This is a genomic window from Niveibacterium sp. (assembly GCF_041909475.1).
GTDB lineage: Bacteria > Pseudomonadota > Gammaproteobacteria > Burkholderiales > Rhodocyclaceae > Niveibacterium.
The window spans coordinates 279,879-337,069 of record NZ_JAYRDJ010000001.1; the positions used below are offsets into that span (position 1 = coordinate 279,879).

A 57,191-nucleotide genomic window follows, 5' to 3' on the forward strand; every position below is an offset into this window, starting at 1 on the left:
GCTATGTTGCACACGCCTACGACCCGACGCACGACTACGTCTGCGGGCTGTGCAACGTACCCTCGCGTGCGGGCAAGACCCGCCGCGCCGCCGCTCACAGCGACGCCAGTCTGACCGGCTGACCTCCTCCTTGCTCAGCAAGGAGCTGCGCCGTCGGCACGCACGTGCCGACGGCCTTTTTTTGCGCCACGCAAGCAGACCCAGTGGCCTGATGCAGTGCAGCGCGGGTGCTCAAGTTTCTCTTGGCGCCGCCGTTACAGGCACAGTCGGGTGCTGAAACACGCATGTTTCTGTAGGAAGGGCAGAAGGCAATGTTCCTGATCATTGGCTACGTGATCATCCTCGCCGCGTCAGTCGGCACATATGCGATTCACGGCAGCCTTGCGGCGTTGTGGGTCCCCACTGAATACATTGCGATCCTCGGTTTGATGATCGGTGGTCTTGTTGCGGGGAATAGCCTCAAGACGATAAAGTCAGTGGCCGGTGCCGTTCCCGGGGTCTTCAAGGGCTCGCCTTACAACAAGGCGATGTACGTGGATTTGCTGGCGATGCTCTACGAGATCCTTGCGAAGGTACGCAAGGAAGGGCTGATGTCGATCGAGAACGACATCGAGAACCCGGATAGCAGTGCGATCTTCGGCAAGTATCCGAGCGTTACTGCAGACCACCACGCAATGGAGTTCCTCACCGACTATCTGCGCATGATGGTGGGCGGCAACCTTAATGCCTTCGAGATCGAAAACCTGATGGACATGGAGATCGAGACCCACCATCAGGAGGCACATACGCCGGTGCACGCGGTGACCAAGATGGCGGATGGTGTTCCCGCCTTCGGTATCGTCGTTGCGGTGATGGGTGTGGTGAACGTGATGGGCTCGGTGGGGCAGCCGCCAGCGGTGCTGGGCAAGATGATCGGTGGTGCGCTGGTCGGTACCTTCCTCGGCATCCTGCTTTCCTACGGCTTCGTTGGCCCGCTCGCTGGCCAGATGGAACAGAAGATGGAAGAGGGCGGCAAAATCTTCCAGTGCATCAAGGTCGTGCTGCTTGCGAGCATGAATGGCTATGCGCCGCAGGTGGCGATCGAGTTCGGCCGCAAGGTGTTGTTCTCGACCGACCGCCCCGGCTTCAAGGAACTCGAAGACGAGATCAAGAGCCGCAAAAAGTAAGCAAGGGTATTGACCTGCTGGATTCAGTGAACACTCGCCTACCAGACTAAATGGCCGAAGCTACCCAACAACCAATTGTCATCAAGCGCATCAAGAAGGGCGGTGGTGGCGCGCATGGTGGTGCATGGAAGATCGCGTACGCAGACTTCGTGACTGCGATGATGGCCTTCTTCCTGCTGATGTGGTTGCTTGGCTCAACCACCGAAGGTGACCTGAAGGGCATTTCGGATTACTTCCAGGCACCAGTCAAGATGTCTGCACAAGGCGGGCGCGGCACCGGCGATGCGACGTCGGTGATCCCGGGCGGCGGTAACGATCTGACCAAATCGGTTGGGCAGGTTGCCAACGCGGACTATGACCAACCCAAGAAGCGCCTTCGCCAGCCCAAGACGATGCCGGCGGACAACGAATCGCTGGAGCGCGCCCGCTTCGAAGAGATCAAGCAGAAGCTGGAGGCGATGATTGAAGCGTCTCCGGTGTTGCGGCCGTTCGCCAAACAGTTGTTGCTCGATATCACTTCCGAAGGCCTGCGCATTCAGATCGTCGACGAGAAGAACCGGCCGATGTTCGACAGCGGGGGCTCAACGCTCAAACCCTACACGCGCGAGATCCTGCACGCCGTAGCGCAGACGCTCAACGAGGTTGGTAACCGCATCAGCGTATCCGGCCATACCGATGCAACGCAGTACGCGGGCGGTGATCGTGGTATGGGTAACTGGGAACTCTCGGCCGATCGCGCCAACGCGTGCCGGCGTGAGCTGGTGTTTGGCGGGCTTGCGGACAACCGCGTGGCGCGAGTCGTCGGCCTTGCGGCGACGATTCCACTCAAGGCGGAGGATCCGTACGACCCGATCAACCGGCGCATCAGCATTGTCGTGTTGAACAAGCGTGCCGAGGAGCAGCTCGCCACTGCGGGACGCACGCTGGAAATCAGCAACGGTTCGGCGCCCACGGCGGAGGATGTCGGCCGCGAAATGGGCAGCGGCCCGGTGCGAACAGAGCCCTAAAGCAAGACAGAGGCAGCCATGAAACTAAGCAAGGGATCTGCAACGATTTTGGGTGTCGGTCTGAGCGCGTTGGTGATCGGGTTGGCCGGTTGGCTTGCGTTGCCCGCCATGCTGACTGGCGCGCTGACCGCTGCAGGGTGGCTGATAAGCCTCGCGCTGCTCAGGCACGAGCCGGTGGCCGCCAGCCTGACCCCGCTTGAGCCGACGATTGCAAATGTTCCCGCCGGCGTCGGCGATGCCGGGCGTGCCACCGCGGTGCAGCTCGATGCCATTCGCGGTGAGGTCGAGCGTATCCGCAGCCTGCTGCACGACGCGATCGGCAAGTTGGGCGAGAGCTTCAACGGCATGCATACCCATACCCGCGCACAGCAGGAGATTGCGCTGCAAATCACCGCGCAGGGCTCCGACGACGCGGCGCATCAAGATGGCTTCGATCGCTTCATCGCGAACACGTCGAACGTGATGCAACGGATCGTCGATAGCGTGATCGAGAACAGCCGGATCGCGATGGAGTTAGTGGAGCTGACCGAGACGATTTCAAAGCGTGCGACGGACGTGGAGCAGATCCTTGGCGAGATCGGCGCGATTGCCAAACAGACCAATCTGCTGGCCTTGAACGCCGCGATCGAGGCCGCGCGGGCCGGCGAGGCAGGGCGCGGCTTCGCCGTGGTTGCGGACGAGGTGCGTGATCTCTCTGCCCGCACAAGCGCGTTCTCGCAACAGATTGGAGGCTTGATGCAGTCGATGCGGGATGGCGTGCGCAGCACTGAATCCGCGATTTCCAAGATGGCCTCGCAGGACATGACCTTCGCGCTGAATTCCAAGGGCGAAGTGGAAGAAGTGCTGGCCGGCGTCGAGCGGCTCAATGCGCAGCGCCGGCATGGCGTGGAGCAGCTCAGCCAGCACTCGAGCGCGATGGACGAGGAAGTGAACCGCGCGGTGATGGCGATGCAGTTTCAGGACATGGTGTCGCAGCTTGTTGGCCATGTATTGCAGCGCGTGGAAGCGCTGGAGGCGATCGCCGCGGCGATGGGCGATCTGGCCGCCGCCGCGCCCAACGAGCGCGAGCGCGCCGAGCGTGCGCTGGCCACTCGCCTTGAGGCGCTGCCCGCCATCAAGGATGTACACACGGTGAATCAGGCGCGGATCGCGGTGGGCGATATCGAGCTGTTCTGAACAACAGGCAAGGAAAGCTGAACATCATGGCAAAGACGGTTCTCACGGTGGATGACTCGGCTTCGATCCGGCAGATGGTGTCCTTCACGCTCAAGAGCGCAGGCTACGACGTGCTTGAGGCGGTCGACGGCATGGACGGCCTAGAGAAAGCAAAGGGACGACCGGTGTCGCTGGTGCTCACCGACCAGAACATGCCGCGCATGGACGGGCTGAGCCTGATCAAGCAACTGCGCGCCTTGCCGCAGTACCGCAGCGTGCCGATCCTGATGCTGACGACTGAATCGTCAGACACCATGAAACAGCAAGGGCGTGCGGCGGGGGCGACAGGCTGGCTGGTGAAGCCGTTCGATCCGCAGAAGCTCATTGAGGTCGTGAAGAAGGTCATCGGCTGAATCGCGCACGGCGCCGCATACCGGGCCAGGGGGGAAGCGCATGTCGTTCGACATGAGCCAGTTCCACGAGGTTTTCTTCGAGGAATCGCGCGAGCACCTCGAAAGCATGGAATCTTTGCTGCTGGCGGTGGACGTTGCGGCGCCCGAAAGTGGCGACCTGCCCGCGATATTTCGCGCAGCGCATTCGATCAAAGGCTCTGCCGCGACCTTCGGCTTTACCGATGTTGCCGAGCTGACCCACGTGATGGAGACGCTGCTCGACCTCGTGCGCAACGGTTCGATTGCGCTAACCGAAGAGATGGTCGATGCCTGCCTCGCGGCCGGCGATGTGCTGCGTAATCTGCTCGATGCCCATCAAGGTCACGCCGACGCCGATCACGCGGCGGCTGATGCGATGCGTGTGCGGCTCGCCGCGTTGGCTGAGGAAGCGCAGCGCTCACGGGGCATTGCGCCGGCGCCCAGCCATGGCGTGAAACGCGCGCACACCTATCAGCTGGGTTTCGCGATGCTGCCGGGTGACCCGCAGGCGGCGGACTCGGTCGCGAACCTGCTGGCGGAGCTGAAGGAGCTCGGCGAGCTGATCGATGCCAAGCCACCCGCAGACGGCGCGCAGAGCTGGTCGGTAAAGCTTGCCAGTGATGTCGATGCCGAGACCTTGCGCTGCGTGCTGGAATTCGTGGTCGATAGCACCTCGGTCACGATCGAAACGCTTGGCAGTAGCGCGGCCCCTTCGGGCCCGAACGAAGCGTTCGGCTTTTTCGACGAGGCGCCCGGTGCGCCGGCCGTGGAAGAGACGGCTTACGGATTCTTCGAACCGCTGCCCGATCCGGCGCCAAACACTGAGGTGGCTGCGGCGCCTGACGATGATGCGTACGGCTTCTTCGAGCCGCTGCCTGTTGCAACGCCTGCGGTGCCGGCTGACGCGGCCGACGGCGCTTACGGTTTCTTCGAGCCTCTGCCACAACATGACGCGCCGGGCGAGCCCCTGATGCCAGTGGCTGCGGCCGCGAGCGACATCGCGCCGCGTGCAGCGAGTGCGCCGGCCGCGCTTCAACGCGAGACGGCACCGCGCAGTGCGAGCAAGGCGGACGCCAGCTCGATCCGCGTCAACATCGAGCGGGTCGATCAGATGATCAACCTCGTTGGTGAACTGGTGATCACGCAGGCGATGATCAGCCAGGCTGCCAGCGTGCTCGACCCGGTGCTGTATGAGCGATTGCACAATGGTATTGCGCTGCTCGAACGCAATACCCGCGATCTGCAGGAATCGGTGATGTCGATCCGAATGCTGCCGATCTCCACCGTATTCAACCGTTTTCCGCGCGTGGTGCGCGATCTCTCTGGCAAGCTCGGCAAGCGCGTCGAGCTGGTGACCGGCGGCGAGAACACCGAGCTGGACAAGGGGCTGGTGGAGCTGATCGCCGACCCGCTCACGCACCTGATCCGCAACAGCCTCGATCACGGTATCGAATCGCCGGAGCGGCGGCGCGAGGCGGGCAAGAGCGAAACCGGGCGCATCAACCTGCGCGCCTATCACCAGAGCGGCAACATCGTGATCGAGGTTGCCGACGACGGCGCCGGTCTCAATCGCAACCGCATTCTTGCCAAGGCGCGCGAGCGCGGCCTGCCGGTATCGGATGGCATGAGCGACCAGGAAGTCTTCCAGCTGATCTTCGAGCCCGGCTTCTCGACCGCCGACCAGGTCACCGATGTGTCGGGCCGTGGTGTCGGCATGGATGTGGTGAAACGCAACATCGGTTCGCTCGGCGGCCGCATCGAACTGGATTCGATGCTGGGTGTCGGCACCCGCGTGACGGTGCGGCTGCCACTGACGCTGGCCATTCTCGATGGCATGTCGGTCGGTATCGCCGGCGAGACCTACATCATTCCACTCGACTACGTCGTCGAGTCGCTGCAACCCACACCCGCCATGCTCAAGGCGGTGTCCGGTGTGGAGCGCCTGCTCGATGTGCGCGGCGAATACCTGCCGATCGTCGATCTGCATGAAGCGTTCGATACGCCGGGGGAGCGCTGCAGCTACGAGCGCGGAATCATGGTGATCCTGGAGTCGGACGGCACCAAGGTCGCCGCCTTCGTCGATGCGCTGGTCGGCCAGCACCAGGTCGTGATCAAAAGTCTCGAAGCCAACTATCGCAGGGTGCCCGGTATCTCCGGCGCCACCATCATGGGGGACGGCCATGTTGCGCTGATCGTCGATCCCCCGCAGCTAGTGAGCATGGCACGCCGCGCCGGCCAGGGCGCAGCATGAACACCAGTGGAGACAAGCATGGTTGACGCCAACATGCAGATGACGGTTGCCCAGGAAGGGCGTGTGGTGGCAGGCGAGTTCCTGACCTTCACGCTAGGCGGCGAGGAATACGCGATCGATATCCTGAAGGTGCAGGAGATCCGTGGTTACGACACGGTGACCCGCATTGCCGGCGCACCGGAATTCATCAAAGGGGTCATCAACCTGCGCGGCATCATCGTGCCGATCGTGGATCTGCGGATCAAGTTCAAGGCGGGCAATGCGGAATTCACGCCGTTCACCGTGGTGATCATCCTCAATCTTGGGGCGCGGGTCGTCGGCGTGGTGGTGGACGGGGTGTCCGACGTGCTGACGCTTGCGCCCGAGCAGATCCGGCCGGCACCGGAGTTCAGCTCCGCGATCCGCACCGAGTACATCGTCGGCCTCGCCTCGCTCGGCGAACGCATGCTGATCCTGCTCGACATCGAACGCCTGATGAGCGCCAGCGAAATGGCACTCGTCGACGAAGCCATTCTTTGACGCACCGATACCCGCCTCGACCGGAGCGCTGACATGCAAGCCTTGCTCAAACCCTCTCTCGCGTTGATGAACCGGCTCAACGTGCCGCGCAAGTTCGCGCTGATCGGCGTGATCGTGCTGTGCGCGCTCGGCTACCTCGTGTGGCAGGTCAATCAACGGATCGAGGCGGATCTCCACTTTGCGCGGACCGAATCACTGACGGCGCATTGCTTCCTGCCCGCGCGACAGATGATGGAGTCTGTGCAGGTGCATCGCGGGCTGGCACGGCAGGTCATCGCCGGCAACGAGGGCGCGCGGCCCAAGCTCAAGGACGCTGCCGACAAGGTGGATGCGGCAATCAAGGCGGCCGATGCGGTGATTGCGCATGAAGGGCCGGAATACGGGCTCGACGAAGCGTGGGCCCGCGTGAAGGCCCACTGGGTGGAGGTGCAGGGCAAGGCGACCACCATCTCTGCGGCGGATAGCGTCAAGCTGCACACCGAGCTGATCGGCGAGATCAAGGCCTTCATCGGCTTGATTGCGGACAACACGAACGCAACGCTTGATCCCGAGCCGGCGACCTATTACCTCATGACGATCTTCACCGACCGGGCGCCTGAGACCGTCGAGGCGCTGGGGCGCGCCCGTGCTCGCGCGGTGTCGTCGGTGCTTGCGAAACAGGTCTCGCTCGACGATCGCGTGGTGCTGGAGACGATGCTTGCAACGTCCGGCCAAGGGGCTGCTGCGATACAGAGCGCGATCGACAAGGCTTCGAAAGCGGATGCATCAGGCCGGATCGGGCGGGAGGTGGCGCCGGGCGTCAGCGTTTTCCTGAAGAAGTCCGAAGCCTTCCGTCAGGAGATCAGGCGCCTGTTGTCGTCCGACAAGATCGACGAGAGCCCGGATGCGCTCTGGAACCTTTCGACCGAGGCTCTGCAAGCGGGCTATGCGGTGATGGATGCGGCGGCGAAGGCCTTCGACGACGAGATCGATCTGCGTGTCGCGAAACTGGAGCGCGAGCGGAACACGGCCTTCGTACTTGCTGGTGCGGCATTGCTGCTTGCGGTGTATCTGTTCCTCGGTTTCCGTTCCGGCATGTTGCGTGCGATCGACATGATCCAGAACGGCGCGCGGCGGATTGCCCAGGCGGATCTGACCAACAATGTCGATGTGTCTTCCCGCGACGAGTTTGGCGAGATTGCCGCCACGCTCAACACCATGCGGGCGCAGCTGCGGCAGAAGCTCGAGAGTGATCAGGCCCTGGCCGCCGAGAACTTGCGTATCCGCAACGCGCTGGACAAGACATCCACCAACGTGATGCTGGCCGACAACGACGGCAAGATCCTCTACTGCAATGAATCGGTTGTGGCCATGCTCAGCGGTGTCGAGAACGAGCTGCGCAAGGAGTTGCCGCAGTTCCGCGCCCAGGAGATTGTCGGCCGAAGCTTCGACGACTTCCATCGCAATCCCGCGCACCAGCGCAACATCCTCGGTGCCTTGCGTGGCAAGCATGTTGCCGGCATTAAAGTCGGTTCGCTCAGCTTCCGCCTCACCGCCAATCCGATCTTCGATACGGGCGGAAAGCGCCTCGGTACCGTGATCGAGTGGCTGGACCGCACTGCGGAAGTGAAGGCCGAGGAGGAGCTTGCCGCGCTGCTGCAAGCCGCTTTGGCGGGTGACTTCTCGCCGCGGCTGAGCGTGGCCGACAAGGAGGGATTCTTCCGGCAGCTCGCCGATGCGATGAACCAGCTGCTCTCGGTAGTGTCGGCCGGCCTCGACGATGTCGGCGCCGTGCTCAACGCCGTCGCCCAGGGCGACCTGACCGTGCGCATCGAGAACGACTACCAGGGCATGTTCGGCCGTCTCAAGGACGACACGAACCAGACCGTCGATCGCCTCAACTCGGTGCTGAGTCAGATCCGCGAGGCGAGCGATGCGGTCAACACCGCCGCGCAGGAAATCGCTGCCGGCAATTCCGATCTTTCCGGCCGCACCGAGGAGCAGGCCTCCAGCCTGGAAGAGACCGCTTCCAGCATGGAAGAGCTCAACGCCACGGTGCGGCAGAACGCCGAGAATGCCGCGCAGGCAAATCGCCTCGCGTCGCAGTCGAACTCGGTGGCGCAGGAGGGCGGCGCGAAGGTGCGTCAGGTGGTCGCGACGATGGATGCAATCCAGTCGAGCGCCACGAAGATTGCCGACATCATCGGCGTGATCGATTCGATCGCCTTCCAGACCAACATCCTCGCGCTCAACGCGGCGGTGGAAGCGGCGCGCGCGGGTGAACAAGGGCGCGGTTTCGCGGTGGTGGCGTCGGAAGTGCGCAACCTCGCACAGCGCAGCGCGCAGGCCGCGAAGGAGATCAAGGGGCTGATCGCCGATAGCGTAGACAAGGTGGGCGAGGGCGCGCGCGAGGTGCGTGATGCCGGCACCACGATCAACGAGATGGTGAGCAACTTCGCCGAGCTCGCGCGGCTGGTGACGGACATCTCTCAGGCGAGCCGCGAGCAGTCGTCCGGCATAGAACAGGTCGCTGCGGCTGTGGGGCAGATGGATGAAGTGACACAGCAGAACGCAGCCTTGGTGGAGCAGGCCGCTGCCGCGGCCGAAAGCCTTGAAGAACAGGCACGCATGCTGGCCAGCTCGGTGGCGGCCTTCAGGCTGGATGACGCGGCTGGCCCGCGTTTCGATGCACCAGCGCCGCGCGTACCGACCGCGCTGCATGCGGCCGCGCCCGCTTCGGCGACCGTGCGGGCACCGGCTCCCGCCCGGCCAGCGCCAAAGCCACGCAAGAGCGCCGCGACAGTTGATTCGGACTGGCAGGAATTCTGAGCCGCGAGCGCGGCCAACCAGATACGGCATAAGGGGAGACAGCCGTCATGCGCATCAATACGCCGGTGACTGACCGCGAGGTCGAGCTCAGTACCGACACGATGATCGTGTCGAAGACCGACACCAAGGGCCGCATTACCTACATCAATCGCGATTTCATCGACATCAGCGGTTTCACCGAGGCTGAGCTGATGGGGCAGCCGCACAACATCGTGCGCCACCCAGACATGCCGCCCGAGGCCTTCGACGACCTCTGGAAGTGCCTCAAGGCGGGTCGGCCCTGGATCGGGATGGTGAAGAACCGCTGCAAGAATGGCGACTACTACTGGGTCGAGGCTCACGCGACACCGCTGCGCGAGGGTGACCAGATCACCGGCTACATGTCGGTTCGTCGCAAGGCCAGCCGCGAGCAGATCCAGGCCGCCGAGGGTTTTTATGCCCAGCTGCGCGCACAGCGGGCCAGCGCGGTGGTTCGCAACGGCGAGGTGGTCGGCAACGGTGTTCCGGCGCTGCTTGCAAAGTGGGCCGATGTGCCGCAGGTGAGCAAGGTTTGGCTGGGCTGCGGGGTGGCGGCACTGCTTGCGCTCGCCGCGGCGTGGCGCGCGGGCGGTGGCCACTGGGCACCCGAGGTGCTGGGTGCGCTGGTGGCGATGATTGTGGTGCTGGGCGTGCTGGGAACCAGCATCGCGCGCAACCTGGAGCGTCGCCTCGCTGCGGCGGTTGCAACCGTGGAGCGCGTGGCGCAGGGCAATCTTAAAGACCGCCTCAGCGTGTCGCGCAACGACGAGATCGGGCGGTTGGTGCAAGGCGTCGAATCGATGTTGATCCGACACGGTTTCGACATTGCCGAGATCAACCGCGTTGTCGAAGAGAGCCTGCGCATCAAGACGGGCCTCGACAACGTTGCCACCAACGTGATGATCGCCGACCGCGACAACCGCATCATCTACCTCAACAAATCGCTTGAACGCACCTTCAGCGACGCCGCTGACGACATGCGCAAGGCGTTCGGCAGCTTCGACGTCTCGAAGCTCATCGGTTCATCGATCGACCAGTTCCACAAGAATCCGGCGCACCAGCAGCAGTTGCTTGCGCGGCTGCAGGGCACGCACAAGGCGGTGGTTTCGATCGGTAGCCGTACCTTCACGCTGACGGTGAACCCGGTGGTCGACCCGCGCGGCGTGCGCCTCGGTACCGCGGTGGAATGGCTGGATCGCACGGCCGAGTTGGCGATAGAGGCTGAAGTTGCAACGCTGGTGGAGGGCACTGCGAACGGCGATTTCAGCCATCGACTTGCGCTGGAGGGGAAAACGGGTTTCGCGCTGCAACTCTCGGAAAACCTCAACCGCATGGTCGAGACCACATCCGGCGGGCTCGGTGCGATTGCGTCGATCCTGCAGTCGATTGCGCAGGGCGACCTCACGCGCAGCGTGGAGGGCGATTACCGCGGCGTGTTCGGCCAGTTGCGCGACGATGCCAATACCACCGTGGCGCGGCTGCGCGACCTGATGGGCACGATCCAGCAGGCCACCGAAGCGGTGAATACTGCAGCCAAGGAAATCGCTGCAGGCAACGCTGATCTATCGTCGCGCACCGAAGAGCAGGCATCGAGCCTGGAGGAAACTGCGGCGAGCATGGAGGAGTTGAACTCCACGGTCCGCAACAACGCGCAGACCGCCGCCGACGCGAGCGCGCTCGCGCGCCAGTCCGACGCCGTGACCCAGCGCGGTGGCGAGATGGTGCGCCAGGTCGTCGGCACGATGGACGCGATCCAGAAGAGCGCATCGAAGATTGCAGAGATCATCAGCGTGATCGACTCGATCGCCTTCCAGACCAACATCCTCGCACTCAATGCGGCTGTCGAGGCGGCGCGCGCCGGCGAGCAGGGGCGCGGCTTTGCGGTGGTGGCTTCCGAGGTGCGCAACCTTGCACACCGCAGCGCGCAGGCAGCCAAGGAGATCAAGGGCTTGATCGAAGAGAGCGAGCTCAAGGTGCGCGGCGGCGTGCAGCAAGTGCGCGAAGCGGGTGAAACGATCGAAGAAATGGTCACCAACTTCCGCCAGCTGACCGGGCTGGTTAATGAGATCGCCAATTCGAGCCGTGAACAGGCTGAGGGGATCGATCAGGTCGCCACCGCGGTGACCCAGATGGACGAAGTCACCCAGCAGAACGCAGCGCTGGTCGAACAGGCCGCCGCTGCAGCGGAAAGCCTGGAGGATCAGGCACATACCCTTGCGGCGGCGGTAGCAACCTTCCGCCTCGTGGCAACGCCGCAGCATGCGGTGGCGCGCAGCCGCCGAGGCGTTTAAGCAGAACATGGCGGGAAGGCAGCAGACATGAGCGACAAGCCCGATTCGAAAATCCCTCCGCGTGCGCCGCTGGTTACGCCGCGAACCACCACGCCGGTGCGTCCGCCGCTCGATGCCGCCGCGCGCAGACCAGCGCTGTCATCGCCCCCGCGGCCGGCAGCTACGCCGATACGCAGCACCACGGCACCAGCACCACCGGCTGGCGCCATGGCGCGGCAGAAGATAGTGGAATCGCTTGGCAAGATCGACGTGTCCGGGCGTGAGTTCGCGTTCACGCCAGCGGACTTCGAACGCGTTCGCGCGCTGATCTACAAGCAGGCCGGCATTGCGCTCTCCCCGATCAAGCAGGACATGGTTTATAGCCGGCTCGCGCGTCGCCTGCGTGCGCGTGGCGAGCACCGCTTCTCCGACTATCTCGACAACCTCGAGCGCAGCAATGACCCGAAGGAATGGGAGGAATTCGTCAACGCGCTGACGACCAATCTCACCTCTTTCTTTCGCGAAGCGCATCACTTCGACACCCTGGCGAACCTGCTGCGTGGCTTCGATCCGAAGCGCACGGTCAAGATCTGGTGTTGTGCCGCATCGACCGGCGAAGAGCCCTACTCACTGGCAATCACAGCCTGCGAGGCGTACAACACGATGACGCCGCCGGTGCAGATCATCGCCACCGACCTCGACACGAACGTGCTCAAACACGGCGAGCAGGGCATGTATGGCATGGACCGCGTCGAGCGCCTGCAGCGCGAGCGCTTGCAGAAGTTCTTCCTCAAGGGCACCGGCGAGCAGGCCGGCAAGGTGCGCGTGCGGCCCGAGTTGCAGCGCTTGTTGAGTTTCCGCCGTTTGAATCTGCTGGAACCCTCGTGGCCGGTGCAAGGGCCGTTCGATGCGATCTTCTGCCGCAACGTGATGATCTATTTCGACAAGCCGACGCAGTACACGATCCTCAAGCGTTTCGTGCCGCTGCTGCGGCCGGAAGGCCTGATGTTCGCCGGTCACTCGGAGAACTTCATGCACGCCGCAGATCTGTTCCGCTCGCTCGGGAGAACGGTGTATGCCCGCACCGACCAGCGGGGCTGACTACGACCCGCTTGATCCCCATCTGGCGGACAACGCCTACTACGACCGTAACTTTGCTTGCGACGCCGTCAAGGTACTGCCGGGCGAGTACTACGCCACCACGCGTGACATGGCTATCGTGACGGTGCTGGGCTCCTGCGTGGCAGCCTGCATCCGCGATCGCGACAAACGCATCGGTGGGCTCAACCATTTCATGCTGCCGGATGGCGGTGAGCGCGGTGTGCTGTCGGAATCCGCCCGCTATGGCGCATTTGCGATGGAAGTGCTGATCAACCGTTTGCTTGGCATGGGGGCGCGTCGCACCAGCCTTGAGGCGAAGGTGTTCGGCGGTGGGCGCGTGATGGCGGCGCTCAGCGGCTCGAACGTAGGCGACCGCAATGCGGCGTTTGTGCTCAACTATCTGAAGGTCGAGCGGATTCCGGTGATCGCGCAGGATATGCTCGATGTGTATCCGCGTAAGGTGTATTTCTTTCCGGTCAGCGGGCGTGTGATGGTGAAGAAGCTGGTCGACCTGCGGAACGAAACCGTGATCGACCGCGAACGCGATTACCGCGAACGGCTGACCCATGCACCGCGGCACAGCGGTGATGTGGAATTGTTCGATTAAGGCAAAGCAGACATGACAATCCGCGTACTCATCGTGGACGATTCGGCAGTGATGCGTTCGGTGCTCTCCGAATTGATCAACCAGGCACCGGATATCGAGGTGGTCGGCACGGCGGCCGACCCGATCGTCGCGCGCGAGATGATCAAACAGCTCAACCCGGATGTGGTCACGCTTGATATCGAGATGCCGCGCATGGACGGGCTGGAATTCCTCGACAAACTGATGCGGCTGCGCCCGACGCCGGTCGTGATGATCTCGACGCTGACCGAGCGCGGTTCAGACGTGACTTTCCGCGCGCTTGAGCTTGGCGCGGTCGACTTCATCACCAAGCCGAAGCTCAATTCCTCGCAGGGCATCCGCCCCTATGCCGACGAGATCTGCGACAAGATCCGCGCCGCCCACCAGGCGCGGCTTCGCTCGCCCGGCAAATTTGCGCAGCCCGGCGCGGCCACGTCGCCCGCAACGTCTGCTGCAGGTGGTGGCGCGAGTGCGGCGCTCACCACGCTGGATGCCAACACGATGCGTGATCGACTGGTGCTGATCGGCGCCTCCACCGGTGGCACCGAGGCGATCAAGGACGTGCTGACCCGTTTCCCCGAGCAGATGCCGGGGATTCTGATCGTGCAGCACATGCCGGAGATGTTCACCGGATCGTTCGCCAAGCGGCTCGACGGCCTCTGCAAGGTGCGGGTGAAGGAAGCCGAGGACGGCGAGAAGATCCTGCCGGGCCACGCCTACCTCGCACCGGGGCATTCCCATCTGCTCGTCAAGCGCACCGGCGGGCTCTACTGCTGCGAGCTGTCGAAGGCCGAGCCGGTGAATCGGCATCGCCCCTCGGTGGACGTGCTGTTCCACTCCGCGGCGCGGCATGTCGGCGCCAACGGCGTCGGCGTGATCCTCACCGGCATGGGCAAGGATGGCGCGCAGGGCATGCTCGCGATGAAGAAAGCCGGTTGCTGGAACATTGGCCAGGATCAGGAAAGCTGCGTGGTGTATGGCATGCCGCGTGAAGCCGCGCAGATCGGTGCCGTAGATGAGGTATCGCCACTAAACGAAGTGGCGCAGCGGGTGGTGGCGCGCTTGCGGCAATCGGTGCGCCGCGCTGGATGAATACAAGAACTGACTGAGGGAGCACCCAGATGGAAGCCAATGTATCGATTCGCGACGGCGTCGCGCTGATGAAGCTCAGCGGCCGCTTCGACTTCAACGCCCACCGCGAATTCCGCGATGCGCTCGAGCGCATGGTGGGGCTGGCCGGCACCACCTCGTTCGCGGTGGACCTTGCCGATGTGAGCTATCTCGACAGCTCCGCGCTGGGCATGTTGCTGCTGTTGCGCGACAAGGCCAAGCAGTCGAACAAGGCCGTCGCGCTGACCGGTGTGAAAGGCAGCGTGCGGCAGGTGCTGGATATCGCGAACTTCGCGAAGATGTTCACGATCAGTTGAACGCCTTTGGGGGCGGTCAGCCCCCTGCGGCGTCTTCCCAGTGCTCGATCAGCAGCTGCAGCGACGCGACACCGCGGTATTCGTTGGCAGACAAGCGGAATGCTGCCTGCAGCCGATCCGGTGCCGGATCGGCGTGGCGGAAGCGGATCGCTTCATAGCGTTCGTTGCCGCGCCGCAGCGTGAGCTTTACATGCTGATCTTTCAGCAGGCGCTGTGATTCCACCTCGAAGGCGTCGGAGAACAGCGGGGCAGGGAAGCCCTGGCCCCAGATCTCGCGCTCGATCAGCCGCGCGGCTTCGAGCGACATCTCATGCGGTGATAGCGCGCCGTCGGTTTCCAGGCGCGGATTGAGCGCTTCGTCATCGGCCAGCGCCTGCACCACCGCATCGAAACCCGCGGCAAAGCGGGCGAAATCTTCTTCGCGGATCAGCACGCCTGCGGCCATTGCGTGGCCGCCGAAGGTCAGGATCAGATCCGGCTGGCGTTTGCAGAGCAGATCCAGCGCATCGCGCAGATGTACCCCCGCGACGGAGCGCCCAGAGCCCTTGATCTGGCCGTTGTCGCTGCGTGCGAACGCGATCACCGGGCGGTGCAGCCGTTCCTTCACGCGGCCGGCAACGATGCCGACCACGCCCTGGTGCCAGTCCGGGTCGAACAGCGCAACGCCGTGGGCTGCGGTGTCGCCCAGCGCTTCCAGCATCAGCTCTGCGGTGGCCTGCATGTCTTCCTCGATGCCGCGTCGCTCCTGATTCATGCGATCGAGTTCGCGCGCGAGATTCGTCGCGCGGAGCGGGTCGTCAGTGATCAGGCATTCGATGCCGAGCGACATGTCGGCCAGCCGGCCGGCCGCGTTGAGCCGCGGGCCGAGGCCGAAGCCCAGGTCGAAGGTGCTTGCCCGCATCGCGTCGCGCGAGGCAGCGGCAAACAGCGCGCGAATACCCGGCTGCATCTTGCCGGCACGCATTCGCGACAAACCCTGGTGCACCAGGATGCGGTTGTTCTGGTCCAGCTTCACGACGTCGGCGACGGTGCCGAGGGCGACCAGATCGAGCAGATCGGCGAGCTTGGGCTCCTCGCGCGTGGCAAACCAGTCGCGCCGCCGCAGTTCGGCGCGCAGCGCGAGCATCGTGTAAAACATGACGCCGACGCCGGCGATGTGCTTGCTCGCAAACTCGCAGCCGGGCTGATTGGGGTTCACGATCACGTCGGCGTCCGGCAGCGTGTCGCCGGGCAGATGGTGGTCGGTGATCAGCGTCGTGATGCCCGCGGCGCGCGCGGCGGCAACGCCGTCCACGCTGGCAATGCCGTTATCCACCGTGATCAGCAGCTTTGGCTTGCGCTCGGCGGCGAGCGCCACGATCGCTGGGGTAAGGCCGTAGCCGAACTTGAAGCGGTTCGGCACCAGGTAGTCCACCGTTCCGCCGAAGGCGCGCAGCGCGCGCATGCCGACCGCGCAGGCGGTGGCGCCGTCGCAGTCGTAATCTGCCACGATCAGCATCGGCGCCCCCGCGGCCAGCGTGTCGGCCAGCAGCGCTGCGGCTTCCTTCACGCCACGCAGGCTGTCGGGCGGTAGCAGGGCGCTCAGGGCGTAGTCGAGTTCATCTTTGCGCGCGATGCCGCGAGCCGCGTAGAGGCGGGCGAGCAGCGGCGGCAGGCCGGCGTCGGCGAGCCGGCGGGCCGGGCCTTCGGGGCAGGGGCGGCGTGAGATTTGCATCAATTTCCTGGGGTGGCCTGTAACGGGGCCGCGAGCAGTTGTTCCGGTGGCATCGGCTTGCGCCAGAAGGCCCAGCGCTGCGGGGTGATCTCCAGCGCCAGGCCGCCGCGCTCGCCGGGCGCCTCAATCGCCACACGAGCGATTTCGCCGCGTTGCATGCGCGCGGCGAGCGGCGCGAAGACTTCGGCCTCCAGCACCTTGAGCGCGTCGAGCCAGCGCCAGGTGTCGCGGAAGCGCGCCGGTGCATCGAGCGCATCGATCAGCAGCAGCGCTTCGTGGCAGGTTGGCGACACTGCGAACGCGCCAAGCGGCTGCGGCGTGCTGCCGGCGAGGCGCGCGAGGCCAGCGCCGACTGGGTTGTCGGTGTAGATGCTGTCGGCCGGATGCGCCGGACGTGCGTCGAGGCGACTCTCGCCCCAGAACCACAGGCTGTTCGCTGCACGCTGCCCGGCTGCTTCGCGGGCCCGATTGACCGGGTGATCGTGCAGCGCGATCTGCACCGTGTTGATGATGCGGCCCCAGCGCAGGCCGCCGCGCCCTTCCGGCAGGAACAGCGCAACCGGGCGGCCGGCAACGTCGATCAGGTCGCTGAAGATTGCGTCGCTGCGTTCGTTCAGGCGCAGGTAGCCACGCTCGGCGGTGGCGGGCACGTATTCGCCGACTTCCCGAAGGATGTCATGCAGGGGTTCGGCCAGCGCGGCGGCTTCGGTATCGGTCAGCGCAAGCCCGTCGGGTGCTGTCAGCACCATCTGGTCGCGAGCGAAATGCAGGCCGACCAGATCGGCGCAAAGCCAGATTTCGTCAGACTGTGGCAAGGGTAGGGCGAGTTCGCCCGCGCGCCTTAATGCCGCGGAGGCGCCGTTACCGACGCCGAAGCGGCTGGCGAAGGCTTCGGTGCTGCCGGCCTTGGAGGTCGGCGCCACTTTTGCGCGGCCGAGTAGCGAGGCAAGCCCGGGCAGGCTTGCGCTGCGCAGGGCCGACGCGGCGTCTGCGGCATCGTTGTGAAGCCCGGGGAGAACGATGGAGACTTGCATAATCTCAGGCAGATCAATGACTTCCCGCGCGGCGGGCGGCGGAGTGTAACATGCGCCGACGCGAGGCCTCCGCCCCAAAGGGCTGAGGCCTCGTGCGTAAAGATAGCCCCTTCGAACTCCCTGCCGACATGTGTGCGAGTGATCTTCGCGCCGCGCCGGCCACACGGTGCCGATGAACTACGAGCTCCTGATCGGACTCCGCTATGTGCGCGCCCGCCGCCGCGCAGCGGGCCGCAACCGTTTCATTTCCTTCATCTCGATGGTGTCGATGCTGGGCATCGCGCTCGGCGTGGCTGCGTTGATCGTGGTGCTGTCGGTGATGAACGGATTCCAGCGCGAACTGCGTACCCGCATCCTGGGCGTTGCGGCGCATGCGCAGATCGTGGCTTACGAAGGCGACCTTGCCGACTGGCAGGGGGCGGCCAAGATCGCGGCGGCCTATCCGGGCGTCAAGGCCGTGGCGCCCTTCGTGCAGCAGCAGGGCATGTTGTCGATGGGCGAATCGGTGCGCGGCACCCTGGTACGCGGTGTGCTGCCCGAGGCCGAGGACCGCGTCGCAAATTTCGCGAAGAACATGAAGGCGGGCAAGCTGACCGATCTGAAGCCGGGCGAGTTCGGCATCATCCTCGGTTCTGAACTCGCCAAGGCAATGGGCGTGATGCCGGGCGAGAAGGTCACGCTGATCGCGCCGACCGGCCTCGTCACGCCGGCGGCGATCCTGCCGCGCCTGAAGCAATTCACGGTGGTCGGCGTATTCGAGATCGGCATGTACGAATACGACGTCGGCCTCGCGCTGATCCACATGAAGGACGCGCAGGCGCTCTACCGCATGGGCGATTCGGTCTCTGGCGTGCGACTCGCGCTGGACGACCTCTACGCCGCGCCGAAGGTGGCGCGCGGCCTGCTGAGCCAGCTCGACCCGAGCATCGGCGTGTCGGACTGGACGCGCAGCCATGCCAACTTCTTCCGTGCGGTGCAGATCGAGAAGAACGTGATGTTCATCATCCTGTCGCTGATCGTCGCGGTGGCGGCGTTCAACATCGTTTCAACGCTGGTGATGGCGGTGCAGGACAAACAGGCGGATATCGCGATCCTGCGCACGCTGGGCGCCTCCCCCAAATCGATCATGACGATCTTCGTGATCCAGGGCGCGATCATGGGCCTGATCGGCCTCGGCATCGGTGTCACCGGCGGCGTGCTGGTGGCGCTCAATGTCGACGTGATCGTTCCGGCGATCGAGCGCATCCTCGGCACGCAGTTCCTCGCCAAGGATGTCTACTTCATTTCGGAACTGCCCTCGCAACTGCTGTGGAGCGATGTGATCACGATCACCGTGCTGTCCTTCGCGGTGACCCTGCTCGCGACGCTGTACCCGAGCTGGCGTGCCGCGCGCATCAACCCGGCGGAGGCCCTGCGCTATGAGTGAGAACGAAGTCCTGTCCTGCGTCGGCCTTGGCCGGCGCTACGGCGACGGCCCCGGTGCAGTGGTCGTGCTCGACGGCGTGGCGATGTCGGTCGGGCGTGGCGAGAGCGTTGCAATCGTCGGCGCCTCGGGCTCCGGCAAGAGCACCTTGCTGCATTTGCTCGGTGGCCTTGATAAGCCCACGGCCGGCACCGTGCGGCTGCTTGGCCGCGATTTTTCGACGCTATCCGAAAGTGAGCGCGGCCATCTGCGCAACGAATCACTCGGATTCGTGTACCAGTTTCACCATCTGCTGCCGGAGTTCTCGGCGCAGGAAAACGTTGCGATGCCGCTGTTGATTCGCCGCATGCCGCGCGAACAGGCGATGGCGAAGGCAGCCGAGATGTTGACGTCGGTTGGCCTCGGGCATCGCCTTGAACATGCGCCGGGCGAGCTCTCCGGCGGCGAACGTCAGCGTGCGGCAATCGCCCGCGCGCTGGTCACCGAACCCGCCTGCCTGCTGGCCGATGAGCCGACCGGCAACCTCGATCGCCACACCGCGGAAACGGTGTTCGATGTGATGCTCGCGCTGCGCCAGCGCATCGGTACCTCGGTCGTGATCGTGACGCACGATCCGGCGCTTGCGGCGCGTGCCGACCGGCGCCTGACGCTGACCGACGGCGTGCTGGCCGAAGCCTGAGCTTCAAGCTGCGTCGCTGCCGCGACTTAGGTGCGAGTCAGGCGCGCGGCGGCTCCAGTTCAAGCATTTCTTCCAGTTCGCGGCGGCCTGCGGGCGAGCACATCGCGATCAGCGTGTCGCCCGGCATCAGCACCGCATCGTCCTGCGGGTTGAAGATCCAGTCCTGTGTGCCCTTGATCGCCAGCAGCACATAGTGCGCGCTGCGGATGCGCAGTGACGACAGCGGGCGCGGCTCGAAGCCGCCCGGCACGCGCACTTCCTCCACCCGCAGCCGGTGCTCGGAGCGCAGCATCTCGTCGAGGAAGGACACCACGTGCGGACGGATCATCGCTGCCACGATGCGCACGCCGCCGGTGAAGTCGGGCGACACCACTTCGTCGGCGCCCGCCTTGCGCAGCTTGCCGATGTTGCGCGGCTCATGGCTGCGCGCAACGATGCGGATATGCGGGTTGATCTGCCGCGCCGTCATCGTGATCATCAGGTTGAGGCTGTCGTCGCCGGTCACGGCGAAGATGACGCGCGCACGCTCCAGCCCGGCTGCGACCAGCAGTTCGTCGTCCGACGCGTCGCCGTGCAGGTAGAGCAGGCCTTCGTCGCGTTCCTTGCGCTCTTCGAGCATCGGCAGATCGTGGTCGATCGCGGCGAATGCGCGGCCGGTCATTTCCAGTTCCGCCGCCACGTTCTGGCCGACCCGCCCGAAACCGCAGACGATGTAGTGGCCGTGCATCTTCCGGATTTGGTTTTGCATGCGTTTCCTCCGCAGCGTGGCGTTGAGGTCGACTTCCAGCAGGAAAACGGTGAGCGTGGAAAACAGGAACCACACCGTTGCGAGGCCCGCAGTGCCGATCAGCATCGTGAAGATCCGGCCGCCGGGGCTGTGGTCGAGCTCGATCACCTCCGCGTAGCCGATCGTCGCTACGGTGATGAAGGTCATGTAGATCGCGTCCAGCCAGCCGTGCCGCTCGCCACCGATGATGTGGTAACCGATGCTGCCGATCACCATCACGGCGCTCAGGGCGCCGAGCCCCCACACCGCCTTGGCCGAGAGCCGCAGCGAGGTGCGCGACATCGCGCGGTGCACTGCCAGCGCGTAGTGGTGCTGGCCGCGTCGGCGGCGGTGTGAAAAGGCTCGAAGCGGGTTGCGCAGTCGCATGGTTGCGTGCTCCACCGGATGCTGTGATTCGAGCACGCAGCATTGAGCGACGACCCCCACGCAGATCAATAGCGCATCGGCCTCTATCGCGCTGAGTGCGCGATGGAGACAGTGTTTGTTGCCGCGGTGGCAATCGGCGGCAATCGGGTCCATGCTGATGGATTAAGGCGAGACCGGTCCGCCCGCAAAGTGGGGGCCGCGGACCGGCATGCTTGCCTCGTCCGGTATGCGGGGAGACGACATGAGTTCATTTGCCGGAGCGGCGATGCGCGGGGCTGGCGTTTTTTCTGCGCCTCACGCCATCGATCCAGATCTTCAGGCGCGGCGGCTGCGCCGTTGGCGCGTGTTCGGCGCGGCTTTCATCGCTTGCAGCCTGGTGGGCCTGATCTACGATTTTTCCCGCCCGGCGGAATACCGCGCGCAGGCGCGGCTCCAGATCACCCCCGCGGCGGGCTTGCCGCCAGCATCGTCGTCGTTGCAGCAAGCGGGCAACGCCGCGCCACCTCCGGCGCAAGGGCTGTCGGACGAAGTCCAGCGCTTGACCGGACGGCCACTGATCGAACGCGTGCGCGATCAATTGCGCAACGCGGGTATCGACCTGGAAGGCTTCGAGTCGGTCGAAGCGATCCAGCGAACCCTGTCGGCCGAGGCGCTTGCCGACAGCCGCATCGTCGAGTTGTCGGCGGTGGGGCGCCACCCCGACTCCCTCTCTCTGATCGTGAACGGACTGATCGCGGTGTACCGCGACGAAATCGCCGATCAGTTCCAGAAGAGTGCGGCGCTGACGCTGACCCAGTCTCGCGACGAACTCGACCGCCTCAGTGCCCGCATTGCGGAGAAGCGTGCCGAAGTGGAAGCCTTCCAGGCGCAGCACAACGTCGTTTCCGCGAATCACCAGGAAAACGCCTTGCTCAGCGGCGTGAAGGACATGAGCACCTCGCTGAACGTGGCCAATGACCGCGTCGTGGCGGCCGAAGCGCGGCTGCGCTCGCTGCGTGAATCGGCTGCGGCGGGCAAATCGATCGAGCGGGCGCGCGACAACCCGACGCTGGCTTCGATCGAGCAGCGTGCTTCGCAGACACGCGAGGCGCTGCGTGACATGGAGCGCAACTACACCGCCGACTACATGGCGATCGATCCGAATGCGCGGGCCTTGCGCGCACGCCTGGCGGAACTCGAGGCCCAGCTCAAGACGCAGCGCAGCGCGAGCCGCGATGCGTCGATCGCCGAAGCGCAGGAGGAACTCGCGACCGCGCAGGAGGCCGCCAACCGGCTGCGCCAGCAGATGGCCGGCGCCCGCGTGGCGGTGCAGTCCTTCGCGCTTCGCGTCAGCGAATACAAGGCGATGCAGGATGAACTCGACCAACTCGAAGCGCTGCATCGCAGCTCGCTCGAACGCATGGTCAAGCTCGAAGCGGGCGAACGCGCCCGCATGCCCTCGCTTGCCGTGATCGAATGGGCCAGCGCGCCGCACGACATCTGGCGCCCGCGCTATGCCCGCGATGCGGCAATCACGCTGGCGCTGGCGTTGTTGGCGGCGCTGTTCGTCGTGTGGCTGGTCGACTACCTGCAGGCACGCGGGCCGCAGCCTGCCGTGGTGGTGAGCCCGGTGTGGCTGGAGAGCGGCAACGCCAGCGCCTTGCAGATCGCGCCCAACGCCCAGATGCCGCAGTTGTCGGCAACGCGGCCGGATCTGCTGCCAGCGCCGGTGGCTCTGCCGCGCGAACTTTCGGATTCCGAAGCCGGCGCACTGCTCGCTGCTGCGTCCGGCGCGTCACGGGTCGCGCTTCGGTGCCTCTTCGCCGGTGTTGCCCCGGACGAACTGCTTGCGTTGCGCGCCGGTGATGTCGATTCCGAGCGTGCCGAGCTGTGCATCGCGGGTGCGTCGGCCCGGCGTGTCGGCCTCACCGCCGAGGCCCTGGCCGATCTGCGTGCGGAAGACCCGGACGCGCCCTTGCTGCGCGCCGGCGGGGGCGGGCCATTTGACCCTGCGGCGCTCGACAGCTTGCTTCTGTGCCTTGCGCACGACGCCGGCGTGCAGGCGCCGCCGGAAGTCACCGCCGATGCGCTGCGCCACAGCTACCTGGCCCACTTGGCGCGGCAGGGGGTGCGCTTCGCAGACCTCGCGCAGCGCGTTGGCAGCTTGCCGGCCGAGCGGCTTGCTGCCTACAGCGCAATGGCGCCCGCCGGCGCCCGGCGTACGACCGAGCAGGTCGATTGGTCTTTCCCGGCGCAGCACTGACATGCCTCCGCGCGCCCCTGTGAAAGGCCGCACGCACGCCTGAGGCCGGTGCGGCGAGAATTCGCCGCATGATGCAAACGGCATGGCGCTGAGCAGGTGGCGCTGATCCTTCCCCTTGCAGCGGGCCTGCTCGCCGGCACGCTGCTGTTGCAACGCCAGGCAACGCTGCCTGCAATGCCGCTCGCGTTCGGGCTGACCGGGGTTGGCGTGCTTGCGGTGCTTCTGAGTCTGAATGTGCGGCTTGATCGCCGCGTCGCATGGGCTGTCGCCTGTGCAGCGGCCTTGTCCTTCGGTTACGGCAGCAGCGCGTTGCGCGCCAACGCCCGTTTGCAGGATCGTTTGGCGGCGTCACTTGAAGGGCAAGACCTTGGCGTAAGCGGCCACATTGTCGAAATGCCGCGCAAGGTGGATCACGGTGTCGGGTTCGTTTTCGAGACCGACAATCCACCGCCCGGTGTGCCCTCGCGCCTGCAATTGAGCTGGTACCGCACTGCGCACGACGCGGTGCCCGATCTGCGGGCCGGCCAGGCGTGGGCGCTCACGGTTCGCCTCAAGCGCCCGCACGGCAGTCTGAACCCGCACGGCAGCGATAGAGAGGCGCAGATGCTCGCGCAGCGCCTTGGCGCCAGCGGCTATGTGCGCGACACCAAAGACGCCGAACGCCTTCCGGATAGCGCAAACACGCCCATGATCCGGATTGAGCAATGGCGGCAGGCGATCCGCGATCGCTTCGAGCGAGCCTTGCCGGATTCACCCTGGCGTGCAGTGCTGGTCGCGCTGGCGATCGGCGACCAGGATGCGGTGAGCGCCGATCAGTGGTCACTGTTCTCGCGCAGCGGCATCACGCATCTGATCAGTATCTCTGGCCTGCATGTCACGATCTGGGCGCTGGTCGCCGGTGCGGCGATCGGCGCGCTGTGGCGGCGCTTGCCATGGCTGGTGTTGCGGGTGCCTGCCCAGTCTGCCGCGGCGCTGTTCGGCTTGTTGGCGGCGACGGCCTATGTTGCGCTCGCGGGCGCAGCCGTACCGGCGCAGCGTTCGCTGGTGATGCTCGCGGTTGTTGCGTTCGCGAACTTCGGCGGTCGCTCGGTGCGCCCGACGCTCGCGCTGGCTGCCGCGCTCGTCGCCGTATTGTTGTGGGATCCATGGTGCGTGCTGAGCAAGGGCACCTGGCTTTCTTTCATCGCGGTCGGGCTGCTGCTGTGGGCGGCAAGCCCGCGCGACGATACCGACCCGGCGTGGCGCCGATGGCTCGCGGCGCAATGGGCGATCGGGCTTGGCATGCTGCCGGCCTTGCTTGCGCTGACGGGGCAGATGTCCTGGGTGGCACCGCTGGCCAACCTGGTAGCCGTACCGCTGGTGACCTTCGTGCTGCTGCCGCTGGAATTCCTGTTCGTCCTGTTCGACTGGGCGCCGCTGCTTCAGCTTGCCGCGTGGCTGTTCGGCACCCTTGCCCAAGCGCTTGAATGGCTGGCGGCGCCGCAGTGGGCGGTGTGGCAACAGGCTGCAGCGCCATTGCCGCTGATCCTCGCCGCGTCAATTGCGGCCCTGTGGTTGCTCGCGCCGCGCGCCGCGCCGGGCCGTGGCGCAGCGGCGGTCATCCTGCTGGCGCTGCTGTGCTGGCATGCGCCGCACCCCCCACTTGGCAGCTTCGACATGACGATGCTGGACGTGGGGCAGGGGCTCGCCGTGCATGTGCGCACTGCGACACACGACCTGGTGTTCGACACCGGGCCGCGCTTTGGCACCAGCAGCGATGCGGGTCAGCGCATCGTGCTGCCCTACTTGCGCGGCGAGGGGGTCAATCGCCTCTCTGGTCTGGTGGTGAGTCACGACGATAGTGATCACGCTGGCGGCGCCGTTGCGGTGCTGGCTGCGGTCGAGGCTGATTGGCTGATGGGCTCGCTGCCCGCTGGGCATGTCTTGCGCACGGCCGTATTCAGGCCTTGTGCGCGGGGTGAACAGTGGATCTGGGACGGGGTGGCGTTCGAAGTGCTGCACCCGGCACCCGGGCGCGCCTTGGGCGGCAACCGCAACAGCTGTGTGATGCGTGTGCGGAGTGGAGCTCACTCGGTACTGCTGGCGGCGGATATCGAGCTGGCTTCCGAAGGCGAGTTGAACGAGGCCGGTCTGCTCGGCCCGGCGGACGTGGTGATCGCGCCGCATCACGGTAGCCGCAGTTCCTCGGGCGAGGCTTTTATCCATGCGCTGTCGCCGCGTTGGGTCCTGTACGCGGTCGGCTACCGCAGTCGGTTCGGTCATCCGCACCCCGAGGTGGCCGCGCGCTACCGTGAGGCCGGCGCGACTGATCTGCGCTCGGATCGCGATGGCGCAGTGCTGATGCGGGTGGCGCCAGACGGCGTTGGCACAACGCGCTGGCGCGAGCAGGCGCGGCGCTACTGGCACGCGGAAGCGCCGACGCCGCAGTGATAGACTGGATCTGACATCGCGCACAGACAGAGGTGACCGCATGCTTACAGGCATCAAGGCTTTGTTTGGTGGAGGCTCATCCACGGCAATGCGCGAAGCGACGGTGCGCTGCGCGAATCCTCAGGGTCTGCACCGGATGGCCTACACCGAGTGGGGCGACCCCGAGAATCCGGATGTTCTCCTGTGCGTGCATGGCCTGACCCGCAACGGGCGCGACTTCGATGCGCTCGCCGACGCGCTGTCCGCGGAATACCGCGTGATCTGCCCCGACGTGGTCGGGCGCGGCCGCAGCGATTGGTTGCCGGCAAACTCGGCTTATGGCCTGCCGCAATACGTGTCGGACATGATGGTGTTGCTCGCGCGCAGCGGCGCGGAGTCGGTGCACTGGGTCGGCACCTCGATGGGCGGCCTGATCGGCATGGCGATCGCTTCCCTGCCGGACTCTCCCATCACGCGGCTGGTGCTCAACGACGTGGGGCCGGTGATCACTGCCGCTTCATTGCAGCGTATCGGTGACTATGTCGGCAAGGCGCCGGTATTCCCCGATTTCGCGGCTGCTGAACACTATATCCGCGCGGTCAGCGCGCCCTTCGGCCCGCTCACCGATGCGCAATGGCAGCATCTGACGCAGACCTCGCTACGGGCGTGCGACGGCGGCTACGAGATGCGCTACGACCCGGCGATCGGCGATGTCTTCCGGGCTGCGCCGGTGCTTGAAGATGTGGATCTGTGGCCGATCTACGACGCGATCCGCTGCCCGACTTTGGTGTTGCGGGGCGCACGGTCGGATCTGCTGACACCGGAGACGCATCACGAAATGGGCCAGCGCGGGCCCAAGGCCAAGCTGCTGGAGGTGTCCGGTGTCGGCCACGCGCCGATGTTGATGGACGCCGCGCAGATCGCGCTGGTTCAGGATTTCCTGCTCACCACCTGAGTGGAGCGGCGCGGCGCCCGATCGCGCGGGCGCTACGGCGCGATCAGCTCACTTGCCGCTGTCCTTTTCGAGCTTCAGCGACGCGGAGTTGATGCAGTAGCGCAGCCCGGTGGGTTGCGGGCCGTCCTCGAACACATGACCCAGGTGCGCGCCGCAATTGCGGCAGAGCACTTCGGTGCGCACCATGCCGTAGCTGCGATCGTTGGCTGTCTCGATATTCTCGGCCGCTGCGGCGGTCGAAAAGCTTGGCCAGCCGCAGCCGGCATCGAACTTGTCTTCCGAACGGAACAACTCGCCGCCGCAGCAAACGCAGCGGTAATCGCCGGCGTCCCACACGTTCCAGTAAGCACCGGTGAAGGCGCGTTCGGTGCCTTTCTCACGCGTCACGTGATATTGCTGCGGGTCCAGCACCTCGCGCCATTCGGCGTCCGGGCGTTCGACTTTACGACTCATGTGCGCTGTCCTCCTGCGGGCAATCGTGCATGGATCGATCGACCGCAAAGCTGGGCGTCAGTTCAGTGCAGGTGGCGAGGTACCGCTTCGGCGCTCTCTTCCGGCAACTCGGCATGCACCGCTTCGCCGTCCGGCGACGGGTACATCGGTGCGCCGCAGTCGTCGCAGTATTCGAGCGGGAAGGTGGTGTCGAGCTGCATCACATCGGTCAGGCCGCAGGTGCGCAAGGCCGCTTCGATCTGCTGCGGGATCTCGCTGTTCTCATCTTCGGCGCCGAGCAGTGGCCACACCACGCCATGGATCACGTCGTCGGAGCTCTTGCGCGTGAAACCGATTCGGTATTCCTCCAACTGGCGGTCCTGAAACGGCGCGATCACCGCACGCAGTGTGTCCGGCGGCGTTTCGAGCGTGGTCGTGAGGAAGGCGACCGAGGCGCGCAGCGAGTAGGGGCGCGAATCGCGGTCTGCTTGACGGCTGGCGGCGAAGTAGGCATCCGGCAGCACGACTTCGAGTGCACAACCGGGCATCAGTGTCGTGACGACTGCGCCGCCCTGGGTGCGCCACTGCGCCAGCGCCTGCTCGCGATTGCCGTCGCGTTCCTGCCAGCGGAACAGCGCGGCACCGCGCGGAACGACCGCGGCGGCGAGGATGTAACGCACGTCGGAGAGGAACTTCGACGTCTCCGGAAGTGATTCGGTCGCGATATGCAGATTCTGCCCGGCGCCAGCCGCTTCGCCCAAGGCTGCGGCGAAGCGACGTGTTTCGCAGTAACCCTGCGGCAGCTGATCGGGCGAGAAGAGGAAATCCGCCATGCCGAGCTTCACGCCATCAGCGAGCACATGCGCTTGCAGATGCACGCGCAGGTTCGCCAGTTGCGCGGGTGGAATCGTCGCGGCGGCGATCGCGAAGCGCGACCAGGCCATCACCGGCGCAGCGATCAGCAGCACATCATGGTCGCCCGCAATGCCGGATTCGGCGCGCGACTCGATCAGATCGGCCAGCTCGTCGTAGGCATTGGCCTGTGTGGCGTAGAGATGATCCAGCGCACTGTTGAGGGTGTCCTCATCACCTTCGTCGAGCAGTTTTTCAACTTGTTCGGCGAGGCGGGTTTCCCAGAAGCTGTCTTCTGCGCGACTGCCGGATTCGGCAAGCCCGACGGCGAGCCAGGTGAGATTCTCGGCGTCGCGGGAGAGGCCGCTACGGCGGCCGAAGCGGGAGCGTTTCATGACAGGTGTTCCTGCGCGGAATGGCCGCGGATTATACCGTGTCAGGCAGGCTTACCTGTGCCGCGGCATGCTGTGGCCCGCTTTCGCTGTACGGCACCACGCCAAGCAGCGGCGCGGGCAACCGCGCCGCGAGTGCCGCGAGGTTCTCGTCGAAGCGATTCATGCGTGGCGCAAGCGTGTTCGCGACCCAGCCGGCGAGGCGAAGCCCGCGTGCTGCGATGGCCTCGGCCGTCAGCAGCGCGTGGTTGATACAACCCAGGCGCATGCCTACCACCAGGATCACCGGCAGGCGCATTGCCACGGCGAGGTCGGCCGTGTCGAGGCGGTCGTCCAGCGGCACGCGGAAACCGCCGACACCCTCGACCAGCACGCAGTCGGCGCGCTGCGCCAAGCGTTCGAAGCCGGCAACAAGTGGTGGCACGTCCAGTGCGATGTTTTCGGCGGCGGCGGCGATGTGGGGTGCTACCGCTTCACGAAGGCAAAGTGGGTTGATCTCTTCCAGCGTGAAGCCGGGCGACGACGCGCTCTGCAGGCGGCGCGCATCCTCGTTCGACCATGCCCCATCAATCTCCTCGGCGCCCGCCGCGATCGGCTTGTAGCCGACGGCACTTAGCCCGGCAGCGCGGGCCGCATGCAGCAACGTGCAGCTGACGAAGGTCTTGCCGATCTCGGTGTCGGTGCCGGTGATGAAGTAGTAGTGCATTAGCGTATGGCCTCGAACATCAGAACATCGTAGCGCGCCGGCAGGCCGGCCGCTTCGCGGTGTACTTCGTAAGCGTCACAAAGGCGTCGCCAGGCGTGCCGCCCGAGCATGCCGCGGCGGCGGCTATCGCCCAGCGTGTGGGCGCCAACGCCGCGTATGTCGCGCAGCAGGCTGGCGAAATCCGGCGCAAAGCCGGCTTGTACGCGGCGCGCGAAGCGCACCGAATGGAAACCTGCGCGGATGAGCGCAGCCTGCACGGCATCCGGGGGCTGGAAGCCGCGCACATGCTCGGCGCTATCGATTTCTGCGAAGACGGCGCGCAGTTCGCGCAGCGTATCCGGCCCCAGCGTCGCCACTTGCAGCACGCCACCGGGCGCAAGTACGCGTGCGGCTTCCGCGGCCGCCGTGTTGGCATTGCACCACTGCCAGGCGAGGCTGGACCAGTAGCGTCCGACGCTGGCGTTGCGCAGCGGCAGGCGTTCCAGATCGCCCACGATACCCAACTCGCCACGCTGCAATGCGCGCCGCGCCATGGTGTCGGCCAGATCGAGCCCGATCACCTTTGCGCCGTCGGTCTGCAGGGCTGCGCTGGCGTAGCCGGTGCCGCAGCCGGCGTCCAGCGTCGGCAGGCTCGTCGGCGCTGGCTTGGTCACCCAGCCGAACAGGTCGGCGACGATCGCGCGCTGCACCTCCGCGTGGTGGTCGTAGTGCTCGGCGGCGGCGGCGAAGGCGTCGCGGATGCGGCGTCGCTGGTCGCCCGCCGGCACGATCAGTGAATCAGGCATCCGGCAAGCTTCCCAGGAATTGCATCAGCGCGTCGGCAACCTGATGCGCTTGCGTGACATGCGGTGCATGTCCGCACTGCGGCAATACAATCAGCCGCGCATTGGGCAAGTGATCGACAAGCCATGTGGCCGCCCGCAGCGGCATCAAGGCATCGTTCTCGCCATGCAGCAGCAGGGTTGGAACCCTGATCTGCCCGACGCATGTGCGCAGGTCTGCGTTGATCAGCGCAGACAGCGCAGGCGAAAGCTTGGTTGCATCGGTTTCAAGGGCCGGTTCGAGCAGGGCTTGTGCGGCACTGCGCTGGCTGTCGCCCAGCGTCTGCAGCGCGAGGAAGCGCTTCAGGGTGCGCGCCGGATGTTCCGCCACGCCCGAGCGGAATGTCGAGACCGTGCCGGCATCCAGCCCGTGCGGCCAGTCCGCCGAGGCGACGAAACGCGGGCTCGCGCCGATCAGCACCAAGGCACGCGGTCGTGCGCCTGCTGCGACGGCAGCCAGCGCGAGCATCGCGCCGAGTGACCAGCCGAGCAGCACTTCGCCGGACGATACCTGCTTGGCGAGTTCGCTCGACCACGTTTCGAAATCGCCGGACCCGGGCGCCGTGAGCGCCAGGGCGGATAGCTCGCAACAGTCCGCCAAGGCGCTGCGCAGCGGATCGAAGGCGGTTGGGCCGAAGCCCCAGCCGTGCCAGGCCTGAACACGCTTTGTCATGGGACGAGACGGCGGTTGATGGAAACGGCCAGCGCATCCACCTGCTCGACCGTATGCGCGGCCGACAGCGACACCCGCAGCCGCGCGGTACCCGCAGGCACCGTGGGCGGGCGTATCGCCGGCACCCAGAGCCCATCCTCAAACAGTTGCGCGGCCAGGGCGACGGCGGCGTCATTCGCGCCGACGAGCACCGGCTGAATTGGCGTGGTGGATGCCATCAGGCGCTCAGGGTGATCGAGCCCACTGCGCAGTCGTGCAACGAGTTCGGCGACGTGGGCGCGTCGCCCATCGCCGGCTTCGATCAGATCGATAGCTGCGCAGATGGTTTCAGCCAGCAGAGGCGGTGCGCCGGTTGTGAAAATGTAGGTGCGCGCCTTCTGCATCAACCATTCGACGACCTGCGTGGCCCCCGCGACGAACGCACCGTAGACGCCCGCGGCTTTGCCCAGCGTGCCGACGTACAGCACCCGCGGCGAGCGGATGCCGTAGTGCTGCAGGGCGCCGCGGCCTTGCGGGCCGAGTACGCCAAAACCATGTGCGTCATCGACGACGAGCCAGGCATCGAAGCGCTCGGCGAGCGCGAACAGCGCGGGCAAGGGCGCAATGTCGCCGTCCATGCTGAAGACGCTATCGGTCAGGATCAGCTTCCGCGGCGCGCTGCTCTCGGCGAGCATGCGTTCGAGTGTGGCAATGTCACCGTGCGGATAGCGTCGCAAATCGGCGCGGCTGAGCAGAGAGCCATCCACCAGCGAGGCGTGGTTCAGCCGATCCGCGAATACCGCATCGCCGCGGCCGACCAGCGCCGCGACAATGCCGCTGTTGACCATGTAGCCGGTGGAGAACAGCAGCGCGGCATCGCAACCGACAAACTCGGCCAGCCTGCGCTCCGCGTGTTCGTGCGCCGCAAAGTGCCCGCTCACCAGATGCGATGCGCCGGCACCCATGCCCCAGCCTTTTGCGCCGGCGATCGCTGCTTCGACGAGCGCTGGATGATCGGCCAGACCGAGGTAGTCGTTTGCGCAGAAGTTGATCACACGGCGGCCGTCGATGACGACTTCGGCGCCGTGGCGTTCGTCGATCGTGCGGCGGCGCCGGCGCAGCCCGGCCGCGTCCAGTGCTGCGAATTCGCTATCGAGGCTGTCCCAGATCGCCATGCTTCAGGCCGCCAGCGTGGCGTCGATGGCCTCGCCGGTGCGCTGCACCAGGAACGTGGCATCGGCGTCGTCGAAGATATAGGGCGGCATCCAATAGACCGTATGGCCGATCGGACGCAGCAGTACTTCGCGCGCAAGGCCGGCAGCGAAGATCTTGCGCGAGAGCTGAGGATCGTCGCTGTCGATGTCGAAGGCCCAGATCATGCCGGTGCGGCGGAAGTTTCGGACACGACTGTGCTGCTGCAGCGGGGCCGCGGCACGCGTGAGTGACGCAGCACGTTCGACGTTGCCGGCGAGCACCTGGTCGGCCTCGAAGATGTCCAGCGTGGCTAGCGCCGCGGTGCAGGCGAGCGGATTGCCGGTGTAGGAATGCGAATGCAGGAAGCCGCGCGTCGTTGCGTCGTCGTAGAAGGCGCGATAGATCGTGTCGGTCGTCAGCACGATCGAGAGCGGCAGGTAGCCGCCGGAGATGCCCTTCGACAAGCACAGGAAGTCCGGTTGGATACCGGCCTGCTCGCAGGCGAAGAAAGTACCGGTGCGGCCGCAGCCGACGGCGATTTCATCCGCGATCAGGTGCACCTGATGACGGTCGCAAGCGGCACGCGCACGGCGCAGGTATTCCGCGTCGTACATCGCCATGCCAGTTGCGCACTGAACCAGGGGTTCGACAATCAGCGCGGCGGTGTGGTCCGCGTGTTCGGCGAGCCAGGCATCCAGTGCGTCGGCCGCGTCGCTGGCGGCGGGCACGCGGGAGGCTTCGTCAGCGACGGCCGGGCTGGGTACGGTGGCCGATTGCCGCACCAGCGGCGCGTACGCATCGCGGAAAAGGTCGATGTCCGTCACCGACAGCGCACCGGCGGTCTCACCGTGGTAGCTGCCGGCGAGGCTCAGGAAGCGGTTCTTGTCCGGACGGCCGCTGTTGCGCCAGAAGTGCGCGCTCATCTTCAACGCGATCTCGGTCGCCGAGGCGCCGTCGGAGGCATAGAACGCGTGGCCCAGCGCGTTGCCCGTGAGCGCACGCAGGCGCTCGGAGAGTTCGACCACCGGGCGATGCGTGAAGCCGGCCAGCATCGCGTGCTCCAGCGTGCCGAGTTGGCGCTGCAGCGCGGCGTTGATGCGCGGGTTGCAATGGCCGAACAGGTTCACCCACCAGGAACTGACCGCGTCGAAATAGCGGCGCCCCGCAGTGTCGTACAGCCACAGGCCTTCGCCGCGTTCCAGCGGAATCAGCGGGAAGCGTTCGTGGTGTTTCATCTGCGTGCACGGATGCCACACGGCGTCCAGTGAGCGTTGCAGGAGATCGTTGCTATGCATCAGCGGGAGGGCAGCGAACTGCCACGGAACAGCGAGGAAGGATCTGCATGTTTCCGCACGCCTCGCAGTGTGTCAAATTGCCCTGCGTGAGATCGGGGGCAACTCGTTGGGGCGCTATCATGCTGTTCCGGCAAGTTTCTCCAATGCTTCGATGCTGATTCTTCTGTCACCCGCCAAATCCCTCGATTTCGACACACCACCCCATACTTCGATCGCGTCACGGCCCGGCTTCCTGGACCATTCGGCGCCGCTGATCGACTTACTGCGCGAGCGTTCGCCCGCGCAAATTGCGACGCTGATGACTTTGTCAGACAAACTTGCGGCGCTGAACGCCGCGCGCTACGTCGAATGGACCCTGGAGCACGAGCGACCGGTGGCCAAGCAGGCCGTGCTGGCGTTTGATGGCGACGTCTACGACGGCTTGCACGCGAAGTCCATACCGGCCGAAAAACTTGAGGGTTACCTGCAGGCGCACCTCGGCATCCTGTCCGGGTTGTACGGGCTGCTGCGCCCGCTCGACCTGATCCGGCCCTATCGTCTGGAAATGGGGACTCGACTAGAGAGCCCGCGCGGCAAAGATCTTTACGCTTACTGGGGCACAGTGATTGCGGATGCGATCGAGCGCCGTCTCGATACGCTGATGGAAGAGGGCGAGTCGCGCGAGGTCGTCAACCTGGCATCGAACGAGTACTCGAAGGCGGCCCGCCTCGGCAGCCTGCGTGCCCGCGTCGTGACGCCTGTGTTTCAGGAATTCCGCAATGGCCAGTACAAGATCGTCAGCTTCAGTGCAAAGCGTGCGCGCGGCGCGATGACGCGCTTCGCGATCGACCACAACATCACCGAGGCCGAATCGCTGAAGGCCTTTGATCATGACGGTTACGCCTTCGACGCGAAAGCCTCGGATGCAGACACCTGGTATTTCCGCCGCCGTGCGGCATGAGGATCATTCGATGAGCGTGTGTATCAGCAGCAACTTCGACAGTGGATCCATCGATATCGTCGATGCGTCGAACCTGAACAATGTGCGCTTGCGTATCCGTGACGATCACGGTTCAAGCGAGTTTCTCCAGTGGTTCCACTTCCGCATCTCCGGCGCAGCGGGGCAGCCGCTCACGCTGCGCTTCGAGAACGCGGGCAAATGCTCCTACCCGGAAGGCTGGCGCGGCTATCGTGCCGTGGCCTCGTACAACCGGAGTGATTGGTTCCGCATTCCGGACTGCTCCTACGATGGTGAAGTCCTGACCGTTTCGCTGACGCCGGAGCGGGACGTGATCTGGCTTGCGTACTTCGAGCCTTACTCGCAGGAGCGGCATCTCTCGGTGCTCGGCCGCGCGGCCGTGTCGCCCGGCATACGCGTCGCTCGCCTGGGTGCCAGCCTGCAAGGGCGCGATATCGACGTCATCGAGATCGGCGACGGCCCGCGGCCGCTGTGGGTCGTGGCGCGCCAGCATCCGGGCGAGAGCATGGCCGAATGGTTTGCCGAAGGCATGCTCGAGCGCCTGCTCGATGCCTCTGATCCGGTCGCGCGCGAGATTCGGCAGCGTGCAACGGTTCGGCTGGTGCCCAACATCAACCCCGACGGTGCCTGGCTTGGCAACCTGCGTTCCAATGCAGCGGGCGTCAACCTAAACCGCGAATGGCATGCGCCGACTGCAAGCCGCAGCCCGGAAGTGCAAGCGGTGCAGGCGGGCATGGCGGAAAGTGGTGTCGACCTGTTCCTCGATATCCACGGCGATGAGACCTTGCCCTACGTGTTCATCGACGGTTCGCACATGGTGCCGGGTTACGGTGCGGTCAACGCGGCCCTGCAGGCGCAGTTCCTGGCCGATCTGGCCGCTGCGTCACCAGACTTCCAGCAGCGCCACGGCTATACCGACGACCGCTTCCAGGATGAATTGCTGACGCTCGCCTCGAAGTGGGTCGCGCATCGCTTCGGCTGCGTCTCGCTGACACTTGAAATGCCGTTCAAGGACAACGATGACGCGCCAGATCCGGCGGTCGGCTGGAACGGTGAGCGTAGCAAGCGACTCGGCGGCGCAATGCTGCAACCGGTGCTGGCGCATCTGCGCCGACTGGATCAGAAATAACTGCTTGAAATGGGCGGCCTGCACGGACGGTGGCCGCCCGCCTGACGCGCAATCATCAAAATCCTTGGATTTTGCAAGAGCGGGGCGGAAAATGAAAAACGCCCGCATCGCTGCGGGCGTTTCTTGAAACTTGGCTCCTCGACCTGGGCTCGAACCAGGGACCTACGGATTAACAGTCCGGCGCTCTACCGACTGAGCTATCGAGGAACAGAAGCCGCCATGTTAGACATGCTTCGCAACCTTGTCAACATGATTTTTCGTCTTTTCGCTTAGAAGCGTGATTTGCCTTGCTGTAATATTCCAATGTGATTAACCGTTGCGGGCCGTACGGCCCGGCAGGAGTCAAGCTTGGACCGGTTCTCGGTGTTTTGTCGCACGGAAGCGGGCGACCGCATGATGGCGGAGCCAAAAGGTTCCGGGGATCGTTTGACGCGCAGCGTGCTCGAGGCTGTTGATGGGTTCTCGACCGTTGGCGAACTGGTTACGCGCCTCAAAGATGGTAAATCGGTTCAGCGTGCGCTGACCGAGCTTGAGCGCGCAGGGTTGATCGAGACGCTCGATGCGCGGATGGCACGCGTCGCGGAGCAGGAAGCGCGCTGGCTGCGGGGGGATGAAGCGCCGGCGCGAGTGGAACCGCGCGAGATTGCGCCATCGGGACCGCTGGCAGCCGAGCCGTCGCCCAGCGCAGCCGATAAGCGGAAACAGTCGGCAGAGAACCGTCGTCTGGAGCGTGCTCTGGGGTCCGGCTCTCAGGCCTCGATTTTCGACAAAATTCGCGTTTTCTTTGCCACCTTGGGGCATCGGGCTGTGAGTGGTGGCGGCAAGGGTGGCGACAAGATCCGCCGCGGTCTGATCGTTATCGTCGCACTTCTTGTTGTTGGCGGAATCGGCGCTGCCGTCGCCGCGCTGGCCTGGCAGGCTTCGACCTTGCGGCAACGTGTCGAGCAAGATGCGGCTGCCTGGTTGGGCGAGCCGGTCAAAGTTGGACGAGTGGGCGTGGCGTTTCATCCTTGGCCGGTCTTTGAGCTTGGCGACATCCAGATCGGAGAGGGCGGGACCTCCCGCATTGATCGCGCCTTTGGCGGGCCGGACTGGTTCCGGTGGGTGACTTCGCAGCCGCAACGTTTGCATGTCGCACTGAAGGGCGGCAGCTTGCAGCCGTCGCTGCTGGCGCGCCTCTCCGGGCTTGATACCCCTGGGCGCGTTTGGCGCTTGAAGGAGATTCAGGTTGATGAGATGTCGGTGCCAGTCGGCAAAACGGTACTGACTGATCTGGCGGGCTCATTTGTGTTCTCGGGCGACGGGAAGTGGGAGTCTGCGCGTCTGAAACCGAAAGAGCCGGCGGTAACTTATGAATTGTTGGTGCAGGATGGCGGCATCCTTGCAAGCGTGATTGCACCCGAATGGAAGTACGGTGAGACGAAGCTGGATAACGTGCTGATTTCGGGGCGAATGGGTTTGAGCGGTATGGATGACGCCCAGTTTTCGGCCAACTGGTTGGGGGGGGCCATCAAGGGCGTCGTGAGCCTGGACTTGCTGAGCCGCGTGGCCGTGAAGGGCCAGTTCAAACTCGATGCGCTGAACTTTGATCAACTTGTCGCGCTGATGGGTACGCCGGCACTGGTGAGCGGTCGGGTCTCCGGGCCAATGGCGATGAGTGCTGAAGTCGATAATCTGGAGGACTTGGCAAACGCTTCGAAGTGGGTGGGCAGTTTCTCGGTTGCTGACGGTTCGATCAATCGGATCGACCTTGTCGAAGCGATGCGCCGCTCGGGTAATGCGCCGATTTCGGGCGGTGTCACGCGCTTCAATATCATGGAGGGTGCTGTTGTTCGCGAGCCTGCCAAAGGCGTTCGGGTGGAGATTCGACGCCTGGATGCCGGCGCGCTGAGCGCCTCGGGGAGGATTCAGGTTGATGCCGAAGGCGTCGTGCGCGGCGCGCTTCGCAGCGAGGTCAAGACACCTGTCGAGCGCATCGTTCGTCTGTTCTCGGTAGAGGGTACGCTAAAGACCATGCAGCTCAGGCCGCAAGGCGAGTAGTGGAACAGGTGTTGCGGTAATAAAAAACGCCGGTCATTGACCGGCGTTTTTTTGCAGACCTGGCTTTAGCCGCGCCGCATGGCATCGAAGAAATCGTTGTTGGTCTTCGTTGCCTTGATCTTGTCGAGCAGGAATTCCATCGCCTCGATTTCATCCATGCCGTACAGCAGCTTCCGCAGGATCCAGACTTTCTGCAGGATGGCAGGTTCAATCAGCAGCTCTTCGCGGCGAGTGCCCGAGCGATTAACGTTGATCGCTGGATAGACACGCTTTTCGGCCATGCGGCGATCCAGATGGATCTCCATGTTGCCGGTGCCCTTGAATTCCTCGTAGATCACATCGTCCATGCGCGAGCCGGTATCGATCAGCGCGCTGGCGATGATGGTCAGCGAGCCGCCTTCTTCGATATTGCGTGCCGCACCGAAGAAGCGCTTGGGCTTCTGTAGCGCGTTGGCGTCGACGCCGCCGGTGAGTACCTTGCCCGATGCCGGCACGACGGTGTTGTAGGCGCGGGCCAGTCGGGTTAGCGAGTCGAGCAGGATCACGACGTCGCGTTTGTGCTCGACCAGGCGCTTCGCTTTCTCGATCACCATTTCCGCGACCTGCACATGGCGCGTCGCCGGTTCGTCGAAGGTTGAAGCAACTACTTCACCCTTCACCGAGCGCTGCATTTCCGTCACTTCTTCAGGGCGCTCGTCGATCAGCAGCACGATTACGACGACATCCGGGTGGTTCGTCGTAATGGCGTGCGCAATGTGTTGCAGCATCACCGTCTTGCCGGACTTCGGCGGTGCGACGAGCAGGCCGCGTTGTCCCTTGCCGATCGGCGCGATCATGTCAATCACGCGACTTGTGACGTTCTCTTCCGCACGGATCTCGCGCTCGAGTTTGAGGCACTGATTCGGATGCAGCGGCGTCAGGTTCTCGAACAGGATCTTGTGCTTCGAGGCTTCCGGCGACTCGAAGTTGACCTTGTCGACCTTGACCAAGGCGAAGTAACGCTCGCCGTCCTTCGGTGTCCGGATTTCGCCTTCAATCGTGTCGCCAGTGTGAAGATTGAATCGGCGGATCTGCGAGGGCGACACGTAGATATCGTCGGTGCCGGCCAGATACGAGGTGTCGGGAGAGCGCAGGAACCCGAAACCATCCGGCAGTACTTCCAGCACACCGTCGCCGAATATCGGCTCACCTTTTTTTGCCCGGTTGCGTAGCAGGGCAAATACCAGTTCTTGTTTGCGCAGGCGGTTGGCGCCGTCGATCTCGTTGGCATGCGCCATTTCGAGCAACTGGCTGACGTGGAGTGACTTGAGCTCCGAGAGGTGCATGGAAATACCTGACCGGCGAGACTGAGCGCCGTTTGAAGTCGTGAATACGACGGGATGGGAAGGGAGTGTTGATTGAAAACGGCGCGCCGGGCGGCGCGCCGAAGCAGTTATGACGGCAATCTAGCTGTATTACAGGTTGCTGTCAATGAACGCCGTCAATTGCGATTTCGAGAGTGCGCCGACCTTGGTCGCCTCGACACTGCCGCCCTTGAACAGCATCAGGGTCGGTATGCCGCGGATGCCGTACTTGGCAGGCGTCTCGGCGTTTTCGTCAATGTTGAGCTTGGTTACGACGAGTTTGCCGGCGTAGTCCTTGGCGATCTCATCGAGAATCGGAGCGATGCTCTTGCAGGGGCCGCACCACTCTGCCCAGTAATCGACCAGAACAGGGGTCTGCGCTTGCAGGACGTCCTGCTCGAAAGATGCGTCGGTGACGTGAAGGATGTGTTCGCTCATGATTCCTCGCTGTTTGAAACAGCCCCAATCACACTAATCCGCTGTGGGGGATGGCCTTATGGCTGGATCGTGGGGCGGAAGCCGGGTTACCGCCCGGGCAAGCGTCGAATGCTACTAAAAAAAGAGCGTTGTGGCGCGTACTTTGCCGGATCGTGAAACGCGTTGTGTCGGGTCACCGGGAAGCTCCGGTATCATTGCGCCTTGCGGTGAAACACGCCCCAACCGCCGATGGAGAGACAAGAAATGACTTATGTGGTGACTGAAGCCTGTATCAAGTGCAAATACACGGACTGCGTGGATGTTTGCCCGGTCGACTGTTTTCGCGAAGGCCCCAACTTCCTGGTGATTGACCCGGATGAGTGCATCGATTGCACCTTGTGCGTAGCCGAGTGTCCGGTCGAAGCCATTTACGCGGAGGACGACGTGCCGGCCGATCAGCAGTCCTTCGTCGCGCTCAATGCAGAGTTGTCCAAGCTTTGGAAACCGATCGTCGAGCGTAAGGATCCTCTGCCCGATGCCGACGAGTGGGCGAAGGTGAAGGGCAAGCTTGGCGATCTGCAGCGCTGAGCCGGCTATCGAGCAAAGCAAGAGCGGGCGACCTTCGGGTCGCCCGTTGTTTTTCTGGTAGGTGAAAAGGGGTATTCACAGCGCGGCCAACCATACGGTAGAGTATGGAGATGGCCCTGCCGCCGTTCGACTACCACGCCGCCTACTTAGTGACGCGGGCTCACCACGAGGAGTGAATGATGCTGGTAAGTGAAATTCTGGCGATCAAAGGCAAGGTGCTCTACACCGTCGCACCGACGAAAGCGTTGGCTGAGGCGGTGTCGGTGATGAGTGAGCAGGACGTGGGGTCGCTTGTCGTCTTCGACCACGGACGTATGGTTGGCATGCTGACCTTTCGCGAAGTGCTCAAGGCGCTGACGACTGCGGGAGCGGGCTGGGGGGCGTTGACCGTTGCAGACGTGATGCTGCGTGATCCGCGCTCAGCCGAGATCGGGATGGAGATGGACGAGTTGCGTCGCGTGATGATCGATAACCATCAGCGTTACCTTCCCGTAATGGATGGCACAACCTTGATGGGTGTCGTGTCGTTCCACGATGTGGCCAAAGCGGTGCTTGAGGAGCAGGGCTTCGAGAACAAGATGCTCAAGAACTACATCCGTAACTGGCCTGCCGAGGCGGACGACGAGTAGCTTGCTGGCGACACTGGGCGGCGTACTGGGGGTATGACCAGGCGGGTCAGCGTCCGACGCATGTTCAGGCAAACATAAGAGACAACACCGGGGGTATGGAGATGGAGAAGGTCTGGCTGAAGAGCTATCCCGCAGGCGTGCCGGCGGATGTCGATCTGGCCCAATATGGCGCGATCGGTGACCTGTTTGCTGAGGGCGTGAGGAAGTTCGGTTCGCGGGCAGCCTATGTGAACATGGACAAGGCGATCAGTTATGACGAACTTGATCGTTTGAGCGCCGCGTTTGCTGCATTCCTACAGCAGGATCTCAAATTGCCGAAGGGCGCCCGCGTCGCGCTGATGATGCCCAACTTGCTGCAGTACCCGGTATGTCTATGGGGGGCATTGCGGGCCGGCTACGTAGTGGTCAATTGCAATCCGCTCTATACGCCGCGCGAGTTGGAACATCAGCTCAAGGACTCGGGCGCTGACGTGATCGTCATCCTTGAGAATTTTGCCTCGACCTTGCAGGAGGTGCTTGGCCACACGCCGGTCAAGCATGTGGTCGTCACGCGCATCGGCGACATGCTGGGCGGGCTTAAAGGGGCGCTTGTCAGCTTTGTGGTCAAGCGCGTAAAGAAAATGGTGCCCGCTTGGAATATCCCGGGGCATATTGCTTTCAAGCAGGCGATGGCGCGCGGACAGGGCCGCAAGCTGGAGCACGTGAAGGTAACGCAGGACGATATCGCGTTCCTTCAGTACACGGGCGGAACGACCGGCGTTTCGAAGGGCGCGGTACTGACGCACCGGAACATCATCGCCAACCTTCAGCAGGCGCATGCGTGGATCAAGCCCTTCTTGAAGGAAGGCGAAGAGGTCATCGTGACCGCTTTGCCGCTTTATCACATCTTCTCGCTGACCGCGAACTGCCTGACCTTCTTCAAGGTTGGCGCGACCAACGTGTTGATCACGAACCCGCGCGATATCCCGGGTTTCGTGAAGGAGCTGCAAAAGCATCCGTTCACCGCCATCACCGGCGTCAACACCTTGTTCAATGCACTACTCAACCATCCGGAGTTCGTGAAGCTCGACTTCTCTCAGCTTCGCTGTGCGCTCGGCGGCGGAATGGCCGTGCAGCGCGCGGTTGCCGACAAATGGCGTGCATTGACCGGTAGGCCCTTGGTCGAAGCCTACGGTTTGACCGAGACTTCGCCGGCCGTGACGATCAACCCGTTGGACTTGCCCGCTTTCAATGGCGCAATCGGCTTGCCGGTGCCGTCGACCGAGATTTCGATTCGCGACGAAGACGGCCGCGAACTCGGGATCGGCGAATCCGGCGAACTGTGTGTGCGTGGCCCGCAGGTGATGGCCGGTTATTACAACCGGCCGGATGAGACCGCCAAGGTCATGACTGCCGATGGTTTCCTCAAGACGGGCGACGTGGCGGTAGTGGACGAAAAGGGCTTTGTCCGTATTGTCGATCGCAAGAAAGACATGATTCTCGTGTCGGGTTTCAACGTCTATCCGAACGAGGTCGAAGATGTCGTCGCTTCCCATCCCGGCGTGATGGAGGTTGCCGCGATCGGGGTGGTGGACGAGAAGTCCGGCGAAGCGGTCAAGGTGTTCGTCGTGAAGAAGGATCCCAACCTGACCGCCGAGGCGGTGATCGCGCACTGCCGTGAAAAGCTGACAGGCTACAAGGTGCCCAAGTTGGTGGAGTTTCGTACCGAACTGCCCAAGACCAACGTCGGCAAGATTCTGCGTCGAGCGCTGCGCGATGAAGCGAAGAAAGCCGCGTGAGGCAGATTTAATACAGTGAAAACAAGCCGCGGTGTCGGATGTTGTCTGTCAATCCCGATGTCATTGAAATTGCATGGGAAATCGCGCCATTTCGACACCCTGTGGCGTTCCGCTGTGCGCGTTGAATCACGTAGTGGTTTGATTTTTTGTAGGAATTTGTCTGACTTTGATGGTGATCGCAGCCCGATTTTTCGCAAAGAGGCCCTTGAGCTTTCAGGGATTGTGTGCTGCAATTGAATCGTCGTTCCGTTTCCGTTGGCTTAACAGATCCATGCTCGCTTCTACGTATTTCTTCGACTTCCTGTCGGCTGCCGCTGTAGCGGTAGTAGTACGCGTAGTAAGCGTAGGTGCTAGCGCGCCGTAGCAGGGGTCCTAAGGTCAACAGGATTTCAACCCCGCCGGCGTGCAGCTGGCGGGGTTTTTTCTTTGCGGAATCGCAAACCCAGCCAGCCAGCAGCCGGGTCATCTCACAGGAGAGACCTCATGGAAATGACTGGCGCACAACTGCTGGTCCGTCTGCTCGAAGCTCAGGGCGTCGATACGATCGCTGGTATCCCCGGCGGCGCGGCCTTGCCGCTCTACGATGCGCTGGCGTCTGCCGGCACCATCCGTCATGTGTTGGCACGGCATGAGCAGGGGGCTGGCTTCATTGCGCAGGGCATGGCCCGCGCAAGCGGCAAACCTGGCGTTTGCCTCGCGTCAAGTGGGCCCGGAGCGACCAACCTGGTGACTGCGATTGCCGACGCAAAACTCGATTCGATTCCGCTGGTCTGCATCACCGGCCAAGTGCCGCTTTCGATGATTGGCACCGACGCCTTTCAGGAGGTCGATACCTACGGCCTATCGATCCCGGTCACGAAGCACAACTACCTCGTCCGCCGCGCGGAGGATTTGCCCGAGGTGATCAGCGATGCCTTCCGCATCGCGCAATCGGGCCGCCCGGGGCCGGTTTGGGTCGATATTCCCAAGGATGTGCAGACGCAACGCGTCGCGGCGCCGGCGGTGAGTGCCTGCGTGCCGGATCAAACCCCCGAGGTTCGCGAAGAGGCGGTGCAGCGGGCGGCTGAGATGATCAACCGCGCGGAGCGCCCGGTGCTTTACCTCGGTGGTGGCGTGATCGCCTCCGGCGCATCGCACCTCGCGACCACGCTCGCCGAACAGGCCGGTTTGCCGACCACGATGACGCTGATGGCGCTCGGAGCGATGCCGGTCGACCACCCGCTGTCGATCGGCATGCTTGGCATGCATGGCGCGCGCTACACGAACTACGTGTTGCAGGAGGCGGATCTGCTGATCTGCGTTGGCGCGCGCTTTGATGACCGCGCTATCGGCAGGGCGGCCCAGTTCTGCCCCGAAGCGAAGATCATCCACATCGATATCGATGCCTCGGAGATCGACAAGATCAAAACAGCACACATTGGTATCCAGGGCGATGTCACGGCGGTGCTGGAACGCCTGCTGCCGCATGTTCAGGTGCAACTGCGCAAGAAGTGGTTGTCACGGGTGAACAGCCTGCGCTCATCGCATCCGCTACAGATGCCGGGGCTGGATGATCCGCGCAGCCATTACGGGCTCGTTAGCGCGGTGGCGGCCTGCCTGGATGACGAGGCAATCATCACGACCGACGTCGGCCAGCACCAGATGTGGGTGGCGCAGGCTTATCCGTTCCGCCGGCCGCGCCAATGGCTGACATCGGGCGGGCTTGGTACGATGGGCTTCGGCTTGCCGGCGGCGATCGGGGCTGCGCTTGCGGAGCCGAGCCGAAAGGTTGTGTGCTTCTCGGGTGATGGCAGTCTGCAGATGAACATCCAGGAAATGGCTACTGCCGCCGACGAAGGCGTCGACGTGAAGATCATCCTGATGAACAACCAGTCGCTGGGTTTGGTGCATCAGCAGCAGGATATGTTCTACGGCAAGCGGATCTTTGCGGCGGATTACAAGCGGCCGACCGACTTCATCCAGATTGCCCAGGGCTTCGGGCTTGAGGCGGTGGATCTGGATCGCAGCGCGCACCCACGTGCAACCCTGGCTGAAGCCTTGGCATCGAAGGGGCCAGCCCTGATCCACTGCTCGATCGACGTCAATCAGAAGGTCTTTCCAATGGTCCCTCCGGGGGCCGCCAACATCGAAATGATCGGCGGGTGAGCCATGAATGAAACGAAAGATACGCATGACTCAGTGGGCAAGAAGAAAGCCGTGCTGGAACTCGCGGTGCGCAATCACCCCGGCGTCATGACCCATGTTTGCGGGCTGTTCGCGCGCCGTGCCTTCAACGTTGAAGGCATCCTCTGCATGCCCGTCGGCGATGGCGCTGAAAGCCGCATCTGGCTGCTGGTGCACGACGATGCGCGCCTGGCACAGATGACGCTCCAGGTCGAAAAGCTGGAAGACGTGCTCGATGTCCGGCGGCATGGCGCCGATCACGCTGTGTTCGAACGCCTTGAGACTTTCTTTCATTGACGCGCAGGAGCGCCGACCGACTCGTCAGCCTTGAATGCGGCTGGCGAGTTGCCCGCAGGGGAGGTGCTAAACTCCGGCCTCCCCAGCGCGTCTATTCATACCCAACAATATGTCCGGCAGCACTCTTGGCACTCTCTTTACGGTCACCTCATTTGGCGAATCGCACGGGCCGGCAATCGGTTGCGTGGTGGATGGCTGCCCGCCCGGGCTTGAACTGAGCGAGGCGGATATCCAGATTGAACTGGACCGGCGCAAGCCTGGCACGTCGCGCCACGTCACGCAGCGCAAGGAACCGGATTCGGTCGAGATCCTCTCCGGCGTGTTCGAAGGCAAGACCACCGGCCATCCGATCGCGCTGCTGATCCGCAACACCGATCAGCGCAGCCAGGACTATTCGAAGATTTCGCAGACCTTCCGCCCTGGTCACGCCGACTACACCTACTGGCATAAGTACGGCATCCGTGACTACCGCGGTGGTGGCCGTTCGTCCGCTCGCGAGACGGCAGTGCGTGTCGCCGCGGGTGCGATTGCAAAGAAGTGGCTGCGTGAGCGTTATGGCATCGTGGTTCGCGGCTTCATGAGCCAGCTGGGCGAAATCCGCATCCCGTTCAAGGGTTGGGAGCATGTGCAAGAGAACGCCTTTTTCGCCGCGAATGACGAGATCGTGCCGCGCCTCGAAGCCTATATGGATGAGATCCGCGCTGAGCGCGATTCCATTGGCGCGCGTATTGACGTGATCGCCAGTCGCGTGCCCGTCGGCTGGGGTGAGCCGGTGTACGACCGCCTGGATGCGGACATCGCCTACGCGATGATGAGCATCAACGCCGTGAAGGGCGTTGAAATTGGAGACGGGTTCGACGTTGTCGCGCAGCGCGGCACCGTACATGGCGATGAGCTCACGCCTGAAGGTTTCTTGTCCAACCACGCCGGCGGCGTGCTGGGCGGCGTATCGAGCGGGCAGGACATCCGCGTTTCGATCGCGATCAAGCCGACCTCTTCGCTGCCGCAGAACCGCCGCTCGATTGATCTGGCCGGCGCGCCGACCGAGATGATGACAACCGGCCGTCACGACCCTTGTGTGGGTATCCGCGCGACCCCAGTCGCCGAAGCGATGTTGGCGCTGGTACTCGTCGATCACGCGCTGCGTCATCGTGCGCAGAACGCCGATGTGAAGGTCACGACGCCGCGCATCGCGGGTCTGGCGCCGAATGGCTACCAGGAAGTGCCCGGCCCCAAGGGCTGATCGGCTTGTCTCGGTTCAGGAGTCTCTGACATGGCGATTTCCCTGGCTCGTGCCGTGCCGGTCTGGCTGCTGTGCGGCGTCGCGGTCGCGTGTGCCACCGTACAGACCACCGCGCCTGGCGCAGTTGGTGTGGACCGCAAGCAAACCGTGTCGCCGCTGGTCAATCGCGACGCGCTCAACAAGCAGGCTGCATCGCAATACCGTCAGGTTGTGAACACCGCTGAGCAAAAGAAGGCGCTCAACGTAGATCACGTCCAAACCGAGCGCGTACGCCGGATCGCGGCGCGACTCACGCCGACTGTTGCCGCATTTCGCCCGGACGCCGTCGGCTGGCATTGGGAAGTGAATGTGCTGACTTCAAAAGAGGTCAACGCATGGTGCATGCCGGGCGGCAAGATCGCGGTGTACTCGGGGCTGATCGATCAACTCAAGATCACCGACGATGAACTTGCCGCCGTAATGGGGCATGAAATTGCGCATGCGCTGCGTGAGCATGCCTGGGAGCGCGCTTCACAGGCGATGAATGCGCAAATTGGCCTCACGGTGATCGGCATCGCGCTTGGCGCCAGTGGCTCGACCATGGATATGGCTGGCATGGCTTATCAGGCGATGTTCGCGCTACCGAATTCGCGCGAGCAGGAAACTGAGGCCGACCGCATTGGCGTCGAGCTTGCAGCGCGGGCTGGCTACGACCCGCGCGCTGCGATCTCGCTGTGGGACAAGATGGGCCGGCTTTCTGGCAACTCGCAGCCGCAATGGCTGTCTACCCACCCGTCACAGGCGTCGCGGCAGAAGGACCTCGCGGTGTACTCCGAGAAGGTGATGCCGCTTTACCAGCAGGCGATCGAGCGTCGCTGATTGCGTCGATCGCTTGGGGGTACGTCGCGGTTTCGGAGCAGTTCGGCTGTTCCGTTCACGTATTGACGCTCGCAAGGATGTTTTGTTGCGCCGCGGCAATGCGGGCTGGTCAGCATCAACCTGCTGTGAAATAATTAAAGATTGCGTTTTTGTTGCGGTTTTGGGGTTATGGCACTGCACACGCTTTACGAGAAACTCTGGAACAGCCACGTCGTCCACGTTGAAGAGGACGGTACTGCGCTGATCTACATCGATCGTCACCTCGTTCATGAGGTGACAAGTCCGCAGGCCTTTGAAGGCTTGAAGCTCGCTGGCCGCAAGCCGTGGCGTGTCGGGTCGATTGTTGCCACCGCAGACCACAACACGCCGACCGAAGACTGGGCATCCGGCATCAAGGATCCGATCTCTCGTTTGCAGGTCGAGACGCTGGACGCGAACATCCGTTCTGTTGGCGCCAAGGCGTACTTCCCGTTCAAGGACGCACGGCAAGGCATCGTGCATGTGATCGGACCCGAGAACGGCGCAACGCTGCCGGGCATGACGGTCGTCTGCGGCGATTCACACACTTCTACGCATGGCGCGTTCGCCTGTCTGGCGCACGGCATCGGCACGTCGGAAGTCGAACATGTGATGGCGACGCAGTGCCTGCTGCAGAAGAAATCCAAGACCCTGCTGATTAAGGTCGATGGCCTGCTTGGCAGGGGAGTCTCGGCCAAGGACATCGTGCTGCATGTTATCGGGCGTATTGGCACTGCCGGTGGTACTGGCTACGCGATGGAATTCGGTGGCTCGACGATCCGTGCGCTGTCGATGGAAGGTCGGATGACGCTTTGCAACATGGCGATCGAAGCCGGCGCGCGTGCGGGCCTGGTCGGTGTTGATGACGTCACGATCGAATACCTGCGCGGACGCGATTTTGCTCCGAAGGGTGATCACTGGGATCAGGCTGTCGCGTATTGGCGCACGCTGGTTTCAGATCATGGCGCCCAATTTGATCGCGTGATCGAAATCGATGCGCGACAAATTCTGCCGCAGGTGACCTGGGGCACATCGCCCGAGATGGTGACCACGATCGATGGTCTGGTACCTGACCCTGAGAAAGAAGCCGACCCGGTTCGTCGCGAGGGCTACGGCCGCGCGCTGCAATATATGGGGCTGACCCCGCGCATGCCGATCACGTCGATTGCGATCGACAAGGTCTTCATCGGCTCCTGCACGAATTCGCGTATCGAAGATTTGCGCGAAGCGGCGGCGGTTGCTCGCGGTCGGCATGTCGCCGATAACGTGAAACTCGCGCTCGTTGTGCCCGGTTCGGGGCTGGTGAAGCGTCAGGCCGAGGCCGAGGGGCTCGACAAAATTTTCAAGGCTGCCGGATTCGAGTGGCGCGAACCGGGGTGTTCGATGTGCCTCGCAATGAATGCGGACCGACTTGAGCCAGGTGAGCGTTGCGCATCAACGTCCAACCGCAATTTTGAAGGGCGTCAGGGCCCCGGTGGTCGCACCCACCTTGTCAGCCCTGCCATGGCGGCGGCCGCGGCAATCGCCGGGCGCTTCGTCGATGTTCGCGAAATTCTCTGATTCGGCAAGGAGAATGGATATGAAAGTGCTGCGTATTTTCGTTCTCGCGTTGCTGGCGATGTCCCTGTCGGCCTGCAACACTGTCCATGGTTTTGGCAAGGATATAGAGAAGGCGGGCGAGGCCATTCAGAAGGGGTCGAACAAGTAATGGAAAAGTTCTCCGTCCTCGATGGTCTTGTGGCGCCGATGGATCGCGCCAACGTTGATACCGACGCGATCATCCCCAAACAGTTTCTCAAGTCGATCAAGCGTTCGGGGTTTGGCCCGAACCTGTTCGACGAGTGGCGTTACATGAACCACGGTGAACCGGGCATGGATAACGCCACGCGTCCGTTGAATCCGAATTTCGTGCTGAATCAGCAGCGTTTCCAGGGTGCCCGCATCCTGTTGACGCGTGACAACTTTGGCTGTGGTTCCTCGCGCGAGCACGCGCCCTGGGCGATCGAGGACTATGGTTTTCGCGCGCTGATAGGCACGAGCTTCGCCGATATCTTCTTCAATAACTGCTTCAAGAACGGCCTGCTGCCGATCAAGCTGCCGGCGGCGGAAGTCGATGACCTGTTCGACCAGGTCAACGCGACCCCGGGTTACAAGCTACGGATCGATCTTGATGCGCAAACGGTCACCCGCCCCGACGGCAAGGTGATTCCGTTCGACGTGGATCCGTTCCGCAAGTATTGCTTGCTGAATGGCTTTGACGACATCGGCCTGACCCTGCGTCACGCCGACAAGATCCGTGAGTTCGAGGCGCGCCGTCAGGCGGAACAGCCTTGGCTCTTTACCTGAGAGATTCGATGAAAGTCTGTGTTCTGGCCGGTGACGGCATCGGCCCGGAAATCGTTGCTCAAGCGGTGCGCGTGCTTGAGGCGCTGCGCAGCGACGGTCTCAAGATCGAGATGGAGCCCGCCTTGCTGGGCGGTTGCGCAGTGGACGCCGCGGGCGTGCCCTATCCGGAAGCGACCCAGAAGCTTGCGCGCGAGGCCGATGCGGTGCTGCTTGGCGCTGTCGGTGGGCCGCAGTGGGATGCGTTGCCGCGCCCGCAGCGTCCAGAGCGGGGCCTGCTCGGTATCCGCAAGGATCTGCAACTGTTCGCAAACTTGCGCCCTGCGATCCTTTATCCGGAACTCGCCAATGCGTCGACGCTGAAGCCGGAAGTGGTTTCTGGTCTTGATATTCTTATCGTGCGCGAACTGACCGGCGACATCTACTTCGGCGAGCCCCGCGGTGTCGAGGTGCGGGATGGTTTGCGCGTGGGCTGGAACACGATGATCTATTCGGAGGCGGAGATCCGTCGCATCGGCAAGGTCGCCTTCGAAGCCGCGCGCAAGCGCAACAAGCGCGTGTGCTCGGTCGACAAGATGAACGTGCTTGAAACGACGCAGCTGTGGCGCGATGTGATGATCGAACTTTCGGCCGACTACCCGGACGTCGAGCTCTCGCACATGCTCGTCGATAACGCCGCGATGCAGTTGGTGAAGGCGCCCAAGCAGTTCGACGTGATGGTTACCGGCAACATGTTCGGCGACATCCTGTCGGACGAGGCCTCGATGTTGACCGGTTCGATCGGCATGCTGCCGTCCGCCTCGCTGGATGCGAACAACAAGGGGCTCTATGAGCCCAGCCATGGCTCGGCACCCGATATCGCGGGCAAGGGCGTGGCCAATCCGCTGGCGACGATTCTGTCGGCAGCGATGATGCTGCGTTACAGCTTCAACAATGAGGCTGCGGCGCAACGCATCGAAACCGCCGTGAAGAAGGTGCTCGCACAGGGCTACCGTACCGGCGATATCTGGGAAGAAGGTACGCGCCGCGTCGGCACCCGCGAGATGGGTGACGCTGTGCTGGCCGCGCTCTGAGTAAACACTGATGAACGGTTCGCGCGCCCTCGTGCTCCGCAAGCTCATGCCGGCAACGGCAGGGCTGCGCGCGACCGTCATCATCACCATTACGACCACCGGGATTAAAACCATCCCGGCCTGATCCATTGTCTCCTCCGCGCACATGCTCCCTGCCCGCGGTCGAGGCAAGGGAGGCGGGCAGGGGGCATAAAGAGGAAATTCAAATGCGAGTCGGATTTGTCGGTTGGCGCGGCATGGTCGGTTCCGTGCTGATGCAGCGCATGCGTGAGGAAAAGGACTTCGAGCTGATCGAGCCGGTGTTCTTCACGACGTCGAACGTTGGCGGCAAGGGGCCGGATGTGGGCCGCGATCTGCCGCCGCTCAAGGATGCATCGAGCGTCGATGAGCTCAAGGGCATGGATGTCATCATCACCTGCCAGGGCGGTGACTACACGACCGACGTCTATCCGAAGCTGCGCGCCGCTGGCTGGAATGGTTACTGGATCGATGCGGCATCGACGATGCGCATGGATGACGACGCAGTCATCATCCTTGATCCGGTCAACCGCAACGTCATCGACGCCGCGCTGGCCAAGGGTGTGAAGAATTACATCGGCGGCAATTGCACCAATTCCATCCTGCTGATGGGCGTTGGCGGCCTGTTCCGCGAAGGCTTGGTCGACTGGGTTTCGTCGATGACCTACCAGGCTGCAAGCGGTGGTGGTGCTAACCATATGCGCGAGTTGCTCAAGGGTATGGGCGTCGTGCACGGTGCGGTGGCGGATGAGCTTGCGACGCCGTCATCGGCGATCCTTGAGATCGATCGCAAGGTGGCCAAGGCAATTCGTGAAGACGTGCCGACGGAATTCTTTGGTGCCCCGTTGGCCGGCGGTCTGATCCCTTGGATCGACAAACAGCTCGATAACGGCCAGTCCAAGGAGGAATGGAAAGGCCAGGCTGAGGTTAACAAGATTCTCGGGACTTCGAGCACGATTCCCGTGGACGGCTTGTGCGTCCGAATCGGCGCGATGCGGTGTCACAGTCTGGCACTGACGCTCAAACTGAAGAAGGATTTGCCGCTTACCGAGATCGAGTCGATCATCAAGTCGGGTAATCAGTGGGTGAAATGGGTGCCGAATGACCGCGAAGTCTCGGTCAAAGAGCTCACGCCCGCATCTATCACCGGTGGCCTGGAGGTTGGTGTTGGCCGTGTTCGCAAGCTGAACATGGGGCCGGAATACGTTTCCGCCTTCGTGATTGGTGATCAGCTTCTGTGGGGCGCGGCCGAACCGCTGCGCCGCATGCTCCGTATCCTGCTGGGGCGCTAAGTCCTTGTCATGACGGGCGTTGCGCTCGCAACGCCCGTATCTTAAGGCTCGCCGCCCGGCGAGTTTGCCAACGGCATCAAATACTCAGAGTTAGGTTTAGCTTGCGAGGCTAAATCTATGATGTTATTTTGATAAAACCATAATAAATGCGCCTATTTTGGCATGCCCATGAAGACGACTCTCCGTGCCTCCATTATCGCGGCCGCAATCGCGGCGTTGCCACTTGGCGCTTCAGCCGCTGGTCTCGGCCGGCTGAACGTTTTCAGCGGCTTGGGTCAGCCGCTACGCGCGGAAGTCGAGGTCACGGGCAGCGCCGAGGAGCTTGACTCCCTGAGCGCAAGGCTCGCGTCGCCCGAAGCATTTCGTCGCGCGAACATCGAGTACGCGCCTCAGTTGAGTGCGCTGCGGCTCTCGATCGAAAAGAAGGGCGCGGGTGCTGTCGTCAAGGTGGCGAGTGATCGGCCCTTCAGCGAACCCTTCGTTGATCTGTTGCTGGAGCTTAATTGGACCGGCGGCAGGTTGGTGCGTGAGTACACCTTCCTGCTTGACCCGGTTGATGAGGGTGTGAAGCCGGCTGCTCCGCAGGTTGCTGCGCCTGTCGCCAAGCCTCTGGAGCCGAATGCAACGCCGCTGAAGCGCAAGGAAAGAACCGAGCGCGCAAGCAAGCCGGCTGAGAGGGCTGCTGCAAAGCCGAAGACGGATGTTCCGGGTTCTGAGTACACGGTTCAGAGCGGTGATTCGCTCACTTCAATTGCAGCGCGAACGAAGGCCAACGACGTCAGCCTTGAGCAAATGCTGGCTGCACTCTATTCGTCGAATGAGTCAGCTTTCCCCGGCGGCGACATCAATCGCCTGAAAACGGGCCAGATCCTGAAGGTGCCTGAGTCGTCGGCCGCCCGAGAGCTGTCAGCATCTGAAGCGCGCCGGATTCTCTCGGCGCCATCGGCGAACTTTGGCGCATACAGGCAAAAGGCCGCTGCGGCGGTTGCCGATAGCAGCGCCAAGGAAAGCGCAGCGCAACAGTCCGCTTCGGGAAAAATTACACCCAAGGTCGAGGATGCTGCAAAGGCGCAAGAGGCAAAAGATCAACTGAAGATCTCCAAGAGCCAGGTCGCAAAGGATGCAGGGAAGGCCGATCCGAAAGCGGCCGGCCGCATCCAGGCGCTGGAAGAGGATCTGGTTGCGCGTGAACGCGCACTGAAAGAAGCGACGGAGCGCGTCGCGGCGCTTGAAAAGAACGTTAAGGATCTGCAGAAACTGGTGGATTTGAAGAACCAGAATCTGGCTGATCTGCAAAAACAGGCGGCGGCAGCGAAGACCGAGGCGACAAAGCCGGCCGTGGAGAAAGCGCCTGAGTCTGAGCCGGCAAAGGTTGAACCCGCCAAACCGGTCGCCGAGCAGTCTGTGGCGGTGGCGCCGACGCAGTCGGCCCCGGTTGAAGCGCCCGCCACTGCAGCGAGCGCCCCCGAAGTGGTTGCGCCTAAGCCTGCTCCGAAGCCGGTTCCGAAGAAAGTTGCCCCGCCGCCTCCGCCTGTGGTGGAAGAGCCCGGATTCTTCGCTTCGCTTCTGGAAAACCCGGCGGCTTTGGGCGGTTTGGCGGCTGTGCTCGGCCTTGGTGGGTTCCTCGCCTACCGTTCGCGCAAGCCCAAGCGTAACGCCGGGCCCGACACAACCGCACTGAACGCAACCCAGACGGGTACCGAATCCGTGATCGGACCGGCTGGTGGTCAGACGGTTGATACCGGAAGCAGCGTTCTTCCGACCGACTTCAGTCAGTCGGGTCTGACGTCGATCGACGCGGACGAGGGTGTCGATCCGGTCGCCGAGGCGGACGTCTATATGGCGTATGGCCGTGACGCGCAAGCCGAAGAAATTCTGCTCGATGCGCTGAAGTCTGACCCGAGCCGTACTGCAATCCATGTCAAATTGCTCGAGATCTACTCGCAGCGCAAGAGCCTCAAGCAGTTTGAAAATATCGCAACCGATCTTTACACGCAGACCGGCGGCGTTGGCACCGACTGGGTTCGCGCGGCGGATCTTGGTACGAAGCTCGATCCGGAGAACCCGCTCTATCGGTCGCTGACGAAAACCGCTGCGGTTGCCGCGGTGGCTGAGCCGGCGATGCTCGATGAGCTCTCTTTTGTTGAGGCGGGCAACGCAACCGCTGAGACACCGCAGGAGTTCGAGTTTGAGCCCGCGGAAGAGCCTGCCAACAAGGAAGAGCCTGCCGCGCTCGAGTTTACGCCCCCGGAAGAGGCGCCTGCTGCCCCGGCGTTTGCGGCGGCGTCGCCTTCTCAGATGCAGACGACTTGGACGATGCCCGGAGAGATCGGCCAGATCACACGTACTCTTGAAGGAGAAACGCCTGCAGCCGCCGATGTTCCGGCTGGCTCGTCAGACGATCTTGGCCTCGACTTCAATCTTGATATCGACATGGTGCCGGGCGCTGAGCCAAGTGCCGAGCCGGAGTCGTTGCCCGATCTGAGTGCAGCGGAGTTCTCTGCGGCCGAGGTAAAGCTGTCGACGACCAACCTCGGGTCCTCCGCAGAGCAACCGATGACCTTGGATCTCGATGGATTTGACTCCGCCGAACCGACCCACGACGAGGTCGCGGTCACATCGGCAGTTGCCTCACAGCACGAGGCGGTGGTTGATCTGGAGAAGACGAACTTTGAAGGTGGCTTGCTCGACTTCGACTTCGACGTCGATCGTTCTCCGCAGACCCTCGCAGCAGAGGCGCCCCCGCTTGATCTGTCCGGCATCGATCTTGATCTGCCGGCACAGGCGACGGCCGAGCCTGTTCGACAGTCGGATGTCGATACCCATCCTGAACTTCCGATGACCGAAGACGATTTCGAGGTTGGCGATGAGGTGAACACTAAGCTTGAACTTGCGCGGGCATACGAGGAAATGCGTGACTTCGAGGGGGCGAAGGAGCTTCTCGAAGAGGTGATGCAAGAAGGCACCAGTGCGCAGAAGGATGCGGCGGAAGCCATGTTGGCTCGTCTGTCCTGATCGACGCCGGTTTTGATTTGCGAACGCCGGGAGCAGGTGCTGGGTTAGTTACTTTTGTTGTCGGCGTCGTTACGGTGCAGCGTCTGTCGGGCTCCCCGTTGCTGGCGCTGGTGCTTGTTGCGAACGCCTTCGCAGCGTGGAGATCCGGAAAACGGTTGTGGTCGCTCATGCGACGCAGCCGTTTTCTGTTTTTGGCTGTGGTAATTCTCTACAGTTTCTTTACGCCGGGCACCCGCTTGTGGATGGATCTCCCGCTGCCAGCGCCGACATTTGAGGGTCTGGCCCTAGCACTGGAACATGCGGCCCGTCTCGCTGGCGTTCTTGCATTGGTTTGTGCGCTGGTGGTGAGCTACGCTCACGAGATGCTCGTGGGCGGCATGTTGGTCTGTCTTACGCCGCTTCAAAAACTTCACGTACCGATAGAGCGAGCTGCATTGCGTATGGCGATCGTGTTAGAGATGGTTTCGGCACCACAGGGTTTGCCCAGTTGGCGCCAGGCACTCTCGTCGGTCCATGATGGGAACGGCGCTCCAACACCCGTGGTGGTGCATTTGCCGGCCTGGTCTGGAGTGGATGTGTTCATCGTGCTCGCCTTGATTGCGGCGGCCGAAGTTCTGGTGAGGGTCTGCCGTTGAGAGTCGCGCTGGGTTTGGAGTACGAGGGCGGCGCGTTTTGTGGGTGGCAAACCCAGGCTAGCGGTGCATCCATCCAGGATGCGGTCGAGCGGGCCGTGTCGGTGGTCGCAGACGCACCTGTTCGGGTGCAGTGCGCGGGCCGAACAGATACCGGCGTTCACGCTGCGGTGCAGGTCGTTCATTTTGACACTGACGCAAACAGGCCCTTGACCGCATGGGTAAGGGGTGTCAACGCACATTTGCCCGACGCGATTTCGGTGCGTTGGTCACGCCAAGTGAGCGACGAGTTTCACGCGCGGTTTTCTGCCCTCGCGCGCCATTATCGATACCTGCTGCTCAGTCGCGACGTTCGGCCCGCGCTTGGCGCCGGGCGGTGCGGGTGGACGCATTGGAGTCTCGATGTCGATGCGATGCGTGATGCGGCGACGCGTCTTGTCGGTCGGCATGATTTCACCAGTTTCAGGGCGGCGGAGTGCCAAGCGGCAAGTCCGGTTCGAACACTGACACGCGCAGCGGTACTCGAAGTTGGAGCTCTGATTGCGTTCGAATTTTCTGCGAACGCTTTCCTGCATCACATGGTCCGAAACATGGTTGGTGCCTTGGTTCAAGTCGGACGTGGCGCCAACTCGCCACACTGGATTGACGAACTGCTCGCAGCGAAGGATCGCTCGATCGCTGCGCCGACGTTCTCGCCCGATGGGCTGTATCTAGCGGGTGTTGATTACCCGCCGGAGTTTGGGCTGCCCAATCACGGGCGTGTTCGGAACGAGACGTTTGGAGGTGCTTTCGAATGACGCGCACGCGCGTAAAGATCTGTGGGCTAACGCGGGAACAAGACGTGGATGCCGTCGTTGATGCAGGAGCAGATGCCATTGGCTTCGTGTTTTATCCCCCAAGCGCCCGCTTTGTCACGACCGATCGTGCCACAGCGCTGAGCAGGCGGGTTGCGCCGTTCACGTCGATTGTCGGCTTGTTTGTGAACCCGGACCCTGCAGACGTCAGGGCTGTGCTTGACGCAGTGCCGATGCATCTGCTGCAGTTTCATGGCGATGAAGACGAGGCGTTTTGTCGCCAATTCGGCCGGCCGTACCTGAAGGCGGTGCGAATGAGGCCGGGGGTCGATCTGATACACTACGCGGCTTTGTTTGAGTCCGCTCAAGCTCTTCTCGTTGATGCCTTTGTTGAGGGCTTCGGGGGAGGCGGGCAGACGTTCGACTGGTCTCTGATTCCCACTGGCTTGACTCGACCCTTGGTGCTCTCGGGTGGGCTCTCGCCGGAAAACGTCGAAGACGCGATTCGCCAGGTTCGACCTGCTGCTGTCGATGTCAGCAGCGGTGTCGAAGTCTCGAAGGGCATCAAGGATGCCCGGCGGATTGCCGAATTCATTGCAGGAGTGCGCAATGCAGATGGCTGAAGTTCCGTACAACTTTCCCGATGCGCGTGGCCACTTTGGCCCATACGGCGGGATCTTCGTCTCGGAAACCCTGATTCCGGCGCTTGCTGAACTGCGCGAGGCGTATCGGATCGCCCAGAGCGATCCGGAGTTTCTCGCGGAGTTCGACCACGAGCTCAAGCATTACGTAGGACGTCCCAGCCCGATCTACCACGCACGTCGGCTGTCTGATCACTTCGGTGGCGCGCAGATCCTCTTCAAACGTGAGGATCTGAACCACACTGGTGCGCACAAGGTGAACAACTGCATTGGCCAGGCTCTGCTTGCGCGTCGCATGGGCAAGCCGCGGGTCATCGCCGAGACCGGGGCGGGCCAGCATGGTGTTGCGACTGCCACGGTGGCAGCGCGCTATGGCATGCAGTGTTTCGTTTATATGGGCTCGGAGGACGTCAAGCGCCAGGCCGCCAACGTCTATCGCATGAAGCTTCTCGGCGCCACCGTGATCCCGGTGGAGTCCGGATCGAAGACGCTCAAGGACGCGATGAATGAGGCAATGCGTGACTGGGTCACGAACGTTGGCGATACCTTCTACATCATTGGTACGGTCGCTGGGCCGCACCCTTATCCGATGATGGTTCGCGATTTCCAGTCCATCATTGGCCGCGAAGCAATTGATCAGATGCAGGCGGATTTCGGGCGGCAGCCCGATGCCGTGATCGCCTGCGTTGGTGGTGGCTCCAACGCGATGGGGATCTTCCACCCGTATATCCCGCATCCGTCGGTAAAGCTGATTGGCGTCGAGGCTGCCGGCGACGGTATCGACACCGGGCGCCATGCGGCTTCCCTGTCGGCTGGGACCCCCGGTGTGCTGCATGGCAATCGCACGTATCTGCTGCAGGATCCGAATGGCCAGATCATCGAAACCCATTCGATCTCTGCGGGTCTTGATTACCCGGGCGTTGGCCCGGAGCACGCTTGGCTGAAGGATTCGAGCCGGGCCGAATACGTTGGTGTGACTGACGCAGAAGCCCTGAAGGCTTTCCATACTCTGTGCCGAATGGAAGGCATCATCCCCGCATTAGAGTCTTCACACGCGATTGCCCATGCGATGCGCTTGGCGCCGACTCTGTCGAAGGACAAACTGCTGCTCGTGAATCTCTCCGGTCGAGGCGACAAGGATATGCATACGGTCGCCGAGAAGTCTGGCATCAAGTTTTGATGCGCTTGCCC

At 63.4% G+C, this 57,191-nt stretch carries 50 protein-coding genes and 1 tRNA gene (1 of these 51 only partly in view); 38 read left to right on the plus strand and 13 right to left on the minus strand.

Going from position 1 to position 57,191, the window contains the following annotated elements; genetic code table 11:
• The 13 genes from flhC to ACE3P0_RS01350 form a co-directional block, all read left to right on the plus strand.
• A protein-coding gene (gene flhC, locus ACE3P0_RS01290) for a flagellar transcriptional regulator FlhC (protein ID WP_374399030.1) crosses the window boundary here: on the plus strand, positions 1 to 122 show its 3' portion. It extends 427 nt beyond the left edge of the window; the window shows 122 of its 549 coding nt (coding positions 428-549); its start codon lies beyond the left edge, outside the window; its stop codon occupies positions 120 to 122.
• A 189-nt stretch (positions 123 to 311) separates the two neighbouring features.
• Positions 312 to 1,166 carry a flagellar motor stator protein MotA gene (motA, locus tag ACE3P0_RS01295; protein ID WP_374399032.1) on the plus strand — a complete coding sequence of 285 codons (855 nt, stop codon included), beginning with the start codon at positions 312 to 314 and terminating at the stop codon, positions 1,164 to 1,166.
• 50 nt (positions 1,167 to 1,216) lie between these two features.
• Positions 1,217 to 2,173 carry a flagellar motor protein MotB gene (gene motB, locus ACE3P0_RS01300; RefSeq protein WP_374399034.1) on the plus strand — a complete coding sequence of 319 codons (957 nt, stop codon included), beginning with the start codon at positions 1,217 to 1,219 and terminating at the stop codon, positions 2,171 to 2,173.
• An 18-nt stretch (positions 2,174 to 2,191) separates the two neighbouring features.
• Positions 2,192 to 3,349, plus strand: a complete 1,158-nt coding sequence (locus ACE3P0_RS01305; RefSeq protein ID WP_374399035.1) for a methyl-accepting chemotaxis protein — start codon at positions 2,192 to 2,194, stop codon at positions 3,347 to 3,349.
• Between the two features lie 26 nt (positions 3,350 to 3,375).
• The gene (locus ACE3P0_RS01310; RefSeq protein ID WP_172198805.1) at positions 3,376 to 3,741 is read left to right on the plus strand and encodes a response regulator; all 366 of its coding nucleotides are present in this window, start codon (positions 3,376 to 3,378) and stop codon (positions 3,739 to 3,741) included.
• A gap of 40 nt (positions 3,742 to 3,781) precedes the next feature.
• On the plus strand, positions 3,782 to 6,010 hold the full coding sequence (locus ACE3P0_RS01315; RefSeq protein WP_374399037.1) for a chemotaxis protein CheW: 2,229 nt from the start codon (positions 3,782 to 3,784) through the stop codon (positions 6,008 to 6,010).
• An 18-nt stretch (positions 6,011 to 6,028) separates the two neighbouring features.
• Positions 6,029 to 6,529: a chemotaxis protein CheW gene (locus ACE3P0_RS01320; protein ID WP_374399038.1), complete on the plus strand. Its 501-nt coding sequence runs from the start codon at positions 6,029 to 6,031 to the stop codon at positions 6,527 to 6,529.
• 33 nt (positions 6,530 to 6,562) lie between these two features.
• Positions 6,563 to 9,337 carry a methyl-accepting chemotaxis protein gene (locus ACE3P0_RS01325; RefSeq protein WP_374399040.1) on the plus strand — a complete coding sequence of 925 codons (2,775 nt, stop codon included), beginning with the start codon at positions 6,563 to 6,565 and terminating at the stop codon, positions 9,335 to 9,337.
• A gap of 47 nt (positions 9,338 to 9,384) precedes the next feature.
• On the plus strand, positions 9,385 to 11,646 hold the full coding sequence (locus tag ACE3P0_RS01330) for a methyl-accepting chemotaxis protein (RefSeq protein WP_374399042.1): 2,262 nt from the start codon (positions 9,385 to 9,387) through the stop codon (positions 11,644 to 11,646).
• 27 nt (positions 11,647 to 11,673) lie between these two features.
• On the plus strand, positions 11,674 to 12,726 hold the full coding sequence (locus tag ACE3P0_RS01335; RefSeq protein WP_374399044.1) for a CheR family methyltransferase: 1,053 nt from the start codon (positions 11,674 to 11,676) through the stop codon (positions 12,724 to 12,726).
• The gene (gene cheD, locus ACE3P0_RS01340; protein WP_374399046.1) at positions 12,701 to 13,333 is read left to right on the plus strand and encodes a chemoreceptor glutamine deamidase CheD; all 633 of its coding nucleotides are present in this window, start codon (positions 12,701 to 12,703) and stop codon (positions 13,331 to 13,333) included. The genes ACE3P0_RS01335 and cheD overlap by 26 nt, the downstream gene beginning before the upstream one ends.
• Positions 13,334 to 13,345: 12 nt before the next feature.
• Positions 13,346 to 14,443 (plus strand): chemotaxis response regulator protein-glutamate methylesterase, encoded by a 1,098-nt coding sequence (locus tag ACE3P0_RS01345; protein ID WP_374399048.1) that lies wholly within the window; start codon positions 13,346 to 13,348, stop codon positions 14,441 to 14,443.
• A gap of 29 nt (positions 14,444 to 14,472) precedes the next feature.
• Positions 14,473 to 14,778, plus strand: coding sequence for an STAS domain-containing protein (locus ACE3P0_RS01350; RefSeq protein ID WP_374399050.1), 306 nt, complete (start codon positions 14,473 to 14,475; stop codon positions 14,776 to 14,778).
• Positions 14,779 to 14,794: 16 nt separating this feature from the next.
• On the opposite strand, the gene recJ is transcribed toward ACE3P0_RS01350, so the two are convergent.
• Both recJ and ACE3P0_RS01360 read right to left on the minus strand, forming a co-directional pair.
• Positions 14,795 to 16,495, minus strand: a complete 1,701-nt coding sequence (gene recJ, locus ACE3P0_RS01355) for a single-stranded-DNA-specific exonuclease RecJ (RefSeq protein WP_374399052.1) — start codon at positions 16,493 to 16,495, stop codon at positions 14,795 to 14,797.
• Complete coding sequence (locus tag ACE3P0_RS01360; protein ID WP_374399053.1) at positions 16,492 to 17,526, minus strand: hypothetical protein; 1,035 nt, start codon at positions 17,524 to 17,526, stop codon at positions 16,492 to 16,494. The genes recJ and ACE3P0_RS01360 overlap by 4 nt, the downstream gene beginning before the upstream one ends.
• A gap of 172 nt (positions 17,527 to 17,698) precedes the next feature.
• On the opposite strand from ACE3P0_RS01360, the gene ACE3P0_RS01365 reads away from it, so the two are divergent.
• On the plus strand, positions 17,699 to 18,952 hold the full coding sequence (locus ACE3P0_RS01365; RefSeq protein WP_374399055.1) for a lipoprotein-releasing ABC transporter permease subunit: 1,254 nt from the start codon (positions 17,699 to 17,701) through the stop codon (positions 18,950 to 18,952).
• The gene (gene lolD, locus ACE3P0_RS01370) at positions 18,945 to 19,628 is read left to right on the plus strand and encodes a lipoprotein-releasing ABC transporter ATP-binding protein LolD (RefSeq protein ID WP_374399057.1); all 684 of its coding nucleotides are present in this window, start codon (positions 18,945 to 18,947) and stop codon (positions 19,626 to 19,628) included. Before ACE3P0_RS01365 ends, lolD begins: the two co-directional genes overlap by 8 nt.
• A 37-nt stretch (positions 19,629 to 19,665) precedes the next feature.
• Here the strand turns inward: lolD and ACE3P0_RS01375 are convergent, their stop codons facing one another.
• Complete coding sequence (locus ACE3P0_RS01375) at positions 19,666 to 20,781, minus strand: TrkA family potassium uptake protein (RefSeq protein WP_374399059.1); 1,116 nt, start codon at positions 20,779 to 20,781, stop codon at positions 19,666 to 19,668.
• Positions 20,782 to 21,022: 241 nt separating this feature from the next.
• Between ACE3P0_RS01375 and ACE3P0_RS01380 the strand changes: the two genes are divergently transcribed.
• The 3 genes from ACE3P0_RS01380 to ACE3P0_RS01390 all read left to right on the plus strand — a co-directional run bounded on the left by ACE3P0_RS01380 (position 21,023) and on the right by ACE3P0_RS01390 (position 26,387).
• A complete protein-coding gene (locus tag ACE3P0_RS01380; RefSeq protein ID WP_374399061.1) occupies positions 21,023 to 23,023 on the plus strand; it encodes a GumC family protein in 2,001 nt (666 codons plus the stop codon).
• Between the two features lie 96 nt (positions 23,024 to 23,119).
• Positions 23,120 to 25,453, plus strand: a complete 2,334-nt coding sequence (locus ACE3P0_RS01385; RefSeq protein ID WP_374399063.1) for a DNA internalization-related competence protein ComEC/Rec2 — start codon at positions 23,120 to 23,122, stop codon at positions 25,451 to 25,453.
• 40 nt (positions 25,454 to 25,493) lie between these two features.
• Positions 25,494 to 26,387, plus strand: a complete 894-nt coding sequence (locus ACE3P0_RS01390; RefSeq protein ID WP_374399065.1) for an alpha/beta fold hydrolase — start codon at positions 25,494 to 25,496, stop codon at positions 26,385 to 26,387.
• Between the two features lie 48 nt (positions 26,388 to 26,435).
• On the opposite strand, the gene msrB is transcribed toward ACE3P0_RS01390, so the two are convergent.
• The 7 genes from msrB to bioA form a co-directional block, all read right to left on the minus strand.
• Positions 26,436 to 26,840: a peptide-methionine (R)-S-oxide reductase MsrB gene (gene msrB / locus ACE3P0_RS01395; RefSeq protein WP_374399067.1), complete on the minus strand. Its 405-nt coding sequence runs from the start codon at positions 26,838 to 26,840 to the stop codon at positions 26,436 to 26,438.
• Between the two features lie 62 nt (positions 26,841 to 26,902).
• Entirely contained in the window at positions 26,903 to 28,066 is a 1,164-nt protein-coding gene (locus tag ACE3P0_RS01400; RefSeq protein WP_374399069.1) for a DUF2863 family protein, read from the minus strand.
• A 31-nt stretch (positions 28,067 to 28,097) separates the two neighbouring features.
• Positions 28,098 to 28,769: a dethiobiotin synthase gene (gene bioD, locus ACE3P0_RS01405; RefSeq protein WP_374399071.1), complete on the minus strand. Its 672-nt coding sequence runs from the start codon at positions 28,767 to 28,769 to the stop codon at positions 28,098 to 28,100.
• The gene (locus ACE3P0_RS01410) at positions 28,769 to 29,554 is read right to left on the minus strand and encodes a methyltransferase domain-containing protein (RefSeq protein ID WP_374399073.1); all 786 of its coding nucleotides are present in this window, start codon (positions 29,552 to 29,554) and stop codon (positions 28,769 to 28,771) included. Before ACE3P0_RS01410 ends, bioD begins: the two co-directional genes overlap by 1 nt.
• Entirely contained in the window at positions 29,547 to 30,263 is a 717-nt protein-coding gene (locus tag ACE3P0_RS01415) for an alpha/beta fold hydrolase (RefSeq protein ID WP_374399075.1), read from the minus strand. Before ACE3P0_RS01415 ends, ACE3P0_RS01410 begins: the two co-directional genes overlap by 8 nt.
• Positions 30,260 to 31,417: an 8-amino-7-oxononanoate synthase gene (gene bioF, locus ACE3P0_RS01420; protein ID WP_374399077.1), complete on the minus strand. Its 1,158-nt coding sequence runs from the start codon at positions 31,415 to 31,417 to the stop codon at positions 30,260 to 30,262. Before bioF ends, ACE3P0_RS01415 begins: the two co-directional genes overlap by 4 nt.
• A gap of 3 nt (positions 31,418 to 31,420) precedes the next feature.
• A complete protein-coding gene (bioA, locus tag ACE3P0_RS01425; protein WP_374399079.1) occupies positions 31,421 to 32,731 on the minus strand; it encodes an adenosylmethionine--8-amino-7-oxononanoate transaminase in 1,311 nt (436 codons plus the stop codon).
• On the opposite strand from bioA, the gene yaaA reads away from it, so the two are divergent.
• Both yaaA and ACE3P0_RS01435 read left to right on the plus strand, forming a co-directional pair.
• Positions 32,676 to 33,671 (plus strand): peroxide stress protein YaaA, encoded by a 996-nt coding sequence (gene yaaA / locus ACE3P0_RS01430; RefSeq protein WP_374399081.1) that lies wholly within the window; start codon positions 32,676 to 32,678, stop codon positions 33,669 to 33,671. The two genes, bioA and yaaA, sit on opposite strands and share 56 nt — an antisense overlap.
• Before the next feature lie 10 nt (positions 33,672 to 33,681).
• Entirely contained in the window at positions 33,682 to 34,818 is a 1,137-nt protein-coding gene (locus ACE3P0_RS01435) for a M14-type cytosolic carboxypeptidase (protein ID WP_374399083.1), read from the plus strand.
• Between the two features lie 131 nt (positions 34,819 to 34,949).
• Here ACE3P0_RS01435 and ACE3P0_RS01440 read toward each other — a convergent pair.
• Positions 34,950 to 35,025, minus strand: a tRNA-Asn gene (locus ACE3P0_RS01440).
• Between the two features lie 141 nt (positions 35,026 to 35,166).
• Between ACE3P0_RS01440 and ACE3P0_RS01445 the strand changes: the two genes are divergently transcribed.
• Positions 35,167 to 36,858: a hypothetical protein gene (locus ACE3P0_RS01445; protein ID WP_374399085.1), complete on the plus strand. Its 1,692-nt coding sequence runs from the start codon at positions 35,167 to 35,169 to the stop codon at positions 36,856 to 36,858.
• Between the two features lie 65 nt (positions 36,859 to 36,923).
• On the opposite strand, the gene rho is transcribed toward ACE3P0_RS01445, so the two are convergent.
• Positions 36,924 to 38,183, minus strand: a complete 1,260-nt coding sequence (gene rho / locus ACE3P0_RS01450; protein ID WP_172198868.1) for a transcription termination factor Rho — start codon at positions 38,181 to 38,183, stop codon at positions 36,924 to 36,926.
• Positions 38,184 to 38,312: 129 nt separating this feature from the next.
• Positions 38,313 to 38,639 carry a thioredoxin TrxA gene (gene trxA, locus ACE3P0_RS01455; RefSeq protein WP_172198870.1) on the minus strand — a complete coding sequence of 109 codons (327 nt, stop codon included), beginning with the start codon at positions 38,637 to 38,639 and terminating at the stop codon, positions 38,313 to 38,315.
• Positions 38,640 to 38,882: 243 nt separating this feature from the next.
• On the opposite strand from trxA, the gene fdxA reads away from it, so the two are divergent.
• From fdxA to trpB, 17 genes are all read left to right on the plus strand, one after another.
• Positions 38,883 to 39,206: a ferredoxin FdxA gene (fdxA, locus tag ACE3P0_RS01460; protein WP_374399088.1), complete on the plus strand. Its 324-nt coding sequence runs from the start codon at positions 38,883 to 38,885 to the stop codon at positions 39,204 to 39,206.
• Between the two features lie 179 nt (positions 39,207 to 39,385).
• Positions 39,386 to 39,835 carry a CBS domain-containing protein gene (locus tag ACE3P0_RS01465; protein ID WP_374399366.1) on the plus strand — a complete coding sequence of 150 codons (450 nt, stop codon included), beginning with the start codon at positions 39,386 to 39,388 and terminating at the stop codon, positions 39,833 to 39,835.
• A gap of 101 nt (positions 39,836 to 39,936) precedes the next feature.
• Positions 39,937 to 41,613, plus strand: coding sequence for a long-chain-fatty-acid--CoA ligase FadD (gene fadD / locus ACE3P0_RS01470; protein WP_374399090.1), 1,677 nt, complete (start codon positions 39,937 to 39,939; stop codon positions 41,611 to 41,613).
• A 483-nt stretch (positions 41,614 to 42,096) separates the two neighbouring features.
• Positions 42,097 to 43,758 carry an acetolactate synthase large subunit gene (gene ilvB, locus ACE3P0_RS01475; protein WP_374399092.1) on the plus strand — a complete coding sequence of 554 codons (1,662 nt, stop codon included), beginning with the start codon at positions 42,097 to 42,099 and terminating at the stop codon, positions 43,756 to 43,758.
• Positions 43,759 to 43,761: 3 nt separating this feature from the next.
• Positions 43,762 to 44,073, plus strand: a complete 312-nt coding sequence (ilvN, locus tag ACE3P0_RS01480; protein ID WP_374399094.1) for an acetolactate synthase small subunit — start codon at positions 43,762 to 43,764, stop codon at positions 44,071 to 44,073.
• Positions 44,074 to 44,182: 109 nt separating this feature from the next.
• A complete protein-coding gene (aroC, locus tag ACE3P0_RS01485) occupies positions 44,183 to 45,316 on the plus strand; it encodes a chorismate synthase (RefSeq protein ID WP_374399096.1) in 1,134 nt (377 codons plus the stop codon).
• A 30-nt stretch (positions 45,317 to 45,346) separates the two neighbouring features.
• Positions 45,347 to 46,174, plus strand: coding sequence for a M48 family metallopeptidase (locus ACE3P0_RS01490; RefSeq protein WP_374399098.1), 828 nt, complete (start codon positions 45,347 to 45,349; stop codon positions 46,172 to 46,174).
• Between the two features lie 168 nt (positions 46,175 to 46,342).
• Positions 46,343 to 47,752, plus strand: coding sequence for a 3-isopropylmalate dehydratase large subunit (gene leuC, locus ACE3P0_RS01495; RefSeq protein ID WP_374399100.1), 1,410 nt, complete (start codon positions 46,343 to 46,345; stop codon positions 47,750 to 47,752).
• A gap of 19 nt (positions 47,753 to 47,771) precedes the next feature.
• Entirely contained in the window at positions 47,772 to 47,900 is a 129-nt protein-coding gene (locus tag ACE3P0_RS01500) for an entericidin A/B family lipoprotein (RefSeq protein WP_374399102.1), read from the plus strand.
• Positions 47,900 to 48,538 (plus strand): 3-isopropylmalate dehydratase small subunit, encoded by a 639-nt coding sequence (gene leuD, locus ACE3P0_RS01505; protein ID WP_374399104.1) that lies wholly within the window; start codon positions 47,900 to 47,902, stop codon positions 48,536 to 48,538. The genes ACE3P0_RS01500 and leuD overlap by 1 nt, the downstream gene beginning before the upstream one ends.
• A gap of 8 nt (positions 48,539 to 48,546) precedes the next feature.
• Positions 48,547 to 49,608, plus strand: coding sequence for a 3-isopropylmalate dehydrogenase (gene leuB, locus ACE3P0_RS01510; protein WP_374399106.1), 1,062 nt, complete (start codon positions 48,547 to 48,549; stop codon positions 49,606 to 49,608).
• Between the two features lie 206 nt (positions 49,609 to 49,814).
• Positions 49,815 to 50,918, plus strand: a complete 1,104-nt coding sequence (gene asd, locus ACE3P0_RS01515; protein ID WP_374399108.1) for an aspartate-semialdehyde dehydrogenase — start codon at positions 49,815 to 49,817, stop codon at positions 50,916 to 50,918.
• Positions 50,919 to 51,086: 168 nt separating this feature from the next.
• Entirely contained in the window at positions 51,087 to 53,933 is a 2,847-nt protein-coding gene (locus ACE3P0_RS01520) for a FimV/HubP family polar landmark protein (RefSeq protein WP_374399110.1), read from the plus strand.
• Between the two features lie 74 nt (positions 53,934 to 54,007).
• Positions 54,008 to 54,568 (plus strand): hypothetical protein, encoded by a 561-nt coding sequence (locus tag ACE3P0_RS01525; protein ID WP_374399112.1) that lies wholly within the window; start codon positions 54,008 to 54,010, stop codon positions 54,566 to 54,568.
• Positions 54,565 to 55,362, plus strand: a complete 798-nt coding sequence (gene truA / locus ACE3P0_RS01530) for a tRNA pseudouridine(38-40) synthase TruA (RefSeq protein ID WP_374399114.1) — start codon at positions 54,565 to 54,567, stop codon at positions 55,360 to 55,362. Before ACE3P0_RS01525 ends, truA begins: the two co-directional genes overlap by 4 nt.
• Positions 55,359 to 55,982, plus strand: a complete 624-nt coding sequence (locus ACE3P0_RS01535) for a phosphoribosylanthranilate isomerase (RefSeq protein WP_374399116.1) — start codon at positions 55,359 to 55,361, stop codon at positions 55,980 to 55,982. Before truA ends, ACE3P0_RS01535 begins: the two co-directional genes overlap by 4 nt.
• On the plus strand, positions 55,969 to 57,180 hold the full coding sequence (trpB, locus tag ACE3P0_RS01540) for a tryptophan synthase subunit beta (protein WP_374399368.1): 1,212 nt from the start codon (positions 55,969 to 55,971) through the stop codon (positions 57,178 to 57,180). Before ACE3P0_RS01535 ends, trpB begins: the two co-directional genes overlap by 14 nt.
• Positions 57,181 to 57,191: the final 11 nt, after the last annotated feature.

Excerpts from the sequence above, each read along its gene's own strand:
- motA (WP_374399032.1), top strand. The coding sequence starts at position 312 with ATGTTCCTGATCATTGGCTACGTGATCATCCTCGCCGCGTCAGTCGGC.
- motB (WP_374399034.1), top strand. The coding sequence starts at position 1,217 with ATGGCCGAAGCTACCCAACAACCAATTGTCATCAAGCGCATCAAGAAG.
- ACE3P0_RS01305 (WP_374399035.1), top strand. The coding sequence starts at position 2,192 with ATGAAACTAAGCAAGGGATCTGCAACGATTTTGGGTGTCGGTCTGAGC.
- ACE3P0_RS01310 (WP_172198805.1), top strand. The coding sequence starts at position 3,376 with ATGGCAAAGACGGTTCTCACGGTGGATGACTCGGCTTCGATCCGGCAG.
- ACE3P0_RS01315 (WP_374399037.1), top strand. The coding sequence starts at position 3,782 with ATGTCGTTCGACATGAGCCAGTTCCACGAGGTTTTCTTCGAGGAATCG.
- ACE3P0_RS01320 (WP_374399038.1), top strand. The coding sequence starts at position 6,029 with ATGGTTGACGCCAACATGCAGATGACGGTTGCCCAGGAAGGGCGTGTG.
- ACE3P0_RS01325 (WP_374399040.1), top strand. The coding sequence starts at position 6,563 with ATGCAAGCCTTGCTCAAACCCTCTCTCGCGTTGATGAACCGGCTCAAC.
- ACE3P0_RS01330 (WP_374399042.1), top strand. The coding sequence starts at position 9,385 with ATGCGCATCAATACGCCGGTGACTGACCGCGAGGTCGAGCTCAGTACC.
- ACE3P0_RS01335 (WP_374399044.1), top strand. The coding sequence starts at position 11,674 with ATGAGCGACAAGCCCGATTCGAAAATCCCTCCGCGTGCGCCGCTGGTT.
- cheD (WP_374399046.1), top strand. The coding sequence starts at position 12,701 with ATGCCCGCACCGACCAGCGGGGCTGACTACGACCCGCTTGATCCCCAT.
- ACE3P0_RS01345 (WP_374399048.1), top strand. The coding sequence starts at position 13,346 with ATGACAATCCGCGTACTCATCGTGGACGATTCGGCAGTGATGCGTTCG.
- ACE3P0_RS01350 (WP_374399050.1), top strand. The coding sequence starts at position 14,473 with ATGGAAGCCAATGTATCGATTCGCGACGGCGTCGCGCTGATGAAGCTC.
- ACE3P0_RS01360 (WP_374399053.1), bottom strand. The coding sequence starts at position 17,526 with ATGCAAGTCTCCATCGTTCTCCCCGGGCTTCACAACGATGCCGCAGAC.
- ACE3P0_RS01365 (WP_374399055.1), top strand. The coding sequence starts at position 17,699 with ATGAACTACGAGCTCCTGATCGGACTCCGCTATGTGCGCGCCCGCCGC.
- lolD (WP_374399057.1), top strand. The coding sequence starts at position 18,945 with ATGAGTGAGAACGAAGTCCTGTCCTGCGTCGGCCTTGGCCGGCGCTAC.
- ACE3P0_RS01375 (WP_374399059.1), bottom strand. The coding sequence starts at position 20,781 with ATGCGACTGCGCAACCCGCTTCGAGCCTTTTCACACCGCCGCCGACGC.
- ACE3P0_RS01380 (WP_374399061.1), top strand. The coding sequence starts at position 21,023 with ATGAGTTCATTTGCCGGAGCGGCGATGCGCGGGGCTGGCGTTTTTTCT.
- ACE3P0_RS01390 (WP_374399065.1), top strand. The coding sequence starts at position 25,494 with ATGCTTACAGGCATCAAGGCTTTGTTTGGTGGAGGCTCATCCACGGCA.
- msrB (WP_374399067.1), bottom strand. The coding sequence starts at position 26,840 with ATGAGTCGTAAAGTCGAACGCCCGGACGCCGAATGGCGCGAGGTGCTG.
- ACE3P0_RS01400 (WP_374399069.1), bottom strand. The coding sequence starts at position 28,066 with ATGAAACGCTCCCGCTTCGGCCGCCGTAGCGGCCTCTCCCGCGACGCC.
- bioD (WP_374399071.1), bottom strand. The coding sequence starts at position 28,769 with ATGCACTACTACTTCATCACCGGCACCGACACCGAGATCGGCAAGACC.
- ACE3P0_RS01410 (WP_374399073.1), bottom strand. The coding sequence starts at position 29,554 with ATGCCTGATTCACTGATCGTGCCGGCGGGCGACCAGCGACGCCGCATC.
- ACE3P0_RS01415 (WP_374399075.1), bottom strand. The coding sequence starts at position 30,263 with ATGACAAAGCGTGTTCAGGCCTGGCACGGCTGGGGCTTCGGCCCAACC.
- bioF (WP_374399077.1), bottom strand. The coding sequence starts at position 31,417 with ATGGCGATCTGGGACAGCCTCGATAGCGAATTCGCAGCACTGGACGCG.
- bioA (WP_374399079.1), bottom strand. The coding sequence starts at position 32,731 with ATGCATAGCAACGATCTCCTGCAACGCTCACTGGACGCCGTGTGGCAT.
- ACE3P0_RS01435 (WP_374399083.1), top strand. The coding sequence starts at position 33,682 with ATGAGCGTGTGTATCAGCAGCAACTTCGACAGTGGATCCATCGATATC.
- rho (WP_172198868.1), bottom strand. The coding sequence starts at position 38,183 with ATGCACCTCTCGGAGCTCAAGTCACTCCACGTCAGCCAGTTGCTCGAA.
- trxA (WP_172198870.1), bottom strand. The coding sequence starts at position 38,639 with ATGAGCGAACACATCCTTCACGTCACCGACGCATCTTTCGAGCAGGAC.
- fdxA (WP_374399088.1), top strand. The coding sequence starts at position 38,883 with ATGACTTATGTGGTGACTGAAGCCTGTATCAAGTGCAAATACACGGAC.
- ACE3P0_RS01465 (WP_374399366.1), top strand. The coding sequence starts at position 39,386 with ATGCTGGTAAGTGAAATTCTGGCGATCAAAGGCAAGGTGCTCTACACC.
- fadD (WP_374399090.1), top strand. The coding sequence starts at position 39,937 with ATGGAGAAGGTCTGGCTGAAGAGCTATCCCGCAGGCGTGCCGGCGGAT.
- ilvB (WP_374399092.1), top strand. The coding sequence starts at position 42,097 with ATGGAAATGACTGGCGCACAACTGCTGGTCCGTCTGCTCGAAGCTCAG.
- ilvN (WP_374399094.1), top strand. The coding sequence starts at position 43,762 with ATGAATGAAACGAAAGATACGCATGACTCAGTGGGCAAGAAGAAAGCC.
- aroC (WP_374399096.1), top strand. The coding sequence starts at position 44,183 with ATGTCCGGCAGCACTCTTGGCACTCTCTTTACGGTCACCTCATTTGGC.
- ACE3P0_RS01490 (WP_374399098.1), top strand. The coding sequence starts at position 45,347 with ATGGCGATTTCCCTGGCTCGTGCCGTGCCGGTCTGGCTGCTGTGCGGC.
- leuC (WP_374399100.1), top strand. The coding sequence starts at position 46,343 with ATGGCACTGCACACGCTTTACGAGAAACTCTGGAACAGCCACGTCGTC.
- ACE3P0_RS01500 (WP_374399102.1), top strand. The coding sequence starts at position 47,772 with ATGAAAGTGCTGCGTATTTTCGTTCTCGCGTTGCTGGCGATGTCCCTG.
- leuD (WP_374399104.1), top strand. The coding sequence starts at position 47,900 with ATGGAAAAGTTCTCCGTCCTCGATGGTCTTGTGGCGCCGATGGATCGC.
- leuB (WP_374399106.1), top strand. The coding sequence starts at position 48,547 with ATGAAAGTCTGTGTTCTGGCCGGTGACGGCATCGGCCCGGAAATCGTT.
- asd (WP_374399108.1), top strand. The coding sequence starts at position 49,815 with ATGCGAGTCGGATTTGTCGGTTGGCGCGGCATGGTCGGTTCCGTGCTG.
- ACE3P0_RS01520 (WP_374399110.1), top strand. The coding sequence starts at position 51,087 with ATGAAGACGACTCTCCGTGCCTCCATTATCGCGGCCGCAATCGCGGCG.
- ACE3P0_RS01535 (WP_374399116.1), top strand. The coding sequence starts at position 55,359 with ATGACGCGCACGCGCGTAAAGATCTGTGGGCTAACGCGGGAACAAGAC.
- trpB (WP_374399368.1), top strand. The coding sequence starts at position 55,969 with ATGCAGATGGCTGAAGTTCCGTACAACTTTCCCGATGCGCGTGGCCAC.